General features: G+C 69.5%; 61 protein-coding genes, 2 tRNA genes and 1 pseudogene (2 of these 64 cut by a window edge). 33 read left to right on the plus strand and 31 right to left on the minus strand.

What is annotated here, in order from left to right; all coding sequences use genetic code 11:
* The 4 genes from AC1U7O_RS06150 to AC1U7O_RS06165 form a co-directional block, all read right to left on the minus strand.
* Positions 1-709, minus strand: the 5' portion of a protein-coding gene (locus AC1U7O_RS06150; RefSeq protein ID WP_479893758.1) for a sigma-70 family RNA polymerase sigma factor. The gene continues 545 nt to the left of window position 1, outside the view; 709 of the gene's 1254 nt are visible here — the first part of the coding sequence; the start codon lies at positions 707-709; the stop codon falls past the left edge of the window.
* A gap of 274 nt (positions 710-983) precedes the next feature.
* Positions 984-1679, minus strand: coding sequence for a potassium channel family protein (locus AC1U7O_RS06155; protein WP_479893759.1), 696 nt, complete (start codon positions 1677-1679; stop codon positions 984-986).
* 30 nt (positions 1680-1709) lie between these two features.
* On the minus strand, positions 1710-2510 hold the full coding sequence (locus AC1U7O_RS06160; protein ID WP_479893760.1) for a slipin family protein: 801 nt from the start codon (positions 2508-2510) through the stop codon (positions 1710-1712).
* Positions 2507-3844 carry an NfeD family protein gene (locus AC1U7O_RS06165; RefSeq protein WP_479893761.1) on the minus strand — a complete coding sequence of 446 codons (1338 nt, stop codon included), beginning with the start codon at positions 3842-3844 and terminating at the stop codon, positions 2507-2509. The genes AC1U7O_RS06160 and AC1U7O_RS06165 overlap by 4 nt, the downstream gene beginning before the upstream one ends.
* A gap of 148 nt (positions 3845-3992) precedes the next feature.
* Here AC1U7O_RS06165 and AC1U7O_RS06170 point away from each other — a divergent pair, with 148 nt between their 5' ends.
* The 7 genes from AC1U7O_RS06170 (at position 3993) to AC1U7O_RS06200 (ending at position 8123) form a co-directional block, all read left to right on the plus strand.
* Complete coding sequence (locus AC1U7O_RS06170; RefSeq protein ID WP_479893762.1) at positions 3993-4874, plus strand: tRNA (adenine-N1)-methyltransferase; 882 nt, start codon at positions 3993-3995, stop codon at positions 4872-4874.
* The gene (locus tag AC1U7O_RS06175; RefSeq protein WP_479893763.1) at positions 4871-5626 is read left to right on the plus strand and encodes an SDR family NAD(P)-dependent oxidoreductase; all 756 of its coding nucleotides are present in this window, start codon (positions 4871-4873) and stop codon (positions 5624-5626) included. Before AC1U7O_RS06170 ends, AC1U7O_RS06175 begins: the two co-directional genes overlap by 4 nt.
* Before the next feature lie 21 nt (positions 5627-5647).
* Positions 5648-5968 carry a DUF5666 domain-containing protein gene (locus tag AC1U7O_RS06180; protein ID WP_479893764.1) on the plus strand — a complete coding sequence of 107 codons (321 nt, stop codon included), beginning with the start codon at positions 5648-5650 and terminating at the stop codon, positions 5966-5968.
* Positions 5969-6823, plus strand: a complete 855-nt coding sequence (locus AC1U7O_RS06185; RefSeq protein ID WP_479893765.1) for a shikimate dehydrogenase — start codon at positions 5969-5971, stop codon at positions 6821-6823.
* The gene (locus AC1U7O_RS06190; protein WP_479893766.1) at positions 6820-7320 is read left to right on the plus strand and encodes a shikimate kinase; all 501 of its coding nucleotides are present in this window, start codon (positions 6820-6822) and stop codon (positions 7318-7320) included. The genes AC1U7O_RS06185 and AC1U7O_RS06190 overlap by 4 nt, the downstream gene beginning before the upstream one ends.
* 243 nt (positions 7321-7563) lie before the next feature.
* The gene (locus AC1U7O_RS06195) at positions 7564-7869 is read left to right on the plus strand and encodes an RNA recognition motif domain-containing protein (RefSeq protein ID WP_479893767.1); all 306 of its coding nucleotides are present in this window, start codon (positions 7564-7566) and stop codon (positions 7867-7869) included.
* A gap of 177 nt (positions 7870-8046) precedes the next feature.
* Positions 8047-8123 (plus strand) — tRNA-Arg (locus AC1U7O_RS06200).
* 141 nt (positions 8124-8264) lie between these two features.
* Here the strand turns inward: AC1U7O_RS06200 and AC1U7O_RS06205 are convergent.
* The 6 genes and pseudogenes from AC1U7O_RS06205 to AC1U7O_RS06230 all read right to left on the minus strand — a co-directional run.
* Positions 8265-9359: pseudogene (locus AC1U7O_RS06205) on the minus strand (tyrosine-type recombinase/integrase); the annotation flags it as partial.
* A gap of 234 nt (positions 9360-9593) precedes the next feature.
* Complete coding sequence (locus AC1U7O_RS06210; protein ID WP_479893768.1) at positions 9594-9884, minus strand: hypothetical protein; 291 nt, start codon at positions 9882-9884, stop codon at positions 9594-9596.
* Entirely contained in the window at positions 9881-10822 is a 942-nt protein-coding gene (locus AC1U7O_RS06215; protein WP_479893769.1) for an integrase domain-containing protein, read from the minus strand. Before AC1U7O_RS06215 ends, AC1U7O_RS06210 begins: the two co-directional genes overlap by 4 nt.
* Before the next feature lie 650 nt (positions 10823-11472).
* Positions 11473-11742 carry a hypothetical protein gene (locus AC1U7O_RS06220; protein ID WP_479893770.1) on the minus strand — a complete coding sequence of 90 codons (270 nt, stop codon included), beginning with the start codon at positions 11740-11742 and terminating at the stop codon, positions 11473-11475.
* Positions 11739-12086: a hypothetical protein gene (locus tag AC1U7O_RS06225; protein WP_479893771.1), complete on the minus strand. Its 348-nt coding sequence runs from the start codon at positions 12084-12086 to the stop codon at positions 11739-11741. The genes AC1U7O_RS06220 and AC1U7O_RS06225 overlap by 4 nt, the downstream gene beginning before the upstream one ends.
* A gap of 245 nt (positions 12087-12331) precedes the next feature.
* Positions 12332-13639 carry a DUF3987 domain-containing protein gene (locus AC1U7O_RS06230; RefSeq protein ID WP_479893772.1) on the minus strand — a complete coding sequence of 436 codons (1308 nt, stop codon included), beginning with the start codon at positions 13637-13639 and terminating at the stop codon, positions 12332-12334.
* A gap of 140 nt (positions 13640-13779) precedes the next feature.
* Between AC1U7O_RS06230 and AC1U7O_RS06235 the strand changes: the two genes are divergently transcribed.
* From AC1U7O_RS06235 to AC1U7O_RS06260, 6 genes are all read left to right on the plus strand, one after another.
* Positions 13780-14379 carry a hypothetical protein gene (locus tag AC1U7O_RS06235; protein ID WP_479893773.1) on the plus strand — a complete coding sequence of 200 codons (600 nt, stop codon included), beginning with the start codon at positions 13780-13782 and terminating at the stop codon, positions 14377-14379.
* A 4-nt stretch (positions 14380-14383) separates the two neighbouring features.
* Positions 14384-14686 carry a nucleotidyltransferase family protein gene (locus tag AC1U7O_RS06240; RefSeq protein ID WP_479893774.1) on the plus strand — a complete coding sequence of 101 codons (303 nt, stop codon included), beginning with the start codon at positions 14384-14386 and terminating at the stop codon, positions 14684-14686.
* Complete coding sequence (locus tag AC1U7O_RS06245; RefSeq protein WP_479893775.1) at positions 14673-15017, plus strand: HepT-like ribonuclease domain-containing protein; 345 nt, start codon at positions 14673-14675, stop codon at positions 15015-15017. The genes AC1U7O_RS06240 and AC1U7O_RS06245 overlap by 14 nt, the downstream gene beginning before the upstream one ends.
* Before the next feature lie 745 nt (positions 15018-15762).
* Positions 15763-16284 (plus strand): hypothetical protein, encoded by a 522-nt coding sequence (locus tag AC1U7O_RS06250; RefSeq protein ID WP_479893776.1) that lies wholly within the window; start codon positions 15763-15765, stop codon positions 16282-16284.
* 363 nt (positions 16285-16647) lie between these two features.
* Positions 16648-17304: a HEAT repeat domain-containing protein gene (locus AC1U7O_RS06255; protein ID WP_479893778.1), complete on the plus strand. Its 657-nt coding sequence runs from the start codon at positions 16648-16650 to the stop codon at positions 17302-17304.
* Positions 17305-17470: 166 nt separating this feature from the next.
* On the plus strand, positions 17471-18067 hold the full coding sequence (locus AC1U7O_RS06260; protein ID WP_479893779.1) for a hypothetical protein: 597 nt from the start codon (positions 17471-17473) through the stop codon (positions 18065-18067).
* A gap of 263 nt (positions 18068-18330) precedes the next feature.
* Here the strand turns inward: AC1U7O_RS06260 and AC1U7O_RS06265 are convergent, their stop codons facing one another.
* From AC1U7O_RS06265 to AC1U7O_RS06290, 6 genes are all read right to left on the minus strand, one after another.
* A complete protein-coding gene (locus AC1U7O_RS06265) occupies positions 18331-18543 on the minus strand; it encodes a hypothetical protein (RefSeq protein WP_479893780.1) in 213 nt (70 codons plus the stop codon).
* Between the two features lie 8 nt (positions 18544-18551).
* Positions 18552-18926 (minus strand): MFS transporter, encoded by a 375-nt coding sequence (locus tag AC1U7O_RS06270; protein WP_479893781.1) that lies wholly within the window; start codon positions 18924-18926, stop codon positions 18552-18554.
* A complete protein-coding gene (locus AC1U7O_RS06275) occupies positions 18923-19069 on the minus strand; it encodes a hypothetical protein (protein WP_479893782.1) in 147 nt (48 codons plus the stop codon). The genes AC1U7O_RS06270 and AC1U7O_RS06275 overlap by 4 nt, the downstream gene beginning before the upstream one ends.
* A 35-nt stretch (positions 19070-19104) precedes the next feature.
* Positions 19105-20892: an adenine deaminase gene (gene ade, locus AC1U7O_RS06280; protein ID WP_479893783.1), complete on the minus strand. Its 1788-nt coding sequence runs from the start codon at positions 20890-20892 to the stop codon at positions 19105-19107.
* Positions 20893-21510: 618 nt separating this feature from the next.
* Entirely contained in the window at positions 21511-21990 is a 480-nt protein-coding gene (locus tag AC1U7O_RS06285) for a hypothetical protein (protein ID WP_479893784.1), read from the minus strand.
* A gap of 63 nt (positions 21991-22053) precedes the next feature.
* Positions 22054-22479: a response regulator gene (locus tag AC1U7O_RS06290; protein ID WP_479893785.1), complete on the minus strand. Its 426-nt coding sequence runs from the start codon at positions 22477-22479 to the stop codon at positions 22054-22056.
* A gap of 329 nt (positions 22480-22808) precedes the next feature.
* Between AC1U7O_RS06290 and AC1U7O_RS06295 the strand changes: the two genes are divergently transcribed.
* Positions 22809-23333 carry a helix-turn-helix domain-containing protein gene (locus AC1U7O_RS06295; RefSeq protein WP_479893786.1) on the plus strand — a complete coding sequence of 175 codons (525 nt, stop codon included), beginning with the start codon at positions 22809-22811 and terminating at the stop codon, positions 23331-23333.
* Here AC1U7O_RS06295 and AC1U7O_RS06300 read toward each other — a convergent pair.
* Positions 23330-24703 carry a TolC family protein gene (locus AC1U7O_RS06300; RefSeq protein ID WP_479893787.1) on the minus strand — a complete coding sequence of 458 codons (1374 nt, stop codon included), beginning with the start codon at positions 24701-24703 and terminating at the stop codon, positions 23330-23332. The two genes, AC1U7O_RS06295 and AC1U7O_RS06300, sit on opposite strands and share 4 nt — an antisense overlap.
* A gap of 178 nt (positions 24704-24881) precedes the next feature.
* Between AC1U7O_RS06300 and AC1U7O_RS06305 the strand changes: the two genes are divergently transcribed.
* The gene (locus tag AC1U7O_RS06305) at positions 24882-26246 is read left to right on the plus strand and encodes a M20/M25/M40 family metallo-hydrolase (protein ID WP_479893788.1); all 1365 of its coding nucleotides are present in this window, start codon (positions 24882-24884) and stop codon (positions 26244-26246) included.
* A 25-nt stretch (positions 26247-26271) separates the two neighbouring features.
* Here the strand turns inward: AC1U7O_RS06305 and AC1U7O_RS06310 are convergent, their stop codons facing one another.
* The 6 genes from AC1U7O_RS06310 to der all read right to left on the minus strand — a co-directional run bounded on the left by AC1U7O_RS06310 (position 26272) and on the right by der (position 31271).
* Positions 26272-27945: a tetratricopeptide repeat protein gene (locus AC1U7O_RS06310; protein ID WP_479893789.1), complete on the minus strand. Its 1674-nt coding sequence runs from the start codon at positions 27943-27945 to the stop codon at positions 26272-26274.
* Between the two features lie 95 nt (positions 27946-28040).
* Positions 28041-28451, minus strand: a complete 411-nt coding sequence (locus AC1U7O_RS06315) for a c-type cytochrome (RefSeq protein WP_479893791.1) — start codon at positions 28449-28451, stop codon at positions 28041-28043.
* Positions 28451-28891 (minus strand): cupredoxin domain-containing protein, encoded by a 441-nt coding sequence (locus AC1U7O_RS06320; RefSeq protein WP_479893792.1) that lies wholly within the window; start codon positions 28889-28891, stop codon positions 28451-28453. Before AC1U7O_RS06320 ends, AC1U7O_RS06315 begins: the two co-directional genes overlap by 1 nt.
* A gap of 52 nt (positions 28892-28943) precedes the next feature.
* A complete protein-coding gene (locus tag AC1U7O_RS06325; RefSeq protein WP_479893793.1) occupies positions 28944-29240 on the minus strand; it encodes an anti-sigma factor family protein in 297 nt (98 codons plus the stop codon).
* Entirely contained in the window at positions 29237-29887 is a 651-nt protein-coding gene (locus AC1U7O_RS06330; protein ID WP_479893795.1) for an RNA polymerase sigma factor, read from the minus strand. The genes AC1U7O_RS06325 and AC1U7O_RS06330 overlap by 4 nt, the downstream gene beginning before the upstream one ends.
* A gap of 64 nt (positions 29888-29951) precedes the next feature.
* The gene (gene der / locus AC1U7O_RS06335) at positions 29952-31271 is read right to left on the minus strand and encodes a ribosome biogenesis GTPase Der (protein ID WP_479893796.1); all 1320 of its coding nucleotides are present in this window, start codon (positions 31269-31271) and stop codon (positions 29952-29954) included.
* 196 nt (positions 31272-31467) lie between these two features.
* Here der and AC1U7O_RS06340 point away from each other — a divergent pair, with 196 nt between their 5' ends.
* The 6 genes from AC1U7O_RS06340 to holA all read left to right on the plus strand — a co-directional run bounded on the left by AC1U7O_RS06340 (position 31468) and on the right by holA (position 37534).
* Positions 31468-31707 carry an AbrB/MazE/SpoVT family DNA-binding domain-containing protein gene (locus AC1U7O_RS06340; protein WP_479893797.1) on the plus strand — a complete coding sequence of 80 codons (240 nt, stop codon included), beginning with the start codon at positions 31468-31470 and terminating at the stop codon, positions 31705-31707.
* Positions 31704-32099, plus strand: coding sequence for a PIN domain-containing protein (locus AC1U7O_RS06345; RefSeq protein WP_479893799.1), 396 nt, complete (start codon positions 31704-31706; stop codon positions 32097-32099). The genes AC1U7O_RS06340 and AC1U7O_RS06345 overlap by 4 nt, the downstream gene beginning before the upstream one ends.
* A gap of 40 nt (positions 32100-32139) precedes the next feature.
* Positions 32140-32808, plus strand: coding sequence for an HAD family hydrolase (locus tag AC1U7O_RS06350; RefSeq protein WP_479893801.1), 669 nt, complete (start codon positions 32140-32142; stop codon positions 32806-32808).
* 304 nt (positions 32809-33112) lie between these two features.
* Positions 33113-35761: a leucine--tRNA ligase gene (leuS, locus tag AC1U7O_RS06355; RefSeq protein WP_479893802.1), complete on the plus strand. Its 2649-nt coding sequence runs from the start codon at positions 33113-33115 to the stop codon at positions 35759-35761.
* Between the two features lie 56 nt (positions 35762-35817).
* On the plus strand, positions 35818-36417 hold the full coding sequence (gene lptE, locus AC1U7O_RS06360) for an LPS assembly lipoprotein LptE (RefSeq protein ID WP_479893803.1): 600 nt from the start codon (positions 35818-35820) through the stop codon (positions 36415-36417).
* Between the two features lie 28 nt (positions 36418-36445).
* On the plus strand, positions 36446-37534 hold the full coding sequence (gene holA, locus AC1U7O_RS06365; RefSeq protein WP_479893804.1) for a DNA polymerase III subunit delta: 1089 nt from the start codon (positions 36446-36448) through the stop codon (positions 37532-37534).
* On the opposite strand, the gene rpsT is transcribed toward holA, so the two are convergent.
* Complete coding sequence (gene rpsT / locus AC1U7O_RS06370) at positions 37506-37784, minus strand: 30S ribosomal protein S20 (RefSeq protein ID WP_479893805.1); 279 nt, start codon at positions 37782-37784, stop codon at positions 37506-37508. The two genes, holA and rpsT, sit on opposite strands and share 29 nt — an antisense overlap.
* 68 nt (positions 37785-37852) lie before the next feature.
* On the opposite strand from rpsT, the gene AC1U7O_RS06375 reads away from it, so the two are divergent.
* The 3 genes from AC1U7O_RS06375 to AC1U7O_RS06385 all read left to right on the plus strand — a co-directional run bounded on the left by AC1U7O_RS06375 (position 37853) and on the right by AC1U7O_RS06385 (position 39093).
* The gene (locus tag AC1U7O_RS06375) at positions 37853-38200 is read left to right on the plus strand and encodes a hypothetical protein (protein WP_479893807.1); all 348 of its coding nucleotides are present in this window, start codon (positions 37853-37855) and stop codon (positions 38198-38200) included.
* 13 nt (positions 38201-38213) lie between these two features.
* Positions 38214-38939, plus strand: coding sequence for an orotidine-5'-phosphate decarboxylase (gene pyrF / locus AC1U7O_RS06380; protein WP_479893808.1), 726 nt, complete (start codon positions 38214-38216; stop codon positions 38937-38939).
* Between the two features lie 78 nt (positions 38940-39017).
* Positions 39018-39093 (plus strand) — tRNA-His (locus AC1U7O_RS06385).
* 10 nt (positions 39094-39103) lie between these two features.
* Here the strand turns inward: AC1U7O_RS06385 and AC1U7O_RS06390 are convergent.
* Positions 39104-40585, minus strand: a complete 1482-nt coding sequence (locus tag AC1U7O_RS06390) for a M48 family metalloprotease (protein WP_479893809.1) — start codon at positions 40583-40585, stop codon at positions 39104-39106.
* A 127-nt stretch (positions 40586-40712) separates the two neighbouring features.
* Here AC1U7O_RS06390 and AC1U7O_RS06395 point away from each other — a divergent pair, with 127 nt between their 5' ends.
* The 3 genes from AC1U7O_RS06395 to AC1U7O_RS06405 all read left to right on the plus strand — a co-directional run bounded on the left by AC1U7O_RS06395 (position 40713) and on the right by AC1U7O_RS06405 (position 42456).
* The gene (locus AC1U7O_RS06395; RefSeq protein ID WP_479893810.1) at positions 40713-41366 is read left to right on the plus strand and encodes a hypothetical protein; all 654 of its coding nucleotides are present in this window, start codon (positions 40713-40715) and stop codon (positions 41364-41366) included.
* 332 nt (positions 41367-41698) lie between these two features.
* On the plus strand, positions 41699-42046 hold the full coding sequence (locus AC1U7O_RS06400; RefSeq protein WP_479893811.1) for a hypothetical protein: 348 nt from the start codon (positions 41699-41701) through the stop codon (positions 42044-42046).
* A gap of 47 nt (positions 42047-42093) precedes the next feature.
* A complete protein-coding gene (locus tag AC1U7O_RS06405) occupies positions 42094-42456 on the plus strand; it encodes a hypothetical protein (RefSeq protein WP_479893813.1) in 363 nt (120 codons plus the stop codon).
* A 13-nt stretch (positions 42457-42469) separates the two neighbouring features.
* Here AC1U7O_RS06405 and AC1U7O_RS06410 read toward each other — a convergent pair whose 3' ends face one another.
* The 4 genes from AC1U7O_RS06410 to AC1U7O_RS06425 form a co-directional block, all read right to left on the minus strand.
* The gene (locus AC1U7O_RS06410; RefSeq protein WP_479893815.1) at positions 42470-43333 is read right to left on the minus strand and encodes an acyl-CoA desaturase; all 864 of its coding nucleotides are present in this window, start codon (positions 43331-43333) and stop codon (positions 42470-42472) included.
* Between the two features lie 53 nt (positions 43334-43386).
* Positions 43387-43638 carry a hypothetical protein gene (locus AC1U7O_RS06415; RefSeq protein ID WP_479893816.1) on the minus strand — a complete coding sequence of 84 codons (252 nt, stop codon included), beginning with the start codon at positions 43636-43638 and terminating at the stop codon, positions 43387-43389.
* 50 nt (positions 43639-43688) lie between these two features.
* Positions 43689-43994, minus strand: coding sequence for an RNA recognition motif domain-containing protein (locus AC1U7O_RS06420; RefSeq protein WP_479893818.1), 306 nt, complete (start codon positions 43992-43994; stop codon positions 43689-43691).
* 272 nt (positions 43995-44266) lie between these two features.
* Complete coding sequence (locus AC1U7O_RS06425) at positions 44267-44428, minus strand: hypothetical protein (protein ID WP_479893819.1); 162 nt, start codon at positions 44426-44428, stop codon at positions 44267-44269.
* A 254-nt stretch (positions 44429-44682) separates the two neighbouring features.
* Here AC1U7O_RS06425 and AC1U7O_RS06430 point away from each other — a divergent pair, with 254 nt between their 5' ends.
* The 4 genes from AC1U7O_RS06430 to AC1U7O_RS06445 all read left to right on the plus strand — a co-directional run bounded on the left by AC1U7O_RS06430 (position 44683) and on the right by AC1U7O_RS06445 (position 49249).
* Positions 44683-46314: a tetratricopeptide repeat protein gene (locus AC1U7O_RS06430; RefSeq protein WP_479893821.1), complete on the plus strand. Its 1632-nt coding sequence runs from the start codon at positions 44683-44685 to the stop codon at positions 46312-46314.
* A gap of 22 nt (positions 46315-46336) precedes the next feature.
* Positions 46337-47281, plus strand: a complete 945-nt coding sequence (locus AC1U7O_RS06435; RefSeq protein WP_479893822.1) for a FecR domain-containing protein — start codon at positions 46337-46339, stop codon at positions 47279-47281.
* 82 nt (positions 47282-47363) lie between these two features.
* Positions 47364-48503, plus strand: coding sequence for an outer membrane beta-barrel protein (locus tag AC1U7O_RS06440; protein WP_479893824.1), 1140 nt, complete (start codon positions 47364-47366; stop codon positions 48501-48503).
* Between the two features lie 191 nt (positions 48504-48694).
* On the plus strand, positions 48695-49249 hold the full coding sequence (locus AC1U7O_RS06445) for a hypothetical protein (protein ID WP_479893826.1): 555 nt from the start codon (positions 48695-48697) through the stop codon (positions 49247-49249).
* Positions 49250-49267: 18 nt separating this feature from the next.
* Here the strand turns inward: AC1U7O_RS06445 and AC1U7O_RS06450 are convergent, their stop codons facing one another.
* Together AC1U7O_RS06450 and AC1U7O_RS06455 are read right to left on the minus strand one after the other, a co-directional pair.
* Positions 49268-49813 carry a c-type heme family protein gene (locus AC1U7O_RS06450; RefSeq protein WP_479893827.1) on the minus strand — a complete coding sequence of 182 codons (546 nt, stop codon included), beginning with the start codon at positions 49811-49813 and terminating at the stop codon, positions 49268-49270.
* Between the two features lie 553 nt (positions 49814-50366).
* On the minus strand, positions 50367-50933 hold the full coding sequence (locus tag AC1U7O_RS06455) for a Cif family virulence factor (protein WP_479893829.1): 567 nt from the start codon (positions 50931-50933) through the stop codon (positions 50367-50369).
* Between the two features lie 187 nt (positions 50934-51120).
* On the opposite strand from AC1U7O_RS06455, the gene AC1U7O_RS06460 reads away from it, so the two are divergent.
* Both AC1U7O_RS06460 and AC1U7O_RS06465 read left to right on the plus strand, forming a co-directional pair.
* The gene (locus AC1U7O_RS06460) at positions 51121-51918 is read left to right on the plus strand and encodes a hypothetical protein (RefSeq protein WP_479893831.1); all 798 of its coding nucleotides are present in this window, start codon (positions 51121-51123) and stop codon (positions 51916-51918) included.
* Positions 51919-52193: 275 nt separating this feature from the next.
* On the plus strand, positions 52194-53000 hold the 5' end (the start) of the coding sequence (locus tag AC1U7O_RS06465; protein ID WP_479893832.1) for a sensor histidine kinase. It continues 1224 nt past the right edge of the window; the window shows 807 of its 2031 coding nt (coding positions 1-807); the start codon lies at positions 52194-52196; its stop codon lies off the right edge, out of view.

Consider the following 53000-nt stretch of genomic DNA (forward strand, 5'->3'; position numbering starts at 1 on the left):
AGGTGCTGAACTTGAATCCCTTGCGGTACTGGTACCGCTCGGTCGCCTTCATGAGGCCGATATTGCCTTCCTGCACCAAGTCGAGCAGCGTCAGGCCTCGGCCGGTGTAATGCTTGGCGATGTCCACCACCAGGCGGAGGTTGTATCGCACCAGCTCGTCCTTGGCGCGCTCGAAGCCGATCCGCGCGTCGGCGATCTGCCGCCGATACGCGGCCAGACGCTTGGCCTTGGCGGCGGCGGTCCTGCCCGCTTCACGGGCCTGGCCGAGCAGGGCGTCCACTCCGGCCAGCGCCCGGTCGAGGGCCGTGGCCGAGAATCCGCTCAGGGCGAGGAACTGGCGGAGGTCGTTGACGGTCTGCTCCAGCAGCTCGGTCTTGCGGAGGCCGGAGCCGATGCGGACGCACTCCCGCACGCTGTTGCGAATCGTGCGGGTGCCCTGGTCGACTTGCTTGGCCAGGGCGATCTCCTGCTCCCGGGTCAGCAGGGGCCGCTCACCGAAGGAGCGGAAGTATACGGATTCCAGGGCCAGGGACTGATCCTCGACCCTTGCCGCCTTCGCCTTGGGGCTGCGAACCGGTGCCTCCGATGGCTCGACGGGACCACGCTCGATCACCTCGAGCAGGTCGCTCGCTGCCGGGTCGTCAGCTTCCAGGCCGAACGCCCCTCCTTGTCCCTGCATGCCGCTGCCTATTCCCAACTCCTTCTTCATGCTGCACCTTCTTGTTCTTGCTGGTCGACCTGCCGCTTCAGCCCCCTCTTCGGGGGAGAGGGGTCCCCCTTCTTCTCAGTGCCGAGGAAGGGACAAAGGATTCACCCTCATCGGGCAGCCGGGAGGAACTCTTCACCGAGGGCGTGGGCCTGCAGAGGGGAGGGCCGGCAAACCGGACTTGGTGAAGGAAGAAAATAAGTCGGCCGAGGGGAAAATCAAGGGGCTGCGGGCGTATTCGGCGTCGTGCCCATAAGTCGTTGAATACACTGACGTTTTATTCGAAGCTGCTGAAACGGTCCAAGTCCTCTTCCTTGCCGATGACGACCAGGACGTCGCCCTTCTCCACGATGTCCTCCTGGGCAGGGGTGAAGTTGAAGACCTCGTCCTTGACCATGCGCCCCTTCACCATCCTCGTGACCTGCTTCTTGATGCCGATAACGTTCAGCCGGTACTGCTCGCCGATGCGGGCCTCCTGCAAGCGGAGACCGGCGAGCTTGTCGGGCACGGTGATCTCCTCGACACTGTAGCCGGGGGCCAGCTCCAGGTACTCCAGGACCTTCGGCGACACCAGGCGGTGCGCGAGGCGGACCGCGGCGTCCCGCTCCGGGTAGATCACCTCGTTGACGCCGAGGTTGGTCAGGATTTTCCCGTGGATGTTGGTCACTGCCTTGGCGATGATCGACTTGATCCCCATCTCCTTGAGGGTCTGGACGATCAGGATGCTGGCCTCGATGTTCTCGCCGATGCTCACGACCGCCACGTCCACGTTCTGGGTGCTGACGGCCTTCAACGCCCGCTCATCCGTGGCGTCGCACTGGACCGCGAAGGTGGCGAGGTCGCTGATCGCCTGGATCTTGCTCTCCTCGCGGTCGATGGCGAGGACCTCGCAACCCTTCTTGACGAGGGTTTCCGCCACGCTGTACCCGAACCGGCCGAGCCCGATGACGGCGAACTGTCGCTTGGTCGCCACGTGTTCTCCTCGCTCTCTGCCGTGACCGGATCAGCCCGGCCGGGGTCCCTCGGCGGGGCGATCCGCGTCGGTCAGCTTCCGGATCAAGGGCGTCAGGATATCGATGGGCACCGGGAAAATCGTCGTGGAGTTTTTCTCCGCCGCGATCTCCACCAGGGTCTGGAGATAGCGCAGTTGCAGAGCCATGGGCTGCTGGGCCATGACCTGGGCCGCATCGGCCAGCCGCTGGGCGGCCTGGAACTCGCCCTCCGCGTGGATGATCTTCGAGCGTCGTTCCCGCTCCGCTTCCGCCTGCTTGGCGATGGCCCGTTGCATCTCCTGGGGCAGGTCCACGTTCTTGACCTCGACCGCCGAGACCTTCACGCCCCAGGGCTCGGTCTGCTCGTCGATGATGCGTTGCAGCTCCGCGTTGATCTCGTCCCGCTTGGCGAGCAGGTCGTCGAGCTGGCTCTGGCCGAGCACGCTGCGCAGCGTCGTCTGGGCCATCATCGACGTCGCGTAAAGGTAGTCCTCGACCTCCACGATCGCCCGCTGCTGGTCCACGACACGGAAGTAGATCACCGCGTTCACCTTGACCGATACGTTGTCCTTGGTGATCACGTCCTGGGGCGGGACATCCATGGCCACGGTCCGAAGGCTCACGCGGACGAGCTTGTCGATGAAAGGGATGATGATGACGACACCCGGGCCGTTGCCGCCGACGATCCCGCTGGCGAGGCGGCCGAACCGGAACACGACCGCGCGCTCGTACTCCCGCAGCACGTGGAAGCCCATGGCCACGACGAGCCCGGCCAGGACCAACAGGAGCAAGGGGCTGAAGAGGAGGTTCATCGGGCCTCTCCCGGTTTGGTGGCGGGGCGCACGTAGAGTTTTAGCCCCTCGATCCGCGTCACTTCCGCCCGCTCGCCCGCCTGGAGCGGCTGTTCGCTGACCGCGTCCCACAGCTCGCCGTGGACGAGGAGTTTCCCCTGGGGCACGAGGGCCGTCTTGGCCACGCCGACCAGGCCGACCATACCCTCGCGGCCGGTCCGCGGCTGTCGGCGCATCGACCGCACGGCCATTCCGGCGACGAACAGGGAGAACGCGGTCGCCAGGGTGACGACGGGCGCGATCACGGCCCAGGAGATCTGCAGAAACGGCGCCTCCGCCTTGATGAGCATCAGCGACCCGAGCACCAGCGACACGACGCCTCCGATCGCCAGGAGTCCGTAGCTCGTGACGCTTACCTCCAGAATGAAGAGGATGATCCCCAGCAGCATCAGGAGCACCCCCGCGTAATTGACGGGGAGCGACTGCAGGGAATAGAAGGCGAGAATCAGACTGATCGCGCCGACGATCCCCGGCAGGATTGCTCCGGGGTTGTACAGCTCGGCGAGGAGCCCGATCATCCCGACGGTCATCAGGACGTAGGCGATGTTGGGATCGCTGAGGGCCTTCAGCATTTCCAACCGCCAGCCCATCGCGAACTCGACCAGCGGGGCCCCCTTGGGATGCAGCACCACCGGTCCTCCGGTCAGGGCGACGGTCCGCCCCTCCAGGTGATCGAGCAGCCGGGGGAGGTCCTCCGCCACCAGGTCGATGAGCTTGAGCGAGAGCGCCTCCTTCTCGGTGGCGGACACGCTCTTGCGCACCGCATCCTCCGCCCAGGTCGCGTTGCGCTTCCGCTGGTCCGCGATGGACTTGATGTAGGCGACCGAGTCGTTCTCGACCTTTTCCTTCATCGTCCTGTCCATCTCCCCGCCGCCCATTGCCACCGGGTGGGCCGCGCCGATGTTGGTCCCCGGCGCCATGGCCGCGACATGAGCGGCCAGGGTGATGAAGACGCCGGCGGACGCCGCCCGCCCGCCCGACGGGGCCACGTAGACGACCACGGGGACCGACGCGTTCGTGATGTCCTTGACGATCAGACGCATGGAGCTGTCCAGGCCTCCGGGGGTGTCGAGGCGGAGGACGAGGGCCTGAGCGCGCGACTCCTCGGCGAAGTGCAGGGCATCGTGCACGTACTCCGCGGTGACCGGGTTGATCACGCCCTCATAGGTGGCGAGGACGACGGCGGGGGGCGTTCCCTCGGCGGCTCGGGCCGGGCCGGTGTGGACCCCCGGCGCGGCCAGCACCCACGCGAGGAGTAGGCCGACTCCGGCTCGATGCCGGATGCGCGAGGCCATGCCGCGCCCCCCCTGCCTCATCGGGAAGACCTTGGTGGAACTGCGTGAAACGAGTTGGATCATACGGCCAGGGGGAAACCCTGTCAAGGAAGGGGGAGCCGGGGAGTCGGTTGCAATGGTCCAGGTCATGCCCCTAGAATGGCCCGCGATGAGACAACTTCGCGACGGTCAGCGCATTCATCTGGTGGACCGGAAGGGGCGCCAGTATGCCCTGACGCTCAAGGCCGGCGAGGTCTTCCAGCATAGCGGCGAAACCATCCCCCACGATGCCCTGATCGGCCTCCGGGACGGCTCTCTCGTGACGCTCTCGCGGGGCAAGCGCATGCTGGCGCTCCATCCCACCCTCGGTGAGTACGTGCTCAAGATGCCGCGCGGCGCCCAGGTGATCTATCCCAAGGACCTGGCCATGATCACCGTGTGGGCCGATGTCTACCCGGGTGCTCGGGTCTTCGAGGCGGGCACGGGGTCCGGGGCCTTGACCATGGCCCTCCTGCGTGCGGTCGGCGACCGCGGGGAGGTCGTGACCTATGAGGCGCGGGAGGACTTCGCACGGACCGCGCTCAAGAACATCGAGCGCTACCTCGGCCCGGTGCCGACCCTGACCCTCCGTCAGCGGGATGCGGCAGAGGGGATCGAGCCGGAGAGCGACGCGGGCCGTTTCGACCGCATCGTGCTGGACCTGCCGGAGCCCTGGCGGATCGTGCCCCACGCCGCGACCGCCCTGCGCTCCGGCGGGCTCTACCTCAGCTTCGTGCCCACGATCCCCCAGGTGATGCAGACCGTCGAGGCGCTGGAGCGGGAAGCCGTCTTCGCGATGATCCAGACCTTCGAAACCTTGCTGCGGACCTGGAACGTCCAGGGCCGGAGCGTCCGACCGGATCACCGGATGGTCGCGCACTCGGGGTTCATCACGGTCGCCCGCAAGGTGGAGCCCGGGCTGTGGGGGCGGGGGATGTGCGCGGAGGCACCCGTGGACACGGAGGAAGCCGCCGACGGGCCGGGGGGTGGCGAGGGAGGAGGCGAAGCGTGAAACGGCTGGACGGCAAGGTGGCCCTGGTCACCGGCGGCGGTACGGGTATCGGTGCGGCGGCCGCGAAACGCTTCGCGCGCGAGGGAGCCGCGGTGGTTTTGACCGGCCGGCGCAAGGAAGCCGTGGAGCGGGTGGCCGGCGAGATCCTCCGCGACGGGGGGCGGGCGCTGCCGGTAGCCGGGAACGTCGCCGACGAAGCCCATGTCCGGTCCGCCGTGTCCCAGGCGGTGCGGGCGTACGGAGCGGTGCACGTGCTGGTGAACAACGCCGGTATCCTCACCGCCGGCCCGATGCTGCACGAAACCGACGACGCCACCTGGGACGATCAGATGACCGTGAACGCGACCGGCGTGTTCCGGATGACCCGCGCGGTGATCCCGGAGATGCTCAAGGCCGGCGGCGGGTCGATCATCAATATCTCGTCCATCGCGGCGTTGGTGGGGATTCCAGCGATCGCCGCCTACAGCGCGAGCAAGGGGGCGCTCAACGCCCTCACCCGCTGTGTCGCGGTGGAGTATGCCAGGCAAGGGATCCGCTGCAACGCCCTGTGCGTCGGCCTCGTAGACACGCCGATGGCCGCGCCGCTCATCCAGGACCGAGACCGGCTCGCCCGGGTGATGGCGGTCTATCCGCAGGGGCGGCCGGGCACGCCGGAGGAGATCGCGGCGCTGATCGCCTACCTCGCCTCGGACGAGTCCGCGTGGATGACCGGAAGCCTCATCCCGATCGACGGCGGCATGACGGCGCAATAGCACCGGGGAGGGGGGATTCACATGACCAGGCGGGAGGGAATCGGCGGGCGGTTCCTGCTCGTGATCGTCGGCTTGGTCTGCCTGGGGCTCGCGGGCGGCTCGGCCGATGCGGTGGCGGACAACGCCGCGGACTTTGCGGGCACGGTCCTCAAGGTAGACCCGGCCTACAACAAACTGACGGTCGTGAAGGAGGGGGGCGGGACGCGCTTCACCTTCGTCGTGGACGACAAGACGCGGTTCGAGGGCGCGACGTTCAAGTCATTGAAGAAGGGCGATGCGGTCGTCGTGCGCTACGTCATGAACGGGTCCGCCTACCTGGCCCAGAGGGTGTCGAAGAAGTAGATGGAGATCAACGCGCACACGAAACTCTGCGGTCTCCTGGGCAACCCCGTCGAACATTCCCTGTCCCCGGCCATCCACAACGCGGCCTTCCAGGCGCTGGGGCTGAACTACGTCTACCTGGCGTTCCGCGTCGAGGATTTGGAGGGGGCGATCCGGGGACTGCGCGCCCTGGGCAACCTGCGCGGCTTCAGCGTGACGATCCCCCACAAGGTGGCGGTGCTGCCGCTGCTGGATGAGGTCGAGCCCACGGCGCGCCACATCGGGTCGGTGAACACGATTCTGGTCGAGGGGGGGCGGCTCATCGGCTCGAATACCGATGCCTCGGGGGCGCTTCGGGCCCTGCGGGATGCGGGGAGCCCGCTCCGGGGCCAGCGTGTGGTGGTCCTGGGGTCCGGTGGGGCGGCGCGGGCCATCGCCTTCGCCCTCGCGCTCGACGGCGGGATCGGGGGGCTCACGATCCTCGGGATCGAGGAGCCCGAGCGTCGGGCCTTGGCGGCCGACCTCCGCTCGCGCGCCGGCGTGACGGTGGAGGAGGGGCCGATCACCGAGGAGACGCTCACAAGGGCGCTGGAAGAGCACGGGGTGCTGCTGCATTGCACGCCCGTCGGCATGTACCCGAAGGTCGAGGAGAGTTGCGTCCCGGCGCGGCTCCTGCGGCCCCATCTCACGGTCATGGATATCGTCTACAACCCACTCGAAACCCGCCTGCTTCGGGAGGCGAAGGCGGCCGGCTGCAAGACGATCCGTGGGGTCGAGATGTTCCTGAACCAGGCCGTCGGCCAGTTCGAGCTCTGGACCGGCAAGCCGGCGCCCGTCGCCGTGATGCGCACCGTCCTGGAATCCCGCTTCGCATGAACATCGTCCTGATCGGCTATCGCGGCACGGGGAAGAGTTCGGTGGGGCAATTGCTCTCCGCGCGATTGGGCTGGGAGCTCGTGTCCACCGACGCGGAGGTCGTCCGCCGGGCGGGGCTCACCATCCCGGAAATCGTCAAGCAGTTCGGCTGGGAGCACTTCCGAAACCTCGAGTCAGAGGTCTGCCGAGACCTCGGCGGGAAAGACCGGCTCATCATCGACACAGGGGGCGGCGCCATCCTCAGACAGGAGAACGTGGACCGGCTGAAAGCCCATGGCCGCCTCGTCTGGCTCACGGCGGAGGTTGGCACCATCACCCAACGGATCGCCGGGGACACCCAGCGGCCTTCCCTGAGTGGCACCAAGAGTTTTACCGAGGAAGTCGAAGAGGTTCTGCGCGAGCGCCTGCCGAAATACCGGGCCGCGGCGGATCATACGGTCCCCACGGACGGCCGGTCGCCGGCCGAAGTCGCCGAGGCCATCCTGGCCCTGGCCTGACCCTGCCCTCTGTTGCAATGCCTGGGAGGTCGTGCTATCCTTTCGCCTGCAATTCATCGCTGCGGGGCCGAGTGATGGAGAGCCGAGCGGAGAGGCCCTGGTCGATGTTGCCTTGCGAGAGGAAGCTGGCCGGAAAGCGTGCGTGACCTGATGGTGCCGAGCAGTGACGCGCCTTCGCGTCCCACCTCCTTCTCCCCTTCCCTCTCCTCCAAGACAATGTCACGAGACGTGTAGGAGGTCGCCGTGGGTACGAAACTCTATGTGGGAAGCCTGCCCTATTCCACCACCGAGCAGCAGCTCAATGAGCTGTTCTCCCAGTATGGGACGGTGCAGTCCGCCAAGGTGATCACCGATCGCTACACCGGCCAGTCGCGCGGGTTCGGGTTCGTGGAGATGGCGACCGGGGAGGAAGCCCAGAAGGCTATCGCCGCTCTGAACGGGTCCTCGCTGGGCGGCCGCACACTGGTGGTGAACGAGGCCAGACCGCAGGAGAAGCGCCCCTTCGGCGGTGGTGGTGGCGGCGGCGGCGAGCGCGGCGACCGCTGGTAGCTCCCACTCCAAGCCGCTCCGCGGCATTCGGTGCAACGGCGGGGGGCGAGGCCAAGGCTTGCCCCCTTTCCGGCCGGGCTGATCGAGGGACTTGCCTCACGCCGCTGCGCTCTGTCTGCTTCCCGAGATTTCCCACCTTGACAAGTCCTTCAGCCGCGTGCTTCCAATAACGCGCGTGCGCCCGTAGCTCAGTTGGATAGAGCGTCGGGCTTCGAACCCGCAGGTCGCAGGTTCAAGTCCTGCCGGGCGCACCACGGTATTTCCAGCACTTCCGCATCCTGGCCGTGCCGGGGCGCGCCGGCCGGTTGCGCGGGGGTTGCAGATTCGCCCTCAGCCGGCACCTCGTCGAGCCGATCAACCGCCTGACGGTTGCCTCCCGGGATGAGATGCCCGTACAGGTCAACGGTGACTTGGATCGACGAGTGCCCCATCTGCTCTTTGACGTACACCGGGCTCTCGCCCTGCTGCAGGAGCAAGCTCGCGAAGGTATGGCGGAGGTCGTGAATCCGAATCTGGCGCAGGCCCGCCGCTCTCACGGCCGGATAGAACACCCGATGCCGCAGGTTGTCTGGGTCGAGCAGGCCTCCGGTTTCCCCGCAAAACACCCAGGGCGATCCCGCCTTCCCGGTCGCCGCCGCCTCCCACTGCCGCTCGGTGTAGAGGTCTTTCAACGTCCGTGTTAGTTCCTGCGAGAGGTCGACCCGCCGCACCTCGCCGCTTTTCGGCGTCGTGACGTGTCCATGGCTGTAGGACCGCTGCACGAGGAGGTACCGGCTGCGCAGGTCGAGATCTCCCCACTGCAGCGCCAGCAGCTCCCCGAGCCGCAACCCGGTCCGAACCGCGCAGAGAAAGAGCGGGTAGTACCGCGGGGCCTGGCGCTGGATGGTCCGCAGGAGGATGCGCACTTCCTCGCGCGTCAGCGGGGTCACTTTCCGCCGCTTCGAGATCCCAGGCAGGAAGCGCCCCGGCTTGAGCGCCACGTTGGTCAACACCAGCCCGTCCTCCACGGCCTGGCTCAGCAGACTCGACAGCACCCGCACCGTATTCGCCACCGTCTTCGTGGCCAGCCCCCGGGCCAGCTGCTCCGTCACGAACGCCCGGACTTTGTCGCGCGTGACCGCCTGGAGCGGGAGCGAGCCCAGCGCGGGGAGAACCCACTGACCGAGGCGTTTCGCATAATCGCGTGTCGTGTTCGGTTTTCGGACTTGGCGAATGTGCTCCAGCCAGGTCGCGGCGTACTCGGCCAACGTCCGGTTGGGGCCCTCGGCCGGAAAGGCGCTGTGCCCCAGCGCGAGCCGGGCGGCGATCTGCGTCGCGGCGACCTGAGCGGCGTGCTTGCCCGCCGCCCCCACGCCCATGCGCTTGGCCTTGCGTTTCCCCCGATGAGCGACGAACACCCACCAGGCCCCTTTCCACTCCCGCACCTGGACCCCCATGGCCTCGCTGTCCCCCCCCGTCGCCCCCCGCGCAGACCGCCGCGGTGAGCTCATCGACCAGCTGCGTCAGATCCTCGCCCCGCCGGCAGACCCGATACCGATCCAGCCACGCGTCAAAGTCCTCGCGCTTGACCAACAGCTTCTTCCCGCCGATGCGGTAGTGGGGCAGCGGATGCCGCGGGTCCGCCAGCCGAGCCCGCAGCCACCGCACCGAGCACGATGCGTACGCCGCGAGAGTCCGCAGATCAAGGTACGCGGGCTCCCCCGCCGATCGCCCGCTCGGACACATTACCGCATCCAGGTCCGGAGCTGGGCCAGCCACATGCCCCCGCGGGTCTCGATGCGCTCGACCGTGTCCCCGTACTCGCCACAGACTGCCTCCCACACCTCGCGGGCCGGCATCTCGGCTGGATAGAGCGTCTGGATCAGTGTGCGGTGCGTCATGGTCCGGTCGAGGGATTCCTGCACCACCATCGGCTCCCTGACGATCGCCCCCTTCGCCTTCGCCTGCCAGCGGCCGATCGCGGCCCGCAGCCCCTGGATTGTTTTGTCTCGTCGGACGCAGTCCGGACACGTCATCGCCGCATCCTCCCCAGGTAGGCGGTGGTGACGCTCTCGCGCGAATGCCCCAGATCCTCCGCGATGGTCAGCCGCGCGAGCGCCAGCCGCTCCGGCGGGACCTCGCGCGGGTCCCCCCCGCGCACCGGGCTGGCTTCCCCGGTGTGCCGCTGGAACTGCTCGTGCGCGTACTCGTGTCGCAGCCCGTGGCTGGTGAGGCCGCTCGCGCGCGTGAGCCCCGCGCGCTCGAGGACGTGGTAGTACTCGCGGCGCACCTGCGCATAGGTCATGCCCGACCGCCCCCCCTGGCCCAGGCTCTCCGTCCCCGCGCTCAGCGCCTTGGCCCGCTCGAGCGCGGCGCGCTGCTCGGGGGTCTCGATGGTCACGACGCGATCCCGCCCCCCCTTCGTCCCTCGGGTGATCGCGAGGTAGGTCCCCCGATCCGCCAGATGCGGGCGGAGCATCAGCGACTCGCGGACCCGCAGGCCGAACTCGCGCTGGAGCGCCAGCGCCGCGGCGACCCGCGGATGGCGCTCGGCGAGCGCCGCGATCCGCGCCCGCGCGTCGACCCCCCGGCCTGCCCAGCTCTTGTCACGTGTCGCGACGTAGGTCCGCCGGGTCTCGGCGCGGTACGCTCGCGCCACTTGATCGACGAGACCCGGTTTCTCGATCCATCCCGAGAACGTCCGCAGAACGGACAAGCGGCTCTGCCACTCCGCGGCGCTCAGGCCCCGCGCCGTCCACGCCTCGCACAGCGCCCGCACGTGCCGGCCTCCGAGGCCGCGCACGCTGGGCAGGTTGTAGCCGAGCGCGCGCAGCTCGCGAAACGCCGCATAGAGCACATCGCTCCGCTTCTCGAGGGTGGCGGTGCTCACCACCCGCGCCCGGTCGTGACTGATCCGGCCGTGGACGCGCAACAGGTCGGCGAGCTCCCGCGTCCAATCGCGTCTGGCGGTCATCCTGGTCCCCGTCCATGAATCCGTGAATAGGTACGACCCCACGCCGTGCGCATGAGCGCGACGACATGGCTCCCCGATCCGGAGAGTGCGGTCCGTCTGACGCCAGGCCGCGCGTGCCGCGTCCGCACGCGAGGCCTGGCCCCTTCCTTCTGCGCGCGCGAACCCCACGGGCCCGCGACGCGCACGGCAGCCCATCGTTCACTCGTCGGCGGCTGCTCGCCACGAGGGTATGCGAGCGCGCGTCTCTCGCCGCGTGCGAGAGCCCTGGACGCGATCCGGGACTTGGACCTGGGCATCGCGGTAGAGGATCACACCTCTGCTGGCGCGCGGCTCGCTCGTCACACAGACTCGCGGCTGCGAGTTTCGCCCCCTGGGGTCCGGGCGGCGTCGGGTGGGGCTCGTCAGTGTGTCCCCCGCGCCGCGTCCGCGCGGCGGCTGGCCGGCGACGGGTCCTCCGCCCCCCGCCGCCGGCTCCCCCGCCGCGCGGACATTGTGTTTTCCCTTGCACGCATTGTCCGTTTCGCGCCTGATCGCCGCGCCCAGCCTGCCTCCGTGGGCACTCTCTGTCCGCTCCGCCTTACGGCGTCGCAGACAGAGAGTGCCCACGGCCCCTCGCCAGGGGGCGGAGTCGGCGCGGTTCGCCCGCATGCTCACCCCTCCGCGCCCGCCGTCACGGGCTCGGCCACTTTCCGCGCTCGCGCCCGCCGCTCCGAGTCCCGCGCATCCACCAGCATCCGCCGCAACAGGCGCGCGGTCAGCTCGCCGCGACTGAGGGTACTGTCTCCGCCGAGGTCGCGATGCAGGCGATCGAAGGCCTCCGCGACCTCGCCCGACAGGGTGACGGCGTAGCGGATGACGGTCTCGTGGCGTTCCTGCTGGAGCTCGGCCGCCAGGGCGGCCTGCAGATCGTTGGGCTTCATCTGCTCATGGACCTCCTTCTTTTTTGGGGCGTGGCGTTCACGCCCCCGACCCGAGCGCGGCGATCGCGCTCGTGATACACCGTCCTCGCCGGCACATGGGCCGTGATCGCCGCCGCCGGGACCCAGGCCCAACCCCATTCGCACTCCCGACCGCGATAGGCGACCAGGAACCAGTCCTGGTCCCGCCACACCACCGGGCACAGCGGTCGCTCCCCCCCCTCGCGCGCGGTCCGCCACCACACCCAGTCGCCGACCTGGATCTGCTCCGGCCTCGGACGGTCCCCCGAGGCCACCTGCTGGTCGTACACCTCCCACGCCCTCAGCCTCGCCTCTAGCTCGTCCATGCTGGTTTCCCCCCCCTTGTTACGAAAAAAACGAAAAAAACGAAAAAAATCAGAACTCATTGAGTTTCCGCATGTTTCTCAGCCACGCTCCACTGCAAGAAAATACGAAGAAATTCATCCCGGTCGTCCCGCGGGGGATTTTCTTCGTATTTCTTGTTTTAGCTCGTGCAAGAAAATCCTCCCGTAACCTCTTGATTTTTCGAGCGTTTTCGTCATCCCCCGATTTTTTTCGTTTTTTTCGTATTTCAGGGGGCATTCTCCTGGGTGGTCAGCGTGATGATCTGTACGGGGCGGCCTTTCCCGGCCTGGGCGTGCTGCGCGAGTGTCGCCAGGCCCATTTCGCAGAGGACCCCGAGCGCATGATCGATCTGCTGCGCGGCGACGTTCCGCCCGAGGCGGGCCGAGAGGGTCGATCGGGACAGGCGTCCGCCGGCGGCGCGAAGGTGTCCGAGGATCGCATCCGCCGTGGCATCCCCCGTCCGATCCCCATAGAGGTAGTGGATCGACCGTCGGCAGTACGCCCAGACGCCCAGCGCCGCCTGCAGATGGCAGAGGTCGATTTCCCGCGCCCGATCGAGCAGCGCGTAGATCAGCGCGAGTCTCACGACCTGCGCCTCCGCCCGGCTGCAGAGGGCCCCGGCGAGGCCAGGGACGTCGGCGGTCAGCTCGGGGTAAATGCTTTCCCAGCGCGCGGCCGCGGCGTCCGTCCACGGCATCCGTCCTGTTTGGCCTGCGTGGTCGAGCGCGGCGCGCAGCTCCTGCACCAGCGGGGCGAGGGACTCATCCGTGAGGTGACCGCCCCGGGGAAGGAGGCGGCTCCGTCGAACGCACGCTACCAAAAAACGGTTGCCGAAGCCGTTGGCCATCTCGATCTCCCCGAGCAGCCGGGTCAGCTCCTCCGCGGTGATGTGGGCGATGATCGAGACGTGCGCGCCGGTCGCGCGCAGCGGCGACACCTTGTTCAGGACCTGCAGGGTGTCGCGATCCCAGGCCTCCCGGATGAGCGCGGAGAGCGTATTCCCCTCCCGCTCCAAGACCCGCAACACCCGAGCGAACTCCGGCTCATATATTAGCAGTCGCTTATGCGCGTCGCCGTAGGAGGTCTCTGTCTGATCGTCGCCGATGCGGGCGACCAGCCCTTCCCCGCTCGTCAGGCCGGACGCGATGGAGCCCTGGGCCCAGGTCGGGTCGGCGGCGGCCATGAGCCGACGGACCCGACCCCAGCTCGTGCCCTTTCTCGCGCGCGAGGTCTGCCCGACCAACAGACAATACAGGTTCCCGCAGTGGCGGTCGTCCTCGACCTGGTCGTGCGCGGATCGGCCCGCGGCCGAGCCCACAGCCGTGAGCACTTGCAGCAAGAGCGCCGCCGGATCGGCCTCCGTGTGGGGCTCCATCGCCGCCAGGATCCGCCCGGCCAGCCCATGCCGGGCCGCCGGCGGGAGGCGCGGCCAGCTCTCGGTCGGTCCGGTCGCATCCGGCTGTGACGCCGGAGCTCCGTCGCCGCAGCGCACCTCCATCGTCTCACCGACGCCCGGGATGTCCGCTCTCCTCATCTTCCCCCCCGCAGTCCAAGCTAATTCGGCTTTGTCGGGCGAGGCGAGTCGCAGGGCCTAACTGCATATATGACTATTGTTCATTGTACGATGGTGCACAGCCATTGTCAATTCACATCATCTCATGCTAGATGGATCTCATGGCCTCCGACGATCGGTTCTACCTCGATCTGTACAACGCCAAGACGAACGATGATCTGTATCAACTGATGTACGCGCACGCAGGATCCGTGACGCGCGCAGCAACCCTCCTTCGAAAGGCGTTTCCATCCTGGATGGACGCGGCAGAACAGCACTGGCGGCGCTATAAGCAGTTTGTCGAGCGTTGGACGCAGGACGCCTTGACGAAAGAGGATTGGCAGGATTTCTGGCGGTGGGTGGGGACAGATGACCAGACGCTCAGGAGGCTGGCGCCCACATCAGGCACGCCGCCATGGAGCCTGACGGGCTGGTTGGTGGCGACGATGAAGACCAACCCGCATGAGCCGTTTTCAGAGGCCTATCGGCAGATCGCGCGGCGGATGCTGGCCGAGCAGCAAGGCCGTGGTCTACCTCCCCGGTTCTGCACAATCTGTCACCAGCTGTTCGAGCCTGATCGTCACACCCAACACTATTGCAGCGCGCGCTGCCGAAACCTGATGCAGCAGCGCCTGTTCCGCGCCCGGCGCAAGCAGATGCTTGCCTCCGATCAGCAGACCGGCAGGGCGGACGAAGGCGCGTTGGGTCACGCGCGAGGTTGAGCCCATGACACACATCGATGTTCCTCGTGCGCGCCTTGCGGACTTTTGTCGGCAGCACGGCATTTGGCGACTGGCGGTCTTCGGATCGGCGCTTCGCGACGACTTCGGTCCGGACAGTGATCTTGATCTGCTGGTCGAGTTCGAGCCAGACCGGATCCCCACCCTCTTCGATCTCGCCGGCATGGAGCGGGAACTGTCGGCGCTCTTTGGAGGCCGACCCGTGGACCTGCGCACCCCTGAGGATCTGAGCCGCTATTTTCGGCAGCAGGTCTTGGCCGAAGCCGAGGTCCAGTATGCGGCCCGATGACCTGATCCGGCTGCGGCATATTCTGGATGCCGCGCGCGAGGCGATCGGCTTTGCGCGCCATCGGCACCGGGAGGACCTCGATCGCGATCGCCAGCTTGTCTGGGCCTTAGTCAAGGCCCTTGAGATTATTGGGGAGGCCGCCTCTCAGCTGGGCCTGGACACCCGAGCCACCGTGGCCGGCATCCCCTGGGAGAAGATCATCGGGATGCGCCACCGCCTCGTCCATGCCTATTTCGACATCAACCTGGACATTCTCTGGAAGACCGTGCAGGAGGGGCTTCCCCCACTCATCACCGCCCTGGAACCACACCTTCCGAACGACCAGCCATGATGCCCCGCGGAGGGAAGAGCGCCGGGCTCAGTCCTCCCCGTGCTCCAGACACAGGTCGGGGAGGGGGAAGCCGAGGCCCTCGCGCTGGCGCTCGCACTGCCCCAGGCCCCTGTCGTGTTGGTTGATGTCCTCAGCCTGGTCGTTCGCGAGACGCCCGTCACGACACCCTGTTCTGCTTCATCGGCTCAGACGCCTCATCTCGTTCGGAGGACTCCTCCGAGGCAGGGGCGAGGTTGCGCGGGGGTTGCAGATTCAGCGTCGGTGGCGCCAGATCCTGCCGCGACGTGCCAGCCGGGTCTCCTGCATTGACAAGGACTTCGCGAAGATCCGCCTCTGCCGTCAGCGGCTTCGAACCCGCAGGTCGCAGGTTCAAGTCCTGCCGGGCGCACCACGTCGGTTCGCCCAACTTCCGGTCTCTCGGCCCGGCCGGCCCGCTTCGCCTTCCTCCTCCTTCTCGGCGGAGGCACCTCCCCCCACGACGCCTGCCGTTGAGATGACCATCCCGCCGTCCGATGGTCCGGCACCGGTGTGCCCGCTGCACGATCCAGCACGCCCTTTCCATACTTCCGTTCTAAGCGATAAAGCCTGCCGCATCCGTGCCCTTCTCCCTGCATGCCAACGTCCAAGGGGCACGTATTTGGGGGCATGTCACTGGCGAAACGGCCAGTAGGCATACGGTTGGCTCACGTCCATCCTGTGCGGCGGCTCCGTAGTCGTTCAATCCCTTGGCGAGGAGGTGTGAGCGGTGGAGGCTCTCGTGATGTTGGCGATCCCCTTAGTGGGCCTCCTGCTTCGGCCATCTCTGGGCAAGGCCCAGGACATCGCGCCCGAGCCCTACGCCCGGTACCGGTACGCGGCGAAGTTCGTCTGCGGGACCGCGGGTGAAACGCCGCTCCAGGTCGTCAAGGGCACCTACGCCTCGGCCGTGAACGTACACAACCCGTCGCTCTACCAGAGCGCCACGTTTATCAAGAAGGTCGCCGTCGCGTTTTCTGAGCAGCGGCCAGGACCCATCTCCCCCTGGGTTAAGGCCTACCTCGAACCGGACCAAGCCTTCGAGATCGACTGTCCGGACATCCGGAAGATCCTGGCCGCGACCGCGACTCCCGTGTCCCCCTTCATCAAGGGCTTTGGGGTGATTCTGACCCCCGCGCCCCTGGATGTTACCGGCGTGTATACGGCCCGGCCGACCGATGGGCAGGTATCCACCATGGACATCGAGGTCATCGGGCCACGGGTGCTGCCCAGCCCGACGACCTCACCGTGACCCTGACCGGCGAGTAGGAGATGGTCACGCGCGCGGCATTCCTGACGGTCGGTCTTGTATGGAGGTCGGCCCATGGGAATTGGAAGACAGGATTCTCCGGATATGCGACCCGGTATCCATCGGCTAGCGCTCGCCGCCGGGCTGGGGCTTGCGGCCGCCCTCTTCCTGACCGGGGAGCGCGGCCAGGCGCAGGGACCGGGAGATGGCCGCGGGGTCAAGGCCCCGCGCCTCCCGGTCCCCTCGCCCCGGGGAGCCCCTCCCCCGGCGAGTCGCCCATCTGGGGTCAGTCCGGAAGTCAGTGTGAAGGCTGGTCGTGTCACAGTCCGTGTCACGAACCGTCCCCTCGTCGCGGTACTAGGGGAGGTGGCCCGTCTGGCCCAGGTGGCGCTCTCCCTCCACGATGAGGCGCTTGGCGCAAGGCTGGTGTCGACGCATCTGACGGACCTCCCCGTGGAAGAAGCCCTGCGACTCCTCCTGAGGGAGCAGGACGCCTTTTTCTTCTACGGGACCGATCGCGCCGGGACCTCCGCGCTGCGGGCCGTCTGGGTCTATGCGAGGGGAAAGGGCAGCGGCCTCATGCCCGTTCCCCCCGAGCAGTGGGCGAGCACAAAGGAACTGGAGCAGGCCCTCCATGACCGCGATCCGGCGACCAGGGCCAAGGCGCTCGAGGCTCTCGCGGAGCGCAGGGGCGGCGGGGCCTCCGAAGCCCTCATGTCGGCGCTGCTGGACGAACAGGCCCAGGTGCGCACCAGCGCACTGTACGGCGCCATGATGGCGGGCGTGACACTTCCACCGTCGACACTCGGCGGCCTGGCGCTATCGGATCCCTCCCCGGACGTCCGCTTTCTGTCACTCCAGGCTCTCAGAAATGATCCGGCCGCCAGGCCGATCATCGAACAGGCGTTGCAGGACCCGAGCCCGCAGATTCAGAACGCGGCACAGGACATTCTCCGCGACCTGGGTGGCGGCGCCGGTGCGCCGCCACCGACTGGCCCGGTGCAGCAGCGGCCGGTGCGCTAGCTGGCAAGGGACCGAAGCAGACGTGCAGGGACCGGCCCTGCGCGAGGGGCGAAGCGACAATGAGGGCGGAAGCGGCGCACCGCGATCGGCGCGCGCGCCGCCGTGCCTGCCCTGCGTCGGCACGATCGATCGCTCTGGGGGTTGAGATCAACTAGGAGGTCATCCAATGAAGACAGCGAGGCTCATGATGGCGGCGTGGTTGGCAGCCGTAACCATCGTAGGGCTGTGGACGCCGTCCGATTCCAAGGCACAGACCGCGCTCAGGAGACTGGCGGCGGAGTTCAGGAACTTCGACGGGACGGAAAGCGTCACGGGTGCCGGGGTGCCCGGAGCGCTGATCTGGACCAAGACCATCTTCGTGCCGAGCTCGGACAACGTCCTCTACGTCACCCTCTCCACCACCGGCGACACGCACGACGGCGCGGCGAGCTGGTTCACCTGCATGGTGGACGGCGCATTCTGCAACCCGGGTTCCGGCGGCGCGGCCGGCGCCCCGCCCGGCTGGATCGCCCTGCTGAAGGAGCCGGCGGGCGGCGCCAACGCCAATTGCAACAACGGGGGCGGTGGCCCGGGCGACTGTCACGACAACGGAATCTATTACACCTGGTGCACCAAGATCGACCCCGGCACGCACACGGTGGAGCTGCGCATGGCCTCGGGGGCTCCCCCGGCGCTGGTGTTCATCGAGGCGGCACACTTCTACATCGACTCCAACCAGTTCTTCACAGCCGCGCTGCCCCAGTGCACCAGGGGCAGGCCGTGACGCGGTTTCGTAGATAGGCAGAGCCGCGGTGATTGCCAACGGTTGCCGATGGTCACCGCGCTGATGCAGATTGCGGGTGGTGCACGGCCTGACGCCGACGCGTCGAGGTTCGTCACGAGGCGGGCAAGGGGATCTGTCGGGGAATGGAGTGGTCGCCGTTCCGCGGCGGAACCGGCGCTCGACCGTCCGTGAGCATGCGAACCGATCGAATCTGCCCGCTGCACCGCCGGCAGAGGGGGGCCGAGCACTCGGCCCCCCACCTGTCAGCTCAGCCTCGCCCCCGCCGTCTCCCGCCATCGCGGCAGCCCCAGCAGCGACACCGCGACCGACGGGGCAAAGACCACCTGCCCGCCGAGGGTGAAGGCCGGGGTGTCGTGGGCCGGGAGGCGGTAGAGGCGGGCGGACAGCAGCCGGAAGCCGAGGGCCGGGGTCGAGAGCGGGAGCCCCTGGCCGATCCGGTCCGACAGCGCGCCCATCGCCGGCGTCAGGATCGCGCCGGTCGCGGACCCGAACAGGACGCCCAGTCCTGCGCTGAACGGCGACCAACTGCCGACATAATCCCGCCGGGAGCCGGAGCGGATTCCACGAGAAAAGTAATGGAGCCGGGGTGCTCGCCGCCGACCGACACGCCCTGCAACAGCCGCAGGAGCGTCAGCAGGAGCGGAGTGAGGGTGCCGACCTCCTCGTAGGTCGGCAGGATGCCGATCAGGAAGGTCGGCACGGCCATGAGCATGACGGAGAGGGTCAGGGCCCGCTTGCGCCCGACGGTGTCGCCGATGTGGCCGAACAGCGCCGCGCCGACCGGCCGCATCAGAAAACCCGCCGCGAAGACCCCGAACGTGTTGATCGGCGAGATCATGTGGTAGTCCGACCGAAAAAGAGCGCCCCGATGATCGGCGCGAAGTAGCCGAACAGGGCGAAGTCGTACCACTCCATGATGTTGCCGATGATGCCGGCGACGACGACTTGCCAAAGAGGTCTGCTCGGTGCGGTCGCGGGCATGATCGGGGCTCCTTCGCCGTGTCGGTACGGCCCGATCAGCAGGCGACCGGAACCAGGCGACTCGACGCCACGTCCACCAGCCCCCGATCCGTGAGCTTGAGGGAGGGAATCACCGGAAGGGCCAGGAAGGACAACTGCACGAACGGCTCCTCGAGGCGGCCCCCCAGGGTGCGCACCGCGCCCTTCAGCCGATCCAGGTCGCCCGCGACGGCGCAGGGATCGCGGTCGCACATCAAGCCGCCGATCGGGAGCGGCAGCGCGTCGAGTCGGGCCTCGTCCTGCGCCACCACGACGCCTCCGTCGATGGCGCACAGGCGGTCCACGGCGGCGGCCATCGCCCGGTCGTCCGCGCCGACCACGATGACGTTGTGGGCGTCGTGCGTGATGGACATGGCGAGGGCTCCTCGCTGCAACCCAAATCCCTGCACGAAGCCCACCGCCCGTCCGCCCGTGCCGCGGTGCCGCTCGAACACGGCGATCTTCAGGATGTCGCGCGACGGGTCCGCCCGCAGCCGCCCGCCCGTCGCGGACAGCACGGCGGTCCGCGCGTCGGTCAGGAGTTGACGGGGACGCACGCCGATCACTCGCGCCCGCTGTTCCGTCAGCCCGGCGGCGCAGGCCACTGCCAAGTCCTCCGTCGTGCAGCCGGCGAGCCGGAGGTTGGGCCCGGACCAGGGCGGCCGGTCCGTCGCGCACCGCTCGGCGTTGGCGGCGAGGGTGCCGGCGTCCACGAGGCGCCCGCGCTTGTACACGGCCTCCACCGTCAACCCGGAGGACCAATGGTCGCCGTCGGCGGGGCGGACGAGGCAGAGGTCTGCGAGAAACCCCGGCGCGATCGCGCCGCGATCGCCCAACCCATAGGCCCGGGCGGCGGCGAAGCTGGCCGCGCGGAAGATCGTCTGAGGACGGTGACCCGCCCGCAGGGCCCTGTCCACGATGGCGCTGACGTGGCCCTCGCGCGCCACATCCGCGGGGTTGCGATCGTCGGTACACAGGCCGACGACCGCCGAGGCGTAGTCGTCGAGCAGCGGTAGGAGCGCGTCCGCATCCTTCGCGCAGGAGCCCTCGCGGATCAGGACGTGGAGGCCCTTCTGCAGCTTCTCCCGGGCCTCGTCCAGCGAGGTGGACTCGTGGCAACTGTGAATGCCGGCCGCTCCGTAGGCGTTCAGATCATGCCCGCGCAACCCCGGACAGTGGCCGTCCCGCCGGAAATCCTGGAATGCCAGCAGCTTGTCGAGGACCGCCGGCTCCCCTGCCAGCAGCCCGGGGTAATTCATCACCTCGGCCAAGCCGAGCACTCGCGGATGGCCGCGCAGCGGGAGGAGGTCCGTCGCCGAGAGGGAGGCCCCGCTCGTCTCCAGGCCGAGCTGCGGACTCGTGGATGGCACGCAGCTCGACAGCATGATGAGGACGTCCAGATCGAGCCCCTCCGAGGCTGCGAGGGCCCACGCTAATCCGTCGAGCCCGCGTACGTTCGCGATCTCGTGCGGGTCCCAGATGGCCGTGGTCGTGCCGCAGGGCAGCACGGCCTGTTGGAACCGTGCGGGGGTGAGCAGGCTGCTCTCGATATGGACATGGGCGTCGATGAACCCCGGCACGACCAGCAGGCCGTCGGCGTCGCGCTCGACGCGTCCTCGGTAGGTCTGTTGAGTGCCGACGATGAGCTCGCCGTGGACGGCGATGTCGCCGGTGAGGAGCGCGCCGGCGAAGACGTCCAGGAATCTCGCGCGCTTGAGGACGAGATCCGCGGGCTCCAGACCGCGGGCCACGCGGAGATGGGCGGCCAGGGCTTCGGCCGAGGGGTAACGGGCTTTGCTTGCCATGGGGTGACGACTCGTCGTTGCGGCCGAAGGTCCGGCGGGGGAAGCCCGGGCCGATCACCTCGGGGGCGTGGCGCCACCTTACTGGAGGGGCGCGCGGTGGTCAAGGAGGGCTAGAATAGTCGGCGCGACCGGGTGTCGGTTACGCCATGCCGAGCCCCTACCACACGCGTGACCGGCAGTCTTGGCAGCCGGTGTCCGACGGCCGGATGGCCGCCGCCTCGTGCGGCGTCGGCTGGCTGCTCGTCCTGCTGAAGACCGACGAGGACGGGTGCATCTTCCTGGACCACGTCACCCTCCTCTTCCATGAGGCCGGCCATCTCGATCTTGGGTCTCCTGGGACTCACCCTCGGGCGCTACGGCGGAACCTTCGGTCAGCTCGCCATGCCCCTACTGGCGTTCGAAGCCTTCCGGCGACGGGGGCATGCCGTCGGGTGCGCCGTCGGCGCGCTCTGGTTCTTCGAAAACTCTCTGAACATCGCCCGCTACATGGCCGACGCCCGCCCTCAGGCGCTGCCGTCCATGCCGTCGCGACGGCCGGCTGGGAGGGGATGGTGGCCTCCTTGGCCTGGCGGGTCGTCGTTGGTGGAAGAGCAGGAAGGAGGAGACCCTGTCCGGAGGCTAACGCTCGCCGGGAAAGTGCTTGACGGTCGGCGTGATGGTCCGCGCCAGCGCCCGGAGAATGGCGCCGTCCTCGCCCGGCACGGGCCGGCGGTCGGCTCCGTAGAGGAGTCCGCCGTGGCCCGGGGCCTGGATCTCTGCTTCTACGAGCACCTCGTCGCCGACCACCACCTCGGGCGCGCGGGACACCGGCACGCCGCAGAGCCCGAGCACGGTCACGTCGATCGCGCCGGTATGGTCGCCGAGGACGAAGGAGTAGGCCCCGTAGCAGGCTGCACCGGACGACTGCTGGTACGGCTCGATGACCTGGACCTCCCGGACCGTGCCGTGGAGGAGGACGACACGCAGGTGGTAGCCGTCCGGGTCGGCGAGGATCGAGGCGATCGACACGGGCTCCTCGGCCGGCAGAAGCTCCACCCCTGAGGCAAAGAGCACGGCCAGGAGCGACCACAGCACAAGCGGCCGGCGACGCAATCCCATGGCTCCAGCTCACCACAGGACCGGGGGGGTGGTCAAGCAACGGGGAGAGGGGGCCGCCGCCCGTCAGGGACGTTCCGCCAGGGCGCCGTGCACCTTGTCCGCCAGGAGGTCCGGCGAAAAGGGCTTCTGGACGAAGGAGGCTCGCGACGTCAGCAACAGGTGGGTCAGGGGTGCGCAGTCGACGTCGGCGGACATGAACAGGATGCGGATGCCGGGCCGGATGACCGACACCTGCTGCGAGAGATAGAGGCCGTTCATGCCGGGCATCCGCACGTCCGTCAGGAGCAGGTGAATCGGTCCCTCGTGGCCGCGGCACAGGCCGAGGGCGGCGTCACCGTTCTCCGCCTCCAATACACGGTATCCCCGCTGCTCCAGGATCAGCCGGACGAGCCGGCGCACGGAGGGCTCGTCCTCGACGAGCAGGATCGTCTCCGGTCGCCGCCCCGCGCCAACGCCGATCGCTTCCGTCCCCTTGCTGGCCCCCTGCATGACCGACCTCATGATGGATGGCGCGCGGCACCCGCGGCCTTCCACAGGAATCGGGTGCTCGGAAGGTGGGACGAGGGTGGGGCGCGCCACCTTTGCCGTCCTGCGTCCGATTGCATCCCCCTGCGAATTGGCGCTAGACTGCCCGCGATGGAGGAGACGGGGCGTGCCGGCTCGCGAGGCACAATCACGCCCCGCCTCCCACGAGCGCCGGGCGGTACGCCACGGGCTCGTGCTGTTTTCCGGTCCTGCGCTGACGCACTCCCCTGCAGGACGGGCAGACTGTAAGCAAAAGCTTATCGTCTGTCAACCCATAAAGAAGCTAATCCTTAATGTCTCGGGAACTTTCCGGAACCATCGAGCGCCTGCTCGAGGCCTTGCGGCTCACGACCCGCGCTCAGCTCGCAGCAGCCCTGGAAATCAGGCCCCAGTCCATCGTGTCGGCACTCAACCGCCGGGAGATTCCCGAAGCCTGGCTCTACCGCGTCGCCTACCTGACGGGGCGGAACGTCGAATGGCTGCGGACCGGCCGCGGCGCGGTGTGGCGGGAGGAGGTGGCGGCGGACAGCGGCGCGCCCGACTACGGCAAGAGTGCGGGAAGGACCTCGGGACGGGGCCCGCGGCGGGCCGGGCGGATGCCCGCGTCCCTGCGCAGGCTCTTGCAGGCCTGGGAGGAGCTCGGGCAGTCGGAGCAGGCCACGGTGGCCAGGCTGATCGAGGCCCTCCGCGGCGGTGATCGCGAGATCCGCGATCACCTCGTCAGGGAGATGAAGCTGATTGAAGATTCCCTGCGGGCGCGCCTCAAGGCACGCGCCCGACGTCGGTCCCGCTCCCGGCCGGGAATCTCCGGGGGCTAATCCTCGCCCGCCGCCCGCTCGAAGTCGGCCTTCGCCGTCCAGAAGGCCAGCACCGCCTGGCTGTGCTGGTTGTTCGCCTCGGCCAGGGCGGCCTGCGTCTGCAACACCTCCTGCAGCAGGGCCGCCTTCTGGCTGTAGCGGTTCATCGCGACCCGGAGCCGCTCCCGCGCCGACTGCTGCGCGAGCTGCGTGACCTGGAGCAGGTCATAGGCCTCCTGCAGCCGTCGGTAGCGGTCGTTCACCTCCGCCACGGTCCGGGACTCGGCCTCCTTCACCTCCAGATTAGCCTGCTGGATCGACCGCTGCTTCTGCGCGATCTCGCGGTGCTTGCGGCCCCAGTCGAAGGGCTCCCAGTTCAACTGGAAGCCCACTATCGCGACGCTGCTGGGCAGGAAATTGATGTCGGCCAAGTTGATGTAATCCACGACCAGGCTCAGGTCCGGCAGGTATTCGCCCTTCTTCGCGCCGAGGTCGTAAGTCGCCTGTTCGGCCCGCAGCCGGGCATGCTTCACGTCGGGCCGCTGCTTGAGCGCGGCGAGGCTGGCCTTCTCCAGGTCGATGTCCAGGGGGGAGGCCGAGGGGACCGCGCTGACCGTGAAGGCGGCGGTCACCTCGCGGCCGAGGAGCACGTTGAGCTGCTCCTTGTGGCTGATCAGGCTGTTGCGGAGGCGCCGGGTCTGGTGCTCCGCCATGGCCAGGCGGCTCTTCACCTCGAGGCTGTCGGCCTTCAGCGCCTTCTGCTGCTCCACCTGCTGGCTCACCAGGCGGTCCAGCTCGCGGTAGCTCTTGACCAGTTCCTCGGCCGCCTGGAGGCTGCTCTGGGTCTGGAGGACCGCGAAGTAGGCCCGCTTGACCTGGTTGACCACGGCCTGCCGCTGCCCGCGCATCTGCTCGGTCGCGGCCTCCTGGGAGACCTCGGACGCCTTGATGCCCTGCTCGATGCGGTAGAGCTGGGTGATCGGCTGGCTCACGCTGGCGAACAGGAGGTTGGTCCATCGTTGCGGCGTGGAGATGTTCATGTTGCTCGCGGGGATGGGGCCGGTCGAGGAGAAGGTGCCGAAGGAGCCCTGCGGCACGGCGAAGTTCAGGGGCGTCAGGAGCTGGCCGGACAGGTTGGCGATGTTCAGCGAGGGGAGGCGCCGGGTGCGCAATTGCGCAAGATGGTCGCCGGCCTTATCCACCTCCAGCGAGGCCGCCTGCACGTGGCGGTTGCTCCGGAGGGCCTGGTCCACGGCCTGCTCGAGGGTCAGCACCGGCTCGGCCGCGGAATCCTCCGGCGGCGTGCCCCCGATGGCGTCGGGCAGGCCGGAGACCAGGAGCAGGATGAAGGCGGCGGGTCCCGCGAGCCGGAGCACGGTCGATCGACGCATGGCAATCCTCCTTTCGTTTTGTGGCGAGTCGGGTTCGGCGAGGGAACTCTATACCGGTCGCCGGCCGGCCGCCAGCCAATTCGGGCCGGTGTCCGTCCTTCCGCCCTCCCGGACGCCCCGCTATAATGGCGCGGGCCGATTCCGGCCGACCGATGGCGAGATGATGAGAGGAGCGGGCATGGCGAAGGATTCGTCGAAGCTGGAGGCGTACATCAGGGACGGACGGCGGCGGTACGAGGACTGGCTGGCCGCCATGGTCGAGCTGCCGTCCGTCAGCATGGACCCCGCCCGCGCGGGCGACGTGCGGAAGACGGCGGAGCTGGCGGTCCGATTCATCACGGCGCTGGGGGGCGAAGCGACGCTGGTCGAAACCGGCGGCCACCCCGTCGTGTCCGGCGGCTGGATGACCGGCCGCCGCCATCCCACGGTCACCATCTACAATCACCTCGATGTCCAGCCGGCCCAGGAGCCGGAGTGGCGGCACCCCCCCTTCGCCTTCCGGCGGGAGGACGGCGTCTACCACGGGCGCGGCACGACCGACGACAAGGGCCCGGCGCTCGCGGCCCTGCTGGCTGCGCGCTACGCCGTGGCCGAGGGGCTGCCGATCAACGTCCGTGTGCTCTGGGAATCGGAAGAGGAGATCGGAAGCCCGCACTTCGCCGCAGCCCTCGCGCAGCGCGCCCTCGTGCCGAAGCCGGATTCCGTCCTGGTGTCCGACACGATCTGGCTTGCCCGCGACCGGCCGGCCATGCCCTGCGGGCTGCGCGGCCTGCTCACCGCCCGCCTGTCCCTGCGGACGGGCACGACCGACGCCCATTCGGGAGTGACCGGCGGCGCCGCGCGCAATCCCCTCACCGAGCTGTGCGCCCTCGCCGCGGCCTGCGTGGACGCCAGAAGTGGCCTGGTGAAAATTCCGGGGTTCTACGAGGGAGCGGCCCGGCCGACGGCCGCCGAGATCAGGGGGTTTCTCAAGTCGGGATTCGACGTAGGCCGGTTCATGCGCGCCTACGGGCTGACCCACCTGCGCACGAAGGACCCGGCCGAGGTGGTCCGGCGGATTTGGACCGAGCCGACCTTCGAGGTGCACGGCCTCGCCGGCGGCTATCACGGGCCGGGCGTCAAGACGATCGTGCCGGCCTGGGGGGAGCTGAAGGTGAGCATGAGGCTCGTGCCGGGCCAGAAGCCACGGGCGATCTTCGCACGCTTCCGCCGCTTCATCAGGGACCGCAACCCGCACGTGCGCGTCGAGTGCGAGAGCGTGCTGGAGCCCTTTCACGGGGAGGCGACCGGACCCTATGCCGCGGCGGGACGGCGGGCGCTGACGGCCGCCTTCGGGCGCGAGCCGGCCTTCGTGCGGGAGGGCGGGTCCATCGGGGCGGTCGTCACGATGGCCAAAGCCTGGCGCGTGCCGATCGTCTTCATGGGCCTGAGCCTGCCCGAGCACGGCTACCACGCGCCCAACGAGCGCTTCGACTGGGGGCAGGCCTCCGGCGGGATGCGCGCCTTCGCGGCCTACTTCGCGGAATTGGCGAGGATGAAGTAACCCGCAGCTCTCGCCGCCGGCGGCGTCACGACGCCGCCAGCAGCGGCTTGAAGGCCGGGTCGGATTCGATCACGCCCTTGAGCGTGTCGTTGGCGAGCAGGTACAGCCAGGAGTCCTCGGACGTCCCGTTGATCTGCTGGTACCACTTCCTGGCTTCCGTCAGGTGGTCGAGCATGAGCCGGTTGTCGCGGTTCGGCATGAAGGCGAGGCTGTAGCCCATCGTGTAGGCGGCGGTGAACTTGTCCTGCGGGCGCTCGCTCAGGGCGAAGGCCTCCTGGGCATCCTTGTACGCCTCCTGGATCAGGGGGTCGTTGAAGCTGCGGTTCCAGCCCACCTTGGTGATCTTGGACCAGGCCAGCTCGATCAGCGCGCGCGCGCGGACCGACGCCCGCCCCGGCGGGAGGCTCTTCAACAGCGCTTCGTGCGTGTTGATCGCCGCCTGCTGGTCGTTGAGCCAGCGGTAGGCCACGCCCAGCCGCAGGCGGTTCTCCAGGTCCTCGGGCCGCAATGTTGCGAGCCGTTCCATCGCCGGCACCATCCGGTACAGGTAGTCCGCCGGCGTCGGGCTCGGGAACCCGCCGATCTCCATGTCCAGCGAGATGTCCAGCCTCGTCGTGTGGGCGTAGGTGTCCCAGTACAGCTCGTTGAAGCGCGCTGCGAGCACCGGGTCGCCGATGGCGAGCCGGTGGCTGCCGGCGCCGGCCTTCAGGAGGGACTCGTACAGGTCGTGGGCGAGGGAGGTGAGCGCCTCGGGCTGGTCCGGGTCCACGACGAGGACGCGGTTCAGCAGCGCGACGCGCTCGCGCAGGTCGGGGAAGCCGGCCGCCCTGGCGACGGCGGCCAGCAGGACGCCGGGAGCGTCGGTGGGCCCCCACCAGTCCGTCGAGGACGAGACGGCGCCGCCGTAGGTGGTGGAGAAGGGCACGGCGGGGGTCGTGTCCGTGGCGGGGACGACGGGGAGGTTCAGGACGGCGACATCAGCGGGAAAGCCGTGCCGCTTGAGGCCGGTGAGCACGACCCACCCCACCGTCACGGCCTTGAGGGCACGGCGGGGCCGCTTCACCGGGCCTGCCCACTGGTAGGTGCCGGGCGCGTAGGCGACCGGCGAGGTCAGGGGGTCGTTGTACGTGACGCGCAGCCGGACCAGGGTCGCGGGCACGGAGAGCATCGGCGCCTCGTCCCGAAGCCGGAAGGACACGGCGGGAACGACCTCGCTGCCGGCTGGCGAGAGACGCAGGCCCCCGCCAGGCGGGGACTGCCCCACCAGGTCCATGACAAAGGCGGAGGGGACGTAGCGGGTCAGGTCCTCCTCGAAGAAGACGAGCGCGCCTTGTCCGGGCCAGAGCAGGTCCATGCCTTGGGATCGCCGGTCCACCGCGGCCTTGTGGGCGTCGTCCATCGCGGCCCAGCACCGGCTATAGTAGGGGTCCGAGTCCGGAGGCTGGCGGGTCTTGCCCTTCGGGGCGGCCGCGGTCAGGCGGTACAGGCAGGCGAAGTCGAGCTGTCCGGCCGTCACCCGGTCGCCCGCCGCCACCGCTTCCGCGTAGCGCTGCGCCGCGGCCACGGCGGCCGAGGTGTTCCCGCTCGTCCCTTTGGCCGGCGCGGCCTGCACAAGGCCCTCGTCCGCTCCGATCAGGAGGAGCAGGGCCAGCGCCGCCATGAAGACCATTCCTTCGACTCGGAATCCCGCCAGGCTCATCGGATCACCCCTCCGGTACTGCTCTGGTTGCCGCCGCGGCGCTACTCTACCATGGCCGGGGAAGCGGACGAAAGGGCGCGGCGGCGGTCCCTCCGTCAGGGCTGGGGTGGAGGCGGCGTGAGGGGGGTCGGCTGGAAGCGGACGAGGCTGCGGATGTAGGCCAGCACGTCGCGACGCTCCTGCTCGCTCAAGACGTCCTTCCACGCGGGCATCGCGGTCCGGGGCTTGCCGTTCGCGATGGCCTTGAGCAGATCCGCGTCGGTCTTGACCGAGGTGGCGGCGGAGATCAGGCTCGCCGGCCGTGGGGAGAGAAAGGGCGCCTCCGGCCCATCGCCCCGTCCCTGCGGTCCGTGACAGACGGCGCAGCGCTGCTCGAAGATCGGCTTGCCGCGCTCCGGGTCGCCTTTCGAGTCGGGCGTCGGCGCGGCGCCCAGGGCGAGGGCCAGACCGGGCAGCGCCGCCGCGAACAGGAGCCGGATTCCAGGGGGAAGAGGACGCGGGTTCATTACTGGACGAGGATCGTCGCCTTCATCTCATGGCCGGGCATGTCGCAGATGTACGGGAACTCGCCCCGCCGCTCCGGCACGAACCGGATCTCGGCCACGCCGGCCGCCGGGATGATGACGCGCTTGAACCCCTCCGGCGTGAACTCCGGCGCGCCGTTGCCCCCGATGCTCAGGTTCACGCCCTTGAACAGCTCGGCCGGCACGAAAGCGTGCAGCTCCGCGTCCTCATTCTGGAAGACCAGCCTGGTCTTCTGTCCAGCCTGGAGCGTGACCGTGGCCGGGTCGAAGGAGCGGGCGTGGATCGTGACGACGATGGACCGCTCGGAGGTCGTGTCGGCCGGAGCGAGGGTGGAGCTGGCGGCCGCGGGGCCCGCGATCATGAACGCGCCGACGGCGAGCAGGCAGCCGCGGCACAGGCGCAATGGCCGGTCGAATTCCATAGCCGTCATTGTACCGCAGGGAAGGCCTTCGTTCCAGATGGAGAGCGCCCGCTCAGCGGCGGCCGGCGGCCCGGAGGATTTGCGCGCGCAGGCGGGCCTTCGTCGCCGCCGAGAGGGGCCTGACCTCGGCGCCGCGACAGAGCGTCACGGTCTTCCGGAGCGACTCGACGAACAGCTCGCAATTGGGGCAGGCGCCCAGGTGCAGGCGGATCTCCGCGCAGACGGCAGGAGACAGCTCGTCGTCGAGGTAGGCCGAGAGGCGGCGCAGGACCTTCAGACAGAAGGCCTTGGAATGGCCGGCGTGAGCGGCGCGGCGGGGCGTGGAGGCGGTCCTGCGCGCGCGCGTCATGGCGCCTCTCCTGTCCGCGCCCGCCGCTTGGCCCCGGCCCGCCGCTCCGGCCCGGCGTGGCCGCCGGCGCTCAACTCCCGCCGGACGAAGAGCCGCGCGCGGTGGAGGCGGGACTTCACCGCCCGCTCGTTGAGCCCCATGATCGAACCCACCTCCTTGGCGGAGAGACCTTCCATGTCGCGCAGGATCAACACGAGCCGGTACTTGGGCGGCAGCTTGCGGATCGCCTGGTCCAGGGCCCGTCGGAGCTGCTTGTTCGCCAGCATCTCCTCCGGGCTGAGCCCGTCGGTGGGCACCTGGAGCCGGAACTCGCCCTCGGAGGTCGGGATGAACTCGTCCAGCGAGAGCTCGCGCTCCGGCTCGCCCTTGCGCTTGCGCCGCAGGCGCAAGCAGGCGCGGGAGGCGATGGTGTACAGCCAGGTCGAGAGCCGCGCCTCGCCCCGGAACTGTGCGAGCCCGCGGTACGCACTGAGGAAGGTCTCCTGGACGAGGTCCTTCGCGTCCTCGGTCTGACCGCAGACACGCTGGGCGAAGCGGTACACCCGGTCCACGTGGTCGCGGTAGAGCCGGTCGAAGTCGGCCGCCCCACCGCCTCCGGCTTCGGAGGGCGGGGCGCCGGTCCCGCGACCCTGTGAGTTCGTGGGCATGCGCGACGGCAGTGTACGAAGCCGCCCCGGGCCTGTCAAGGCGCGGGGGACGCCGGCGGGGCGCCTACTTCTTCCGCGCGAGCAGGTGGAGCGGCGTGCCGACGAAGCCGTACCGCTCGCGGAGGCGGTGCTCCAGGAAGCGAAGGTAGGCCTTCGAGAGGTCCTCCGGATGGCCGACGAAGAGGGCGAAGGCAGGCGGCTTGGTCGCGACCTGGGTCATGAAGACGGACTTGACGGCCTTGGTCGGCTTGGCCTTCCGGACCGGGATGGGGTGCTCGGCGATGACGGTCTGGAGGAACTGGTTGAGCTGGCCCGTGGGCACGCGCCGGGTGAAGGAGGCCATGACCTGCTCGATGAGCGTGAACAGCCGCGCCACCGAGTCGGGCTTGACGGCCGACCCGAACAGGACCGGCGCCCAGGGCAGGAAGGCGAACCGCCGCCGCAGGTCCGCCTCGTACCGCTCGCGCGCGTCCGGCTCCCCCTCCCGCAGGTCCCACTTGTTGACCAGGAAGACGCAGGCGCGGCCCTGCTTGAGCGCGAGCCCCGCGATCTTCGTGTCCTGCTCGGTGATGCCCTCCACCGCGTCGAGCACGAGCACGGCGACGTCGGACCGGCCCATCGCGCGCAGCGCCCGCGCGACGCTGAAGCCCTCGATGCCGCGGTCCACCTTGCCCCGGCGGCGGATGCCCGCCGTGTCCGTGAGCAGGTACGGTTTGCCGCGATGGACGACCGTCGTGTCGATGGCGTCGCGGGTCGTGCCGGGCGTGTCGCTGACGACGACGCGCTCCTCGCCGATCAGGGCGTTGAGCAGCGTGGACTTACCCACGTTCGGCCGGCCGACGATGGCCACGCGCGGGACCTCGGCCCCGCCGTCCGCCGTGCCCGCCTCCGGCAGCAGGGGGACGATCGCCTCGAGCAGGTCGTCCACCCCGATGCCGTGCTCCGCGGAGATGGGGTGGACCTGGTCATGGCCCAATCGGTAGAAGTCGGCGAGCAGGGGCTCGGCCTTGGGGCCGTCGATCTTGTTGACGGCGTAGAAGACGGGCTTGCGGACGCGGCGGAGGAGCGCGACGATCTCTTCGTCCGCGGGCATGAGGCCGGCGCGGCCGTCCATGACGGCGATCAGGATGTCCGCCTCGGCGATGGCGACCTCCGACTGGCGGCGGATGAGCGCGAGCATCCCCTCGTGGGCGGCGGGGTCGAGCCCGCCCGTGTCCACGAGCCGGAAGGGGCGGCCGCGGAACGAGCCGTCCCCGTAGTTGCGGTCGCGGGTCACGCCGGGCACGTCGTCCACGATGGCGGCCTTGGCGCCGAGGATCCGGTTGAACAGCGTGGACTTGCCCACGTTGGGCCGGCCGACGATGGCGATGAGCGGGGGTGTCATGGGTCGCTGGTTCCTGGTGGTGCGCGGGGGCGCGGATCGCGTGGCGAACCGTAACACAGGGAACCGGGCAAGACAAGGAAGGCGTCCCGCCCTCGCCGTCGCCCGGGCGGGGCCGCGCGGGACCGCGGATCCACCCTTGCCTTGGCCGGCTCCTTACGGTAGGGTAAGGACCATCGCAGAGGTAAGGAGGCTCTCCATGCCGACGTCTACGTTGACCAGCAAGGGCCAAACCACGATTCCCAGGGAGATCCGGGATCACTTGCATCTGCGGCCGGGGGACCGGCTCGAATTCGTGCTTGAGGAGGACGGGCGCGTTGTGTTACTGCCGGCCACCGTGGATGCAGGGGAGTTGGCCGGGATGCTCAAGGCCCCGTCGCGGCCGGTGAGCGTGGAGGAGATGAACCGGGCGGTCCGCAGGCATGGAGGGCGCCGGTGATCGGGTTGGATACGAATGTCTTGGTGCGGTATCTGGTGCAGGATGACGCCGAGCAGGCCCGGCGTGCGACGTCCCTCATCACGGGGGCATGCACGCGCGAGAGCCCGGGCTTCATCAACAGAATCGTTCTCTGCGAGCTGGTGTGGGTGCTGGAGGATGCCTACGGCTACTCGAAAGACGCCATCGCGGGGGCCTTGGAGAAGGTCTTGCAAACCAGCCAGTTTCGCGTCGAGGACATCCAGGTCGCCTGGGTGGCGCTGCGCCGGTATCAACGAAGCCGCGCCGACTTCGCAGACTGCTTGCTCGGGGCGGTCAACCGTCGCGCGGGGTGTGATCGGACGGTCACCTTCGATCGCCAGGCGAGCAAACTCGACGACTTCCAGCGCCCGTGAGAGTGGAGCGGACGACAGGAAGCGCGGCGGAGACTCTGAGATGACCCATCCCAACGGCCTCGACTGGAACGCGATCGACGACGTCCTGCTGGACATGGACGGGACGCTGCTCGATCGCCATTTCGACAACGTCTTCTTCGAGGAGGAGCTGCCGCGGCGGTACGCGGCCAAGCACGGCCTGGCCTTCACGGAGGCGCGCGACCGCCTGATGGCCATGTACCGCGCCGTCGAGGGCGAGCTGGACTGGACCGACCTGCACTACTGGAGCCGGCGGCTGGAGATCGACGTCGTCGCGCTCACCAGGGAGTTCGCGCACTTGATCCGATTCCTGCCGGACGCGGAGGCGTTCCTCCGCCACCTGCGGGAACGGGGCAAGCGGGTGCACCTCCTGACCAACGCGCATCAGGCTGGGATCGAGATCAAGGCCGCCAGGACCGGCCTCGACCGGCACGTGGACCGGATCGTCAACGCCTTCGAGGTGGGCTACCTGAAGATGCGCAGGGAGTACTGGCCCGCCTGCCGAGCGCTGCTCCGCTTCGATCCCGCGCGCGCGCTCTACGTGGACGACGACGAGGCCTGCCTGGCCGCGGCCCAGGCCTTCGGCGTCGCCCACCTCTTCCACCGCTCCAAGTCCAGCTCGCAGCTCCCGCCCCAGCCCTCCGCTCGCTACCGCTCGATCGAGAGTCTGCACGTCCTCATCGGGCGCTGACCGGTGCCGACCCGGGCGGCGAGCTTCCAGCGCAGCTCCTGGACGGACACGAGGGTGTCCGCGGGGGCCCGGCCACGAACACGCTCCAGCCGAAGCCGGAGAGCGCCCTGAGCGGCAGGTGCGGCGTAGCCTGTGACGACCGGGCCCTGCCGGCGGGCAGGGCCCTCCTCCACGTGGCCGGGCGGGCTCTCCGGCGCGGGCCGCGCCGCCGCCCGCCTTGTCGCCCCCGGCGGGCTGTGCTACAGTCCCCACTCCGCCGGAGCCCGCCGTCCCCGGCCGGTTGCACTGCGGCCGTCGAGACCCCATGAGCCGACCCTACGACCACAGAGACGTCGAAGCCCGCTGGCAGGACTACTGGGAGCGGTCCGCGACCTTCCGCGTCGCCGAGGACCCCACCAGGCCGAAGTACTACTGCCTCGAGATGTTCCCCTATCCCTCCGGCCGCATCCACATGGGCCACGTGCGCAATTACGCCATCGGCGACGTGATCGCCCGTTACAAGCGCATGCGGGGCTTCAATGTTCTGCACCCGATGGGCTGGGACGCCTTCGGGCTGCCGGCGGAGAACGCCGCGATCGAGCGGGGCGTGCATCCCGGCCGCTGGACGGAGGAGAACATCGCCTACATGCGCGCCCAGCTCCGGCGCCTGGGCCTCTCCTACGACTGGAGCCGCGAGGTCGCGACCTGTGCACCCGCGTACTACCGCTGGAACCAGTGGTTCTTCCTCAAGATGCACGAGAAGGGGCTGGCCTACCGCCGGCGGTCGCCCGTGAACTGGTGCCCGAGCTGCCGGACCGTGCTCGCGAACGAGCAGGTGGAGGAGGGGGCCTGCTGGCGCTGCGGGGCGACGGTCGTCCAGAAGGAGCTGGAGCAGTGGTTCTTCCGCATCACCGCCTACGCGGAGGAGCTGCTCGCGGGCTGCGACCGGCTGACTGGCTGGCCCGCGCGCGTGCTCGTCATGCAGCGGAACTGGATCGGCAGGAGCGTCGGCGTGGAAGTGGACTTTCCGCTGGCGGAGCCGCTCCCGGACCTGGCGGCGATCCGCATCTTCACGACGCGGCAGGACACGATCTTCGGCGCGACCTTCATGAGCCTTGCGCCGGAATCCCCGCTCGTCGAGCGGCTGATCGCGGGCAGGCCGGAGGCGGCGGCGGTCCGCGAGTTCGCCGCGCGGGTCTCGCGTCAGGACAAGGCCGTCCGGACCGCGGCCGACCGGGAAAAGGAAGGGGTCTTCACTGGCGCCTACGCCGTCAACCCCTTCACCAAGGCCCGCATCCCGATCTGGGTCGCCAATTTCGTCCTCTACGAGTACGGGACCGGCGCGATCATGGCCGTCCCGGCCCACGACCAGCGGGACTTCGACTTCGCGCGCCGGTACGACATCCCGATCCGGCTCGTCGTCCAGAATCCGGCGGGCGACCTGCGGGAGGAAGGGCTGGAGGCCGCCTACGAGGAGCAGGAGGCCGCGGGACGCCTGGTCCATTCGGACCGCTTCACGGGGCTCTCCGTGCCGGAGGCCAAGGAGCGGATCGCCGACTTCATCGAGCAGGAGGGTCTCGGGCGCCGCGCGGTGAACTACCGGCTCCGTGACTGGGGCGTCTCCCGCCAGCGCTACTGGGGCACGCCGATCCCGATGGTCTACTGCGACGCCTGCGGCGTCCAGCCGGTGCCGGAGCGGGACCTGCCGGTGACGTTGCCCACGGACGTGCCCTTCACGGGCAAGGGCGATTCGCCGCTCGCGCAGGTCGAGGCGTTCCTGCGGACGGCCTGTCCCCGCTGCGGGGGGCCGGCCCGGCGCGAGACGGACACGATGGACACCTTCGTGGACTCCTCCTGGTACTTCCTCCGCTACTGCTCGCCCCGCGAGGCGACGCGACCGATCGACCCGGCGGCCGCCCGCTACTGGATGGCGGTGGACCAGTACATCGGCGGGATCGAGCATGCGGTCCTGCACTTGCTCTACGCCCGGTTCTTCACGAAGGTCATCCGCGACCTGGGGCTGACCGACGTGGACGAACCCTTCGCCAGCCTGCTGACGCAGGGCATGGTCTGCAAGGAGACCTACCGCTGCCCGATTCACGACTGGCTCCTGCCCGTGGAGGTCCGTGGCGGGGAGCGGGAGGGCTGGTTCTGTACGCCCTGCGAGGGCGAGGGGCGGCGCACGGCCGTGGAACGGGGCCGGGTCGAGAAGATGTCCAAGTCCAAGAAGAACGTCGTGGACCCGGAGCACCTGATCGCCGTCTACGGCGCCGACACGGCGCGGCTCTTCTCGCTGTTCGCCGCGCCGCCGGACAAGGACCTGGAGTGGAGCGACCAGGGCGTGGAGGGCTGCGCCCGCTTCGTCCAGCGCGTCTGGCGGCTCCTGCCCGAGCTGATCGGCGAGGACGGCGGGACGGCGGCCGACTCCGGGGCCGCCCCGGGGACCTCGCCGGGCCCTCCCTCGACCCGCGCGACCGAGCTGCGACGGCTGACCCACCGGACGATCAAGAAGGTGACCGACGACATCGAGCGGGAGTTCCAGTTCAACACGGCGATCGCCGCGCTGATGGAGTTCGTCAACGGCCTCTACCGGTTCGTCGGCGAGGGCGGCGGGGTCGGGGCCCCGGAGGAGCGGGCCGCACTGCGCGAGGCGGCGCGGACGCTCGTGCTGCTGCTCGCCCCCTTCACGCCCCATCTCGCCGAGGAGCTGTGGGCGCGCCTGGGCGAGGCGCCGAGCGTCGCCGCCGGGGCCTGGCCCGTCTACGATCCGGCCCTGGTCGCGAGCGAACGGCTGACGATCCCCATCCAGGTCAACGGCAAGCTGCGGAGCAAGATCGAGGTCCCGGCCGACTGCACCGAGGAGCAGGTCGTCGGCCTCGCCCGGCAGGACGCCAAGCTGGCCGAGTGGCTCCAGGGCCGGCAGCCGCGCAAGGTCATCTACGTCGAGAAGAGGCTGGTGAACTTCGTCGTGTAGGGGGACTCGTGGCAAGGGGCAGGGTACAAGTGACGAGTTGGTTGCGGGCAGGACGCGTGCAACTGGCGATCTCTTCCTTGTCCCTGGCCTTGACGGCCTGCGGCTACCAGTTCCAAGTGGGCGGCGCCGGGCCGGTCGTGGGGGGCGCCGCCCCGTCCCAGCCCGCGAAGGCCGACGCCCCGGCGCTGCGCATCGGCACCTTCGAGAACAAGACTTTCCAGCCGAACCTCGAGCACAAGTACACCACCTACGCCCGCTACGAGTTCGCGGCCGCCAGCGGCGCCAAGGTCGTCACCGAGCCGGAGCCGGCGGACTACGCCCTCAAGGCCCAGATCGTGAACGTCGTCATCCCCTCGCTCACCTTCACCCAGGCCGACACCTTCGAAAGCCGCGTCACGGTCACGGTGAAGGCCGTCATCGAGGACCTGCGCACCGGCCAGGCCGTGTGGCACCAGCAGTCCACCCAGTCCTCCGAGTTTTTCGTCACGAACGACCTGCAGTTCAACCGCGTCCTGCAGGACCGCGCCCTGGAACAGGCCGGGGAGTTCATCGCGCAGGACCTGGCGTCCCGGTTCCTGGAGTACCTGCGGACGGGGGGCGCGCCGGCCGCGACGCCGCCCGGGGCGCCGGGCCCGGCGCCGGGCGGGACCAAGTGAGGCGGTGCGTGACGGGGCCGGAGGACACATGACGGTCCGCGAGCTGGCCGCCGCGATCGCGGGACGGGGGTTGGCGCCGCTCTACGCGGTCCTGGGTGAGGAGGCCTACCTGCGCGACCAGGCCCTGGCGTTGCTCAAGGGCGCGGCCGGCGCAGAGGGTGAGCCGGATGGCTTCAACCTGGACCTGCTGTACGGAGACGAGTGCGATGCCGCCGAGATCCTCGCCAAGGCGAGTGAAGCCGCGCTGTTCGGGGGGCGCCGGCTGGTGCTGGTGCGGGCCGCCGACAAGCTGCCGGCGCGGGAAGGCGAGGCGCTGGTGCCCTATGTGAAAGCCCCCTGCGGCGGCACGACGCTGGTGTTCGCCGCGCCGAAGCTGGACGGCCGGACCAAATTCGGCCAGGCGGTCGGCAAGCACGCGCTGGTGGTGGACTGCGACCGCCCTCCCGCCCCGCAGCTTCCCGCGTGGGTCAGGAGCGAAGCGCAGTCGCTCGGGCTGCGGCTGGACGAGGAGGCCACGCAGCTCCTGGCGGAGCTGGCCGCCGATTCGCTGGGCGTGGCGCGGCGGGAATTGGAGAAGCTGGCGACCTACGTGCCGGAGGGACGGGCGGCAGGCGCGGCGGACGTCGAGGCGCTCCGCGGCGGCGAGCCGGGGGCCTCGGTCTTCGACTTAGCCGGCGCGATCGCGGCCGGCTCGCGTGCCCGCGTGCTCCGCATCCTGGCGCGCAACCTGGAAGCCGGCGAGGCGCCGCTCCGCATCCTGGGGTCGCTCGTCTGGCAATACCGGCAGATCTGGAAGGTGAAGGACCTGCTGCGGGCGGGCGGCTCGGAATCGCAGATCGGCCGGACGGTGGGGCTCTCGCCCTACCGGCTGGCGGGCTACCTGCCGCTCGCGCGCCGCCTGTCCGAGGCCCACTTGCGGCGAGCCTTCACCCTGTTTCCCGAGACCGACTCCCGCCTGAAGGGAGGAAGCGGCGGGCGGCCGGAGGCGACGATCGCCGCCCTGTTGCTGACGTTGTGCGGGGAGTCCGGACGCGAGACCGGCGGTTCCGCACCGCCGCGCCCGGCCGCGCCTCCTGCGGGGAGGGCGGTCAGGACTTCGCGGTCGCCAGGGCGTTGACCCTGGCCGTGAGGCGGGAGATGCGCCGGGAGGCGGTGTTGGGCTTGAGCACGCCCTTGGTGACCGCCTTGTGCAGAGCCGCGGTGGCCTCGCGCAGGGAGGCCGCGGCCGTGTCCTGGTTCTTCTCCTCGATGGCGGCGAGGACCTTCTTCACCGCACCCTTGACCAGGCTCAACCTGGCCCGGTTGCGCTGGTTGCGGACCTCGGCCTGGCGCGCCCGCTTGATCGTGGACTTGTGAACGGCTGGCATAGGGGTTCTCCTTCTCGAAGGCCCGGTTTTGTAACACACCCCGATCGGGCCGGTCAAGGGAGGCTGGCATGGCCGGACACCCGGCGAGCGGCGCGGTGGGAAGCGGGCGATGGCGGGCGGCGGGACTGGCTGCGGCGTGGCTCATGGTCTTGACGGCCTGCGAGCCCGTGCCCGACCGGTACCTGGTGAAGGAAACCGGCCGGGCGACGATGGACGCGGTCCGGGCCGAGCTGGGGCCGCCGGACTACAAGAAGGACCTGCCCGACGGAGGGGCGGAGTGGATCTACGCCGTCAAGTGGAGCACGGCGACGTTCATGACCTACGCGAGCCACGACGCGGAGGTCTGCTACGAATACACGCTGACCTTCGACCGGGCGCAGGTGCTCAGGCAATGGGTCAGGAAGGATTCGTGTTGAGGAGGGCGCGCCCATGACAGCGGTGAACGCGCGGGATCGGCTGATCCTCGCCCTGGATGTGCCCACGGCCGAGGAGGCCGAGGGGTTGATGGACCGGGTCGCGGGGACCGTCGGCTTCGTCAAGGTCGGGCTGGAGCTCTACACGGCGGCGGGACCCGACATCGTCCGCCGCGCGCTGGCGCGGGGACTGCGGGTGTTTCTGGACCTCAAGTTCCTCGACATCGAGGAGACGGTGCGCCGCGCCACCGCCCGCGTCGCCGCCCTGGGCGTGGACTTTCTCACCGTGCACGCCAACCGCAAGGCCCTCAAGGCCGCGGTCGAGGGACGCGGCGCGAGTCCCCTGAAGCTCCTCGCCGTGACGGTGCTGACCAACTTCGACGCGAACGACCTGCGGGACATGGGCGTCCAGTGGAGTGTGGCCGACCTCGTCGCGGCGCGGGCCAATCTGGCGGCCGAGGTCGGCTGCGACGGGGTCGTGGCCTCCGGCGAAGAGCCGGCGGCGATCCGCGCGAAGGTCGGTCCCGCGCTGCTGATCGTGACGCCCGGGATCCGGCCGGCCGGCAAGGGCGTGGACGACCATGCCCGGCCCACGACGCCGGCGCAGGCGATCAAGGCCGGCGCGGACTATCTCGTCGTGGGCCGGCCCATCCGTGACGCGGCCGATCCCCGCGCGGCGGCCGCCGCCATCCTGGCCGAGATGCAGGCCGCGCTCGAGGCGCGCGCGGGCGCACCAGCCTGAGCCGCCGGCCAGTTGCGGCCTCGCGCGGTCATTTGTTAAGATTTTGCCCTGCCACGCTTCCCGCAGTCCCCTCGGGCGGTGGGTGTAGCTCAACGGTTAGAGCGCTGGACTGTGGCTCCAGAGGTTGCGGGTTCGAAACCCGTCACTCACCCCAAACGAACCCGCTACCGGCGGGGTCGCGAAACGTAGGGTTCCGCGATCGCGACCTTGACGGTGTGGCCTTCCCGAAGCGGCTCCCCGGGTTTCAGCCCGTTGGCGACGGCGATCTCTTCCGCGGACCAGGCTGATTGAACGCGCGCAGCGAGAGCGGCGGCGGACTCCCCGGCGCGGGCCTTGACGAGCCGCAGGCGGTTCTCCCGGATCGAGGCCCGCTCGGCGGAGGTGAGCGGCCGGAAGCTGGTCGCGAGGGCCTCGAAGGCCGGTTGCAAGGCCGCAAAGCTCTTGCTCGGGGCGATGCCGGCCACCTGGAAGATCAGGCCTCCGGAGGCGATCCAGGTCACCTCGATGGTCAAGTCCTCGGCTTGGAGTCTGGTTCGCGCGGCCGGCAGGCCGTTGATCTCGCCGCGCTTCGTGTGCGCCGCGACCGGCGCGCCGCTGGCCTTCTCCAGCGCCTTCGCCCCCTCCATCGGATCGTCCCCTCGGCCGACCGCGCCGACCATCGCCAGGGCCGCCCCGTCCGGCGTCGCGGCCGCGACCTGCTGCGGCCCGTTCTCCAGCGTCCACTGGTCCGGGAAGCGGACGTGGAAATCCAGGTCCGGGTGGAGGAAGACCTGACCGGCGAAAACGCCGTCCGCGGCACGCGGTCCCACCACCAGGCCGTCGAGCCGGGCGAGGAAGGCGTCGCGGGAGGCGCTGAGGGGCTCGCGCGTGACCTGGGTCAGCTCGCGGGCGTGCTCCGCGGTCTTTTCCACGCGCTCCGGGGTCGCCGGGTGGGAGTCGAGGAAGCTCGTCCTCCGGGGCCCCTTGCTCGCCAGCGCCACCTCGCGCTCCAGCGTGTCGAGGAAGGCGGAAAGGGCGGCGGGGTTCCAACCGGCCCGCGCGGCGATCTCCTGACCGACCCGGTCGGCTTCGCGTTCCTGTTCGCGGCTGTAGGGGGCCGAGACGAGCTTGGTGATGAAGTCGCCGCCGCTGCCCAAGAGGCTGCCGACGAGCGGGCTGACGAGGCCGGTGATGCCGGAGACGACGTTGGTGACGAAGGCGAAGGGCGCCTCGCGGGTGAGCTGCTGCACGCTGTGGCGCGCGGCGACGTGGCCGATCTCGTGGCCGACCACCCCGGCCAGCTCGTCCTCGGAGTTGACCAGCGGGAGGAGCCCGCGCGTGACGTAGACGTACCCGCCGGGCAGCGCGAAGGCATTGGGCTCGATCATCTCGGCGATGAAGAACCGGTGTTCGACATCCTGGCGGGGCGACTGCTCGGCCAGCCGGGCGCCCAGCTCATCCAGGTAGGCGGGGAGCGCGCCGTGGTCCAGGAGACCGACCTCCTCCTGGATCTTCCGGGCCTCCTCCTCGCCCATGCGCCGTTCCTTGTCGGCGGAGAGGAGGACGACCTCCGGGCGGCCGCTGACGGGGTTGATCGCGCAGCCGGCGGCGACCAGGAGCGGCACGACCACGGCAAGGCGCAGGGCGCGGAACATGGGGGCGATCATACGCATCCGCCCGCGGCGCCGCAAGCGGCGGCCCGGCGGTCCCGATGCAGGACGTTGACAGGACCGCGACGCTTTGGTACCTACGCGGCGGCCCGGCCGTCCTGGAAGCCACGAGAGGAGGTCCCTCGTGCCGGTGATCCCCCATCGTCGGAGGCAGACCTCCCGACTCGTGGCGGCTGCGCTCCTGGCCGCCTCGTTGGAGGGCTGCATCGGCTGGTCTACCGTCACGGCCGCGCCGCCCGGCTCCGAGGCGTTCAGGCCGCCGCCGGCGCCGGGCCGGCCGCTTCCGGCCGTGATCATCCGCTTCACCTCCTTTCTGGACAAGCAGGACCATCCCGCCGCCGACCTCAACCGTGACCTGTTCGTCGAGCGGCTGCGGGCGAGCGGCCTCTTTGCCTCCGTGGACACCAACCCCGCGCTCGCGCCCCCCGGCCCGCGCGTGAACCTGATCGTGGAGCAGACGGAGTGGACCATGGGGGGCGTGTGCCCGCTCTTCGGCTGCGGGGCATTCGGCATGGCGGTGCGGTGGGTTCTGGTGGTGCCGGCCGTCTTTTCCATGGGCGCGCGGGAGTTCCGGATCGAGGCGGCCCTGACGGTGATCGCGCCGGACGGGACGCGGCGCACCTACCGCGCCGCCGGCCGCGAGGTCCGCTACGGAAACAGCCTCTATGCCACACTGAATCCCTGGGGCCCCTCCTCCTTCGGGGAGCGGGTGGCGACCGCGCTCTTCAATCAAGCGGCGAAGGAAGCGCGGCTCTTCACGCGACCCTCCGAGCCGTAGGAGATGGCTCCTCCGACCCTCCGCCCCGATAGCGTAACAGACCGGAATCGCTGAGAAACCGCCATGCCGCTTCCGTCGGGGGTTGAACCAAGCGCCGGTTAAGGGTAGGATGACACCGCGTTTGCTTGAGCCACGCTGACTTTCCCATCCTTCGCGCGGGGCCCGGCCCGGGGTCCCGTGCGACTGATTCCCAAGTCTCCGCCGCATCAAGCCGAGATCGTCTCCGGCCGCAGGAGCCCTGATGCGCCCGACCGCCTCCGTGGCGGGGCGGGGCTCCGCCGGGTATCGGGAGGCGTCGTGCATGCCCCATTCGTCTAACCGGGGAGTCATCCATGGTGAAGAAGGAAACGACGGACGGCGCCGTCGAGCTCGACGAAATCGAGCGTCGGCGCGAGGCGCTGAAGGTGTTGGTGTCGCGCCGCAAGAAGCAGCTTCGCGAATCGCTCGAGCACCGGATTAAGCGGGCCGGCCGGGGGAGCATCTGGGCCAGTCTCCCGCGCGCGGACTGTGCGACCCTGCATCGGCAGGAGCGGGAGCAGCTCCGCGTGCAGCTCGAGGATCTGCAGTTCGAATACGTGCTGGCGCAGCGCCAGTTGGCGGCCCTGAGGAGGGTCATGGCGAGGGCCAGGCGGCTGAGGGCCGCGCGGTCGTCGGGCCGGCGTCGGCGGTCCGTGGCCTAGCCCGCCCGGTCCGCGTCGGTCAACTCTGCACAGAGGAGGGGGCGCCCATGGCGGACAACCGCAAGCCGGTCGCGACGGAAGCTACGAAGACTGGGGAGTCGGCCCCTGCCGGGAGAGGATGGTGGCGGATTCCCGACGGGATCAAGGTCCGGCATCGGGTCGACGGACAGGAGGGGGTCATCGAAGGGCTGACCTCCATCGTCGGCGCCGGCGACGTGAACCCGGACGGCCGGACCCAGTATCGCATGAACACAGGGGCCGCCGGGCGGCGGTTGGTCGCGGAGGCCGATCTCCTGATCCTGGCCGATCGCGAAGGGCTGGTGCAGATCGCGCGCCAGAGTGCGGACTACCGCCGCCACGTCACGGAGCGCCTGCGCACGACGTTCGGGGAGGATCGGTTCGTCCGGTAGCCGGACCAGCGGCTCAGACGGGGTCGTTCGACGCCCGGCGAAGGTTGGTCGCCAAGCCCACCAGAGACAGGGAGTAGATCAGCCACTTCGAGGGGTCGAAGTTGTACCAGCGCGGGCCGTTGCGGTAGTCGGTCTGGTAGGTGTGGTGGTAATTGTGATAGCCCTCGCCGAAGGTGAAGAGGGACACCAGCCAGCTATCTCGGCTGGAATCGGCCTGGCCGTGGGGCTGCTTCCCCCAGAGGTGGCAGACCGAATTGATACAGAAGGTGGAGTTGAGCACGAGGAACGTCCGTCCGACGCCCGCGAGCAGGAAGCAGCCGAGCCCGCCCCGCCATCCTCCCGAGAGCCAGCCCGCGACGAACGGCAACGCGAGCCCCGACAACACGATGGGCACGTAGTAGCGGGCCTGCCACATCACCACAGGGTCCAGACGCAGGCGCGAGGCGTATTTCTCCTCGTTGCGGTAGGGATCCTTGAGCATGACCCACCCGCAATGGCTGAACCAGAAGCCCCGCTGCGCGTTGTAGGGGTCGTCTTCCTCGTCGCAGCGGGCATGGTGACGGATGTGCGCGGCGCCCCATCGCAGCGCGGTGTTCTGGAGCGCCCATCCGCCCGCGACGAGCAGGGCCGCCTTGACCCAGTCGGGACAGTCGAAGCTCCGATGGGCGATCAGGCGATGGTAGCCGACCGTGATGCCCAGCCCGGAGACGACGTAGAGGATCGTGAAGAGCGTCCAGTCGAGGAGGCCGTAACCGTAGACGTAGCCGTAGACCGGGACGCCGACCAGTGCGACGAGGGTGATGAGGCAGAACAGAAGGGTGGCCCCGTAACTGACCGAGCGGACTGGCTGCGCGGTGACGGTGGCAGAAAGGCTCATGGTGGTCGGCTCAAAAGTCGTACGATCCAGCGGGCCTCGACGGAGAGGCCGGTTCAGTACAGCGGCGCCTGCGGCCCGGGGGTCATCCCGGCCAGGTCGGGGTCTTCGCCCTCGTCGGTCCGGCGGGGGACGGCCTTCTTGGCTTCCTGCCGCTGCGCCTGACGGGCTTCCTTTTCCTTCCGCTTCGCCTGCTTGGCCCGCTCTCGATCCCGCTTCGCCAGCGTGGCTTTGCCTGGTCTAGGAATGGCTGCCTCCCTGTGGTTCGACGGCTGTCGGCCGGTGCGGATCGGGCGGGGCTCCCGCACGGGAGCCCCGCCCGGCCGGTCCGGGTCAGTGCGACCCGGTCACCTGCCGCTTACCAGCGGGCGGCGCGACCGCCGCGGTTGCCGCCGGCGCCGCCGCCGGAGCGGGGCTCCTGCGGCTTGGCCTCGTTGACGGTGAGCGTCCGGCCGCCCATCTGGGTGCCGTTCAGCGCCGCGATGGCCTTCTGGGCCTCCTCGCCGCTGGACATCTCCACGAACCCGAACCCGCGCGACTGCCCCGTGAACTTGTCCGTGATAACACGGGCGGACTCCACGTTGCCGTGGGGCGTGAACAGGTCATTCAACTGCGCTTCGGTGGCCGAGTACGGCAACCCGCCGACGTAGATCTTCGAACCCATGGGGGGTTCCTCCTTTGGGAATTTGATATTGTCTTGGACTCGAGAACGTGTGCACGAAGGGAAGGAGCGGGCCGAAGACGCGAACGACGAGGCGGCTTGGGTCAGGCTTCCGATCAGAGATTCCCGGGCAAAACAACATCGGTTCAGGGCTCTGCGTACGATCGCTTTGCCACGAGCCCCATGCAGCAAAGTGGTCGCACTCTACCACGGCTCCCGCTCGATTGCAACCACCAATTGCGGTCGGAGGCAAAAAAATGATCGGACGGCCGGACTTACGCCGCGGAGGCCGGCGGCGGCGTGAACCGCTCCCGAAATCGCCGGCCGCAGCTCTCGCAGCGGAAGGGGTAATAGCCGAGGAGGCTCCAGAGGCGATCCCAGAAAGTCCGATGGAGCCGCCCCACCGTCCGGCTGCCGCATTCGGGACAGCGAACCATGGCCACAGCATACGCCGCCGCGTGCGACAGCACAATCCCCGGGAATCCCGCAATCCTTACAGAATCATCCGTAAGCTCGATGCTTTCAAAAACTTCCCCTCGAAAGCGGGCGGGGAAATTTGCCATAATGCGCCCCGGCGCGCTTCCGGCGTCCACCCCGATTGACCCCCTGCGTGGAGAGGCGGCAATGGCCATCTCTCGGTTTCTTGATCGCGGCCGCGGAGCTCGGCGGGGGCCGACCCCACGAGGTGTGCGTGGTTCTGATCCTCAGCCATCGAGCGTCCGGCTCGCCCCGGCGCGTCGGGACGGGCCCGAGCCTGGTCTGCCTGCTCCTGGGGGCCCTGCTGGAACTCGTGGGTCCGCCGGGGCAGGCGGCGGCGCAGGGCGGCCCCGAGCTCTTCGAGCTGAGCTACTCCCGAGGCGCGATGGAGTTCAGCCGGGGCCGTTACGAGGAGGCGGAGCGGCACTTCCGGGCCGCGCTCAAGGCCAAGCCGGACGACCCGGAGGCCAGCGCCTTTCTCGGCCAGACGTTGCTGCGGCGCAAGCGCGTCGCGGAAGCCGAGGCGGTCTTCCGGCGGATGCTGCAAGTGGACCCCGCCTCGGGCCAGGCCTGGCTGGGGCTGGGCATCGTCCAGTACACGCGCCAGGACTTCAAGGCGGCCAAGGAGAGCCTGCTCGCGGCGGAGAAGGCGGAGCCGGAGAACGCGCTCGTCCACTATTACCTCGGGCTCGTCCACCACGAGCTGGGCGAGTACGACGCCGCGCCGGAACGGTTCAAAAAAGCCATAACCCTGAGCCCGGACCTGACGCCGACGGCGCAGTACTACTCGGGCGTCGCCCACCTGCGTCGCGGGGCGCTCGCCGAGGCCCGGGAGGCACTGGAGGCGACGATCGCCGCCGAGCCCGACACGGAGCATGGCCGGTCGGCGAAGGAGCTGCTGGCCCAGGTCGAGGCGGCGGAGGCCGGCCCGCCGTCGCGGTGGAAGGTCAACGCCTCGGCCGGCACCGAGTACGACACCAACGTCGTGCTGCTGCCGGGCGGCACCTCGCCCCCCGCCGGCACGGGCATCTCCCGGCAGGCGGATTGGCGCGCGGTGCTGGCGGGCTCGCTGGATTACCAGGCGATTCGGATGGACCGCTTCGTCGCCGGCCTCAACTTCTCCGTCTACCAGACCTTCCAGGCCAAGCTGACCGGCTTCAACATCGAGGACCTGCAGCCGACCGCCTACGCCCAGTACCAGTTCGGGAGCGTGAGCATCGGCGCCTCCTACATTTACAACTACACGCTGGTCGGCCAGTCGCCCTACCTGAACGCGAACACGGGGCTCGGCGTGGTCACCGTCACCGAGTCCCCGGCCACCTACACGCAGTTTCAGTTCCGGTACATGAACAAGGACTTCCGCAACGGCCGGTTCCTCCTGAACTCGGCCAGGAGCGGCAAGAACTGGCTGGCGGGCGTCACGCAGTACCTCGCCTTCGCGGAGAACAAGGGACGGATGTGGACGGGCTTCATCTTCGACACGGACGTGACGGGCGGCGGGCATCCCACCGTCGCCGGCCCGCCGAACACGCCCGACAACGCGGACTGGGACTACAAGGGCTATCACATCACGACGGGGCTGGAAATGCCGCCGGTGCTGGACTGGGAGCTGTCGCTCGCCTTCGACTGGATCTACCAGCACTACGCGAACCCCAACTCCTTTTCGACGGACGGCATCACCCGCCGCCGTGATAATATCTACTCCACCACGGTCGCCTTGAGCCGGGACCTGACCGAGCACTTCACGCTGACGTTGCAGTATGCCTACACGAGGGACGACAGCAACATCGACGTCTTCCAGTACGTCCGCAACATCTACACCATCTCGCTCGGCGCGCAGTTCTAGCGCGGCGCGTGGTGGGGGGGCGGTGCTCGCCGTGATCCTGACCGCCGCCGCGCCGCCGGCCTTCGCCGCCGGCCCCGAGCCGGCGGCCGGCGGGATCGGCGCGATCACCTCGGTCCAGGGCAAGGTGAGCCTGGACCATCCCGACCCGGACGGCCCCTTCCAGCCGACGGTCAAGGAGAGCCTCCAGGCCAGCGACGCCATCGAGACCCACGGCCAGTCCAAGACCAAGGCCCTCCTCCACAACGGCAGCCTGTTGACGCTCGGCGAGCACAGCCGGATCGAGATCGTCCACCACGCGCACGACGAGGAGCGGGGCCGGCGCGTCGTGACGGTCCGATTGGTCCGCGGCAGCCTGCGCGCCGTCGTCGGGAGCGCCTTCGCGACCGAAGGCTCCAAGTTCGAGGTGCTGATGCCGGGCGCGACGGTCGTCGCGCGGGGCGGCGCCTTCGTCCTCTGGGTGGAGGGCGGCGAGAACGGCGTGGCCAACATCGGCGCCGCCGGCGCGGTGGCCTTCACGTCGGGCGGCCAGACCGTGGCGCTCGGCCCCGGCCAGTTCACCCATGCCCGGGCCGATGCGGTTCCCGCTCCCGCGGCCGTAATCGAGACGGCGGACGGCGCCGGCGTCCGGGCGGCGATCGACGGCACACACCTCAAGGAGAGTCTGCGGCACGAGGCGCCCAAGGATGCGATCCAGGAAATCGGTGCGCCCCGCGCCATCGGCCTCGGCCTCGGCGGCGCGGGCGAGGGGACGGCAGCGACCCCCGGCGGGGGGGACGCGACCAGCGGCGGCGTGGATCAGGCCCAAGGGGGCGGGAACAGCCCGTCGAACTCGGCGCAGCAGACCTACCACGCGATCCAGCACCATCGCCCCGCCGTCACCCACCACGGCGTCACGCCGCCGTCCGTCCATTCGGGCGCCTCCAACAACCTCCTCGGTCAGCGCGGCCAGGGTCGAGTCAGACAATAGGATGGGCCGGAGCCGACCGCGCGCTCGCCGACTCACGCTCCGCGTCGGCCTCCTCCTCTGGCTCGCGGGGGTATGGGCGGCGATGGCGTGGGCCGAGGCCCCGGCGCCGCCTGCGGCCGAGCCGGCGGCGGACGGCTGGCGCTTCCGAACGCTCACTCCGCCCTCCGACTGGCACTACGGCGGGTTCGTGGACCTCGGCTACCTGCTCGACGTCAACTTCCCCCAGAACCACAAGTGGCGCGGCCGCTCCACGACTCCGCGCGTCAACGAGCTGGACGTCAACATGGCCGCGGTCTACGTGAAGAAGGACGCGACCGACAGCTCGCGCTGGGGCCTGGAGCTCATGCCGCAGGGCGGGCAGGACAGCAAGTCCTTCGGCTTCGGGACGAACCTCCCGAACCTCCCCGGCTCCTCCTGGCTGCGGCAGTTCGGCCGGGCGAACGTCTCCTATCTCGCGCCGGTCGGCACGGGGCTGACGGTCCAGGCGGGCATCTTCAACAGCTTCATCGGCTACGAGTCCCTCTTCGCCAAGGACAACTTCAACTACACCCGGGCCTGGATCGCCGATTACTCGCCCTATCTGCAGATGGGGGTCAACGCCCAGTACACCTTCAACGAGCGATGGGCCGCGGCCCTGTTCATCGTCAACGAATACTTCCACCTCCAGTACGCCAACAACATGCCGAGCTACGGGGGCCAGGTCGCCTACAAGCCGAGCGGGTCCTGGACGATCAAGGAAACCCTCTACTACGGCCCGGACCAGTCGAACACGAGCCTGGAGTTCTGGCGGATCTTCTCCGACAGCATCGTGGAGTGGAAGGCCGAGACGGTGACGATCGCGGCCGACTATCAGGTCGGGACCCAGCGGGCAGCCGGCATCCCCGGCGGCCCCCGCCAGTTCTACACGGGCGCCTCCGTCCAGGGCCGCTGGCACGTCGGCGGGCCCTGGTACCTCGGCCTGCGGCCGGAGTTCTACTGGGACCGCAACGGCCTGATGACGGGCAACCAGCAGTTCATCAAGGCCATCACGGCCACGACCGATTACAAGCTGCCCTACCGCTGGACCGACACCTGGCTGCGTCTGGAGTACCGCTACGACGACTCCACCGGACCCGGCGGCGGGTTCTTCAAGGGCGGCGAGGTCGCGCCGGGCGTCATCGGGCTCACACCGGGCCAGCAGATGATCATCTTCGCCCTGATCTGGACCATGGACTCGCCCTGACGGCGGCCGGTCCCTTCTCCGTCCGTCCCGCGGCCTCACGGCCCCCTCCGGCTCCCGAAGACTCTTGACAGGGAAACGTCTGAGGTGTAGCCACGTAAGGCGAACTTCTCCGAACGGAGGATGCCCTGACTCGATCGGGTGCGACCGCGGGCGCCATCGGGACCCTGGTCTTGCTGGTCGGGATGGCGGTCATGGGCGTGGAGGCTCGGGCCGAGGCCCCGGCCTGCCCCGCCGCGCGCGACGAATCCGCCTCCGAGACCCCGCCTCCCTGGGCGATGGGGGCGGCACAGGCGGGCGAGGGCGGGACGCGGGCCCTCTACGGGGTCGGGAAGGAGGCCCGCCTCCGGCAGCCTGCGATGCGGCGCCGGGCGGCGGAGGGGAAGGCCAGGGGCCACGTGGCGGGGGCCTTCACGCGGCTTCTGGGGGTGGCGCGGCGACAGTACGTCGCCTGGGCGGCGACCCGACGGGCCGCGACGATCGCCGAGGAGTCGCTCGACGGGCTCATGAAGGGCCTCACCGGCCCCGCGCTCGCGGCCGTCTGCATCGAGGCGGTCTGGGTGCCGCCGGACGCGGCGGAGGGCTACGCGCTGGCCCGGCTGGACCTGGAGGCCTACCGGCAGGCGGTCCGGTCCATGCCGGTGGAGGGGTGGGGGCCGAGGGAGCAGGGCGAGCGGGTCCGCGACTTCCTGCTCGCGAACGCCGAGGAGACCTTCGACGAGCTCAAGCGGGAGGCGGCCCGGCCCTGAGGGGCCGGCGGCGGGCGGTCAGGGTTTGAGTCGGACGACGAGGCCTCCCAGCAGGTCGCCCTTGCGGACATTCCGCTTGACGCTCTTGGGATGGTGGTTGTGGCAGTCGGCGCAGCCCTGGGCCACGGCGTAGTCGCCGGCCATACCCTTGAATTCCTTCTCGTCCATGAAGGTCACGAGCTTCACCGAGGGGTCGGCCTGGAGCCGGCGGAGCGCCTCGGCCTCCGCCGGGGTCTTCGGGAGGTTGGCTTCGTTGATCGGGGTCAGGCTGATCACGCCGACCTCGAAGCTGTCCAGGTCCGCGCCCGCCGACTTCACGAACTGAATGGGCAGCGGCACCGCGTGGCCGTTGCGCTTCCATTCCTCATTCGGCGAGATCCCCGCGTCCTTCAGGTGCTCGATCACCGTCAGCGTGTACATGGTCCGGAACGCCCGGACGGTCTCCAGGATGTACTGGGCGAGCACTTCCCGTCCGACGCCGGCCGCCTGTCCCGTCATCGGCGCGAGCCAGCACACCATCGCCAGGACGATGAGCCGAAGGCACCACGTTCTCGCACGCGACATCGCCGCCTCCCTCGAATAGGGACCAGAGCCCCGACCCAACCGGCCGGCGCGCGATGATACCGGATCGGCGCTCAAAACAGAAGGGCCGCGATGCGGCCCCTCGCCCCTCGGTTCGGGCCGATCCGTCCGGATAGGCCGCCTATCCGTCCCGATAGCCTCCGGCCCCCGGTCGGCCGGCTCGCGACGGCGGGCCAGGACCACGACGCCATTTTTTTCGTGTCAATTCCATGCGTTAGGGGGTTAGGCCCGATCGGGCCCGTCGCCGGCCTCGGCCTTGCTCACTCCCGGGGCATGCGCGCGGCCGAGGGAGCCGCGGCCAACCGGGAGGGAGGAAGATGGTGGTCATGGTGGCGCTGCTCGGATGGGGGCTCTTCCTGCTGATGGGGGCCCTCCTCGGCGGGGTGCTGGTCGGCGAGGACGCGAAGGAGTGGGAGTGACCCCGACAGAAGGAAGGGGGCCCCGTGATGAACGGCACGGACACGGTGACGGCAGAGCCGGACCGTCGCCACGGGCGATCGCCCGCCGCCGATGATGGCACGAGCCCCGCGGCTCGCTAGAACAGCGGATGCGGCGGCGCGGCGCGGGACTCCTTCGGAGTCCGCCGACCCTCCCAGGCGTGGCCGCGGATGCGCCAGGCCCCCCGCTCGAACTCCAGGTAGTGCACCTCCGAATACCAACTGTCGAGGTTTTCCCGCTGTCCGGACGGCGTGAGCCCCCAGAGCGCGCCGGTGCAGGTGATCTCCGCGCGCGGGGGCGTCGCGTCCCGCGGCGCGAGGATCTTCGAGAAGATATGGGTGCCCGACAGCTCGCGGTAATCGCGGAACAGCCGCGCCCATTCGGCGCGGAGGTCCGCCTTCCCATACCCGCGGTGGCGGTAGCCGTCCGAGTACAGGGCCATCATCGCCTCCACGTCCTTGCGCTTCAGCGCCTCGTCCGCTTTGTGAAAGGCCGCGAGCAGCTCGTCCACCGTCTTCGGGTCGGCCTGGACCTCCACGTCGTTCGCCAGGTAGGTCCGGCCGAGGTCCGGAAAGACCGGATCGAAGAAGAGCGAGCAGCCGCCCGCCCACGGGGTGGCCGCGAGCGCCGCCGCCAGCACCGCCGGCGCCCATCTCGGTCTCATACGTGCGCACCTCCGGTCGTCGGGCAGGCGGAGCTTAGCCGGTTGAACCGCGGCGGATCAAGGGACCCTCGCCGGCCGCCGGGGGTTGCGCCCGGGCGGGCGCCGGACTACAGTAGGGGGCCCTACGGCGTCCCGGCGCTCGATCGCCGCGCGCCGGCCCCGTTCCTATCCACCCATGAGGCATGTCATGACAGGATCGTCGCGCGTCGCCCGCCGCCTCGGGATGGGCCTGGCGCTGCTGCTGGGTCCCGTGGGCTGCGTCACCCCGGCCGACCTCGAGAAGCTGGATCAGGGACTGAGCCAGAAGCTCGACCGCGGCCAGGCCAGGACCCAGGAGGCCGTCGTCGCGGCGCTCCGGACCGAGATGGGCGGCGTGCGCGAGGACATGGACCGGCTCCGGGCCTCCGTCGAGAGCCGGATGAGCGAGCTGCGGGGCGAGGTGGACGCGATCCGGAGCGCGCAGGCCAAGCGGCAGGACGAGCTGGCCAAAAGCCTGGACGTCGTGCGGACCACGCTGGAGACCGAGGTAGTCGGGCTCCGCCAGGTCGTGGAAACCCTGAAGGCCGACACCAAGGCGACGCTCGCCCAGGTGGAGGTCAATCAGGCGATGCAGCAGAAGCTGCTCGCGACCGCGAGGTCCGACCAGGCGCTCCTCAAGGAGGCGGTCACGGAGCACGCCGCCGCGACCGCGCAGGAGTTCGTGCGGCTGCAGACGATGGCGGACAAGACCGCCGGGCAGGTCCAGGGCCTGCAGGCCTCGGTGGCGGCCTTGAACGCGAGCCTCCAGCAACTCGGTCCGGCTCTGGCCGGCCTCCAGAGCGACATGCAGGCCCTCAGTCAGACCATGCTCGGGACCTACAAGCTGGAGGAGGCCGCCCTGCGCGTGCGCCTGAAGGCGCTGGAGGAGGGCATCAAGCAGCTCGAGCCCGCCGCGACGGCGAAGGACACGGCGGGCGGGGTGCCGAGGCCCGGCGCCAAGCCCTAGCCCGCATGAATCATGAGCGCTTCCGCTGCAACCGCGGATTCGCGGCTGCGACAAGCCGGCAGGCGACTGCCGTGCATGCTGGCGGGCGGGCTCGCCGCTCAGAGCCTCGACGTACGGCTTCAAGTACGCCTCGGGTCTTCTCGGCTCCACGCGCCCGTCTCGCGACGCGACTCCACGGTTTCGCGACGAACCGCCCATGAATCGTGCGGGCTAGCCGGTTGCGGCCGCGACCGGCGACGCGTTAGCATGGCGCCGGGCCGGACGTGAACGCCACGATGATCACCACGATCCGCGGGCGGCTGGTGCTCGCCATCATCCTCGTCGGCTGCATTCCCCTCCTGACCGGGTTGCTCCTCGCGTCGGTTTCCGGGATGCGCTCGCTCCGGGACGTGATCGGGGGCAACGTCCAGGCGATGGCCGCCCAGGTGGCCGACCGCGTGACCCTGGTCGTGCAGGGGGAGATCCAGGGGGTCCGCCTGCTCGCCTCGGCCCCCCTGCGCGTCCGGCTCCCCGTCGGGGTCGCGAACCGCGACTATCCGGCCGACCCCGCCCGGGCCAGGGCCCTCATCGAGCGGAGGATGCGGGCCTGGCAGGACGGCACCGAGTTCTCCGAAGCGCTGCTCAACTCCGAGCTGTCCCGCTTCCTCAACGAAACCAAGGTCCGCGACGGGGACAAGGTGGTCGGCCTGCTGATCGTGGACCGGCACGGGGCGCTGGTCGCGGCCAGCTCCGAGCCGGACCGCTACTTCTTCGGGGACGAGGCCTGGTGGGTCGGCCTCCAGGACGAGGCCGCCGGGCGGGTGTTCCTCAGCGACGTGATTGCGGCCCGCCGGGGTTCCTTCCGCTCGCCGGAGGAAACCCTCGACATCGCCGTGCCGATCCTGGACGACCACCAGCGGACCGTGATCGGGGCGATCAAGGCCTCCTACCGGTTCGACGCCCTGTTCGCGTTGGTCAACCAGGTCCGGATCGGTCAGACCGGCCACGCCATGCTGTTCAACGCGCGGGGGGAGCCGCTCGTCTGTCCCATCCTGCCCCGCCAAGCACACCGCCTCCACGAGCAGCTCACGACGATGATCGTG

The sequence above is a fragment of the Candidatus Nitrospira neuquenensis genome, assembly GCF_979578155.1.

What these genes read in the sequence shown, in the direction of transcription:
- AC1U7O_RS06160 (WP_479893760.1), bottom strand. Translation starts at nt 2,510, where the DNA reads ATGAACCTCCTCTTCAGCCCCTTGCTCCTGTTGGTCCTGGCCGGGCTC.
- AC1U7O_RS06165 (WP_479893761.1), bottom strand. Translation starts at nt 3,844, where the DNA reads ATGGCCTCGCGCATCCGGCATCGAGCCGGAGTCGGCCTACTCCTCGCG.
- AC1U7O_RS06170 (WP_479893762.1), top strand. Translation starts at nt 3,993, where the DNA reads ATGAGACAACTTCGCGACGGTCAGCGCATTCATCTGGTGGACCGGAAG.
- AC1U7O_RS06180 (WP_479893764.1), top strand. Translation starts at nt 5,648, where the DNA reads ATGACCAGGCGGGAGGGAATCGGCGGGCGGTTCCTGCTCGTGATCGTC.
- AC1U7O_RS06185 (WP_479893765.1), top strand. Translation starts at nt 5,969, where the DNA reads ATGGAGATCAACGCGCACACGAAACTCTGCGGTCTCCTGGGCAACCCC.
- AC1U7O_RS06190 (WP_479893766.1), top strand. Translation starts at nt 6,820, where the DNA reads ATGAACATCGTCCTGATCGGCTATCGCGGCACGGGGAAGAGTTCGGTG.
- AC1U7O_RS06210 (WP_479893768.1), bottom strand. Translation starts at nt 9,884, where the DNA reads ATGACGTGTCCGGACTGCGTCCGACGAGACAAAACAATCCAGGGGCTG.
- AC1U7O_RS06215 (WP_479893769.1), bottom strand. Translation starts at nt 10,822, where the DNA reads ATGACCGCCAGACGCGATTGGACGCGGGAGCTCGCCGACCTGTTGCGC.
- AC1U7O_RS06220 (WP_479893770.1), bottom strand. Translation starts at nt 11,742, where the DNA reads ATGAAGCCCAACGATCTGCAGGCCGCCCTGGCGGCCGAGCTCCAGCAG.
- AC1U7O_RS06225 (WP_479893771.1), bottom strand. Translation starts at nt 12,086, where the DNA reads ATGGACGAGCTAGAGGCGAGGCTGAGGGCGTGGGAGGTGTACGACCAG.
- AC1U7O_RS06230 (WP_479893772.1), bottom strand. Translation starts at nt 13,639, where the DNA reads ATGAGGAGAGCGGACATCCCGGGCGTCGGTGAGACGATGGAGGTGCGC.
- AC1U7O_RS06235 (WP_479893773.1), top strand. Translation starts at nt 13,780, where the DNA reads ATGGCCTCCGACGATCGGTTCTACCTCGATCTGTACAACGCCAAGACG.
- AC1U7O_RS06240 (WP_479893774.1), top strand. Translation starts at nt 14,384, where the DNA reads ATGACACACATCGATGTTCCTCGTGCGCGCCTTGCGGACTTTTGTCGG.
- AC1U7O_RS06245 (WP_479893775.1), top strand. Translation starts at nt 14,673, where the DNA reads ATGCGGCCCGATGACCTGATCCGGCTGCGGCATATTCTGGATGCCGCG.
- AC1U7O_RS06260 (WP_479893779.1), top strand. Translation starts at nt 17,471, where the DNA reads ATGAAGACAGCGAGGCTCATGATGGCGGCGTGGTTGGCAGCCGTAACC.
- AC1U7O_RS06265 (WP_479893780.1), bottom strand. Translation starts at nt 18,543, where the DNA reads ATGGGCGCGCTGTCGGACCGGATCGGCCAGGGGCTCCCGCTCTCGACC.
- AC1U7O_RS06270 (WP_479893781.1), bottom strand. Translation starts at nt 18,926, where the DNA reads ATGATCTCGCCGATCAACACGTTCGGGGTCTTCGCGGCGGGTTTTCTG.
- AC1U7O_RS06275 (WP_479893782.1), bottom strand. Translation starts at nt 19,069, where the DNA reads ATGCCCGCGACCGCACCGAGCAGACCTCTTTGGCAAGTCGTCGTCGCC.
- ade (WP_479893783.1), bottom strand. Translation starts at nt 20,892, where the DNA reads ATGGCAAGCAAAGCCCGTTACCCCTCGGCCGAAGCCCTGGCCGCCCAT.
- AC1U7O_RS06285 (WP_479893784.1), bottom strand. Translation starts at nt 21,990, where the DNA reads ATGGGATTGCGTCGCCGGCCGCTTGTGCTGTGGTCGCTCCTGGCCGTG.
- AC1U7O_RS06290 (WP_479893785.1), bottom strand. Translation starts at nt 22,479, where the DNA reads ATGCAGGGGGCCAGCAAGGGGACGGAAGCGATCGGCGTTGGCGCGGGG.
- AC1U7O_RS06295 (WP_479893786.1), top strand. Translation starts at nt 22,809, where the DNA reads ATGTCTCGGGAACTTTCCGGAACCATCGAGCGCCTGCTCGAGGCCTTG.
- AC1U7O_RS06300 (WP_479893787.1), bottom strand. Translation starts at nt 24,703, where the DNA reads ATGCGTCGATCGACCGTGCTCCGGCTCGCGGGACCCGCCGCCTTCATC.
- AC1U7O_RS06305 (WP_479893788.1), top strand. Translation starts at nt 24,882, where the DNA reads ATGGCGAAGGATTCGTCGAAGCTGGAGGCGTACATCAGGGACGGACGG.
- AC1U7O_RS06310 (WP_479893789.1), bottom strand. Translation starts at nt 27,945, where the DNA reads ATGAGCCTGGCGGGATTCCGAGTCGAAGGAATGGTCTTCATGGCGGCG.
- AC1U7O_RS06315 (WP_479893791.1), bottom strand. Translation starts at nt 28,451, where the DNA reads ATGAACCCGCGTCCTCTTCCCCCTGGAATCCGGCTCCTGTTCGCGGCG.
- AC1U7O_RS06320 (WP_479893792.1), bottom strand. Translation starts at nt 28,891, where the DNA reads ATGGAATTCGACCGGCCATTGCGCCTGTGCCGCGGCTGCCTGCTCGCC.
- AC1U7O_RS06325 (WP_479893793.1), bottom strand. Translation starts at nt 29,240, where the DNA reads ATGACGCGCGCGCGCAGGACCGCCTCCACGCCCCGCCGCGCCGCTCAC.
- AC1U7O_RS06330 (WP_479893795.1), bottom strand. Translation starts at nt 29,887, where the DNA reads ATGCCCACGAACTCACAGGGTCGCGGGACCGGCGCCCCGCCCTCCGAA.
- der (WP_479893796.1), bottom strand. Translation starts at nt 31,271, where the DNA reads ATGACACCCCCGCTCATCGCCATCGTCGGCCGGCCCAACGTGGGCAAG.
- AC1U7O_RS06340 (WP_479893797.1), top strand. Translation starts at nt 31,468, where the DNA reads ATGCCGACGTCTACGTTGACCAGCAAGGGCCAAACCACGATTCCCAGG.
- AC1U7O_RS06350 (WP_479893801.1), top strand. Translation starts at nt 32,140, where the DNA reads ATGACCCATCCCAACGGCCTCGACTGGAACGCGATCGACGACGTCCTG.
- leuS (WP_479893802.1), top strand. Translation starts at nt 33,113, where the DNA reads ATGAGCCGACCCTACGACCACAGAGACGTCGAAGCCCGCTGGCAGGAC.
- holA (WP_479893804.1), top strand. Translation starts at nt 36,446, where the DNA reads ATGACGGTCCGCGAGCTGGCCGCCGCGATCGCGGGACGGGGGTTGGCG.
- rpsT (WP_479893805.1), bottom strand. Translation starts at nt 37,784, where the DNA reads ATGCCAGCCGTTCACAAGTCCACGATCAAGCGGGCGCGCCAGGCCGAG.
- AC1U7O_RS06375 (WP_479893807.1), top strand. Translation starts at nt 37,853, where the DNA reads ATGGCCGGACACCCGGCGAGCGGCGCGGTGGGAAGCGGGCGATGGCGG.
- pyrF (WP_479893808.1), top strand. Translation starts at nt 38,214, where the DNA reads ATGACAGCGGTGAACGCGCGGGATCGGCTGATCCTCGCCCTGGATGTG.
- AC1U7O_RS06390 (WP_479893809.1), bottom strand. Translation starts at nt 40,585, where the DNA reads ATGATCGCCCCCATGTTCCGCGCCCTGCGCCTTGCCGTGGTCGTGCCG.
- AC1U7O_RS06400 (WP_479893811.1), top strand. Translation starts at nt 41,699, where the DNA reads ATGGTGAAGAAGGAAACGACGGACGGCGCCGTCGAGCTCGACGAAATC.
- AC1U7O_RS06405 (WP_479893813.1), top strand. Translation starts at nt 42,094, where the DNA reads ATGGCGGACAACCGCAAGCCGGTCGCGACGGAAGCTACGAAGACTGGG.
- AC1U7O_RS06410 (WP_479893815.1), bottom strand. Translation starts at nt 43,333, where the DNA reads ATGAGCCTTTCTGCCACCGTCACCGCGCAGCCAGTCCGCTCGGTCAGT.
- AC1U7O_RS06420 (WP_479893818.1), bottom strand. Translation starts at nt 43,994, where the DNA reads ATGGGTTCGAAGATCTACGTCGGCGGGTTGCCGTACTCGGCCACCGAA.
- AC1U7O_RS06425 (WP_479893819.1), bottom strand. Translation starts at nt 44,428, where the DNA reads ATGGTTCGCTGTCCCGAATGCGGCAGCCGGACGGTGGGGCGGCTCCAT.
- AC1U7O_RS06440 (WP_479893824.1), top strand. Translation starts at nt 47,364, where the DNA reads ATGGCGTGGGCCGAGGCCCCGGCGCCGCCTGCGGCCGAGCCGGCGGCG.
- AC1U7O_RS06445 (WP_479893826.1), top strand. Translation starts at nt 48,695, where the DNA reads ATGGGCGTGGAGGCTCGGGCCGAGGCCCCGGCCTGCCCCGCCGCGCGC.
- AC1U7O_RS06450 (WP_479893827.1), bottom strand. Translation starts at nt 49,813, where the DNA reads ATGTCGCGTGCGAGAACGTGGTGCCTTCGGCTCATCGTCCTGGCGATG.
- AC1U7O_RS06455 (WP_479893829.1), bottom strand. Translation starts at nt 50,933, where the DNA reads ATGAGACCGAGATGGGCGCCGGCGGTGCTGGCGGCGGCGCTCGCGGCC.
- AC1U7O_RS06460 (WP_479893831.1), top strand. Translation starts at nt 51,121, where the DNA reads ATGACAGGATCGTCGCGCGTCGCCCGCCGCCTCGGGATGGGCCTGGCG.